The sequence below is a fragment of the Algibacter luteus genome (assembly GCF_030344935.1).
Lineage (GTDB): Bacteria > Bacteroidota > Bacteroidia > Flavobacteriales > Flavobacteriaceae > Arenitalea > Arenitalea lutea.
Genome location: NZ_CP128313.1, coordinates 3493156 through 3549707, shown reverse-complemented (window position 1 = coordinate 3549707; position 56552 = coordinate 3493156). Strand labels below are relative to the sequence as shown.

Sequence of the window (56552 nt, the reverse complement as noted above, 5' to 3'; positions counted from 1 at the left end):
CCTTTCAGTTGCTAATTCAAAATGATTAGCACCTTTGATTTCCAAATATTCTCCATTAGGTAAAGTTTGAGCAACTTTTTGCCCTTTTCCAAGTACCAAATCCATTTCACCACTAATTATCAGAGTTGGAACTTCAATTTTGGCAGCATTTTCTGCAGTTAGAGTAGAATACTTTCCAAGACTCATGGCAATCATAGATTCTCTATCTAATCCAACTTCATTTAAAAAATTCCAATAAGCAGATACATGTTTTGGTAAATGGTTTGGGAAGCTATCATATGAAAATACTTTTGCAAAGCCTGGTAAAAGATTTTCTAAAATGTATGGAGGAACTCCAATAAGTCCATCACCTGTTGCCATCAAAACCGCTTTTGAAAAATATTCAGGATGCTTACTTAATAAATCAAAAGCTATTAGTGTTCCCATTGAATATCCAATTAAACACACATTATTTAAATCTAAATGCTTAATTAAATTAATTACATCATTTGAGAAGTTCGTTGTTCCATAAAAGTTTGGATCATTACTTTTATCACTTTCTCCGTAACCACGAAAATTAATACCAATTACTTGAAATCCGTTTTCTGTTAAAGTCTCAATCCATCCAGTTTGTACATAGTTATAATTGAAATCAACTGCTCCACCGTGAAGAAGTACTATTGGTTTTCCTTTGCCGTGAACTTCATAGCTTATTGTAACTTTATTTGTTGTGAATTTCGGCATTTATCTTCTTGTTTAGATGTTCCCTTTAATTACTGCCAACGGTTTGTATATGGTTTGTTGCGTGTTTTAAGCACCTAATTTAGCAAATACAAACCGAATAGAAAATCCGCGAGGATTTTCGTAAGTAGGCTAGAACTAGCAATAAATTATATACGTTGTTGTAAACAGTACTTTATTCCCATTTTGCTATTAATTCCGCCACTCCTTTTTCAATTCCGCTGTAATAATCTCCATTTTTAAATTCAGGAATAATGGTTTGGTCAATTATGTTTTTACAAATTTCGTCCGTCAGAATCTTTTCAGTTCCAAGTCCTGTTGAAATCCTTATTTTTCTCAAGTTTTTGCTGAAAACAATAGAAAGTCCATTGTTCATTTCTTTTAATCCAATTCCGTTATAATTCGATAAGTCAACCGCAAACTTGTCAAAATCCGTATAACTTCCGATTGATTTTATGGAAACGATAGCTATTTGATTAGATGTGTTTTTCTTAAATTCCCTAATCATTAAAGTCAATTTTTCCAGTTGCTCAACAGTAAAAATTAGTTCAAAGTCATTTACTTCTCTTTTTAATTTCGGCAAATCACTTTCTCCTAAATCAAATTCCGAAAATTCAACTTTTGGTGGATTAGTATTCGGTTCTGTTTTTTCGATTTGCTTTGTTTTACAACTATAAATTGTCAAAAAAGCAAAGAATATTATTTTGAATATCAGTTTCATTCGTATTGTTTACAACGTTTATGTATATGGAAAGTTGCGTGTTTGTGTGCGAGGATTTTCCGAAGGAAAATCAGAAGCTAGCAAACAAAGCAACTAACATTGGTTAAGCACAAAATAGCAATTTTTTATATACTGTGTTGTAAAACGTATTTATCTTAATTTCAGTTCAATTTTGGAAATCTTTTCATTTTTATAATATAGTACGTAATCAGCATCTTTATTTTCTACTAAAATTCCAAAAAACAATTCAGCTGTAAAATTTTTATACGTAGTTGTACCAAAATAAACTATACTTAAGTTGGGATATTGTTCATTTCCAAAATTTACAGGTACTTCAAAATTTTGATAATCTTCTACATTAAAATCATTGAAAAGATCTTTTTGTTCTGGATCAAATTCTGGAACATTTCTAAGCTCTTTTCCCTTTTTATCAAAAAGCTTAGTTTTTAAATATGGAACATATTCTGGAAATCCAACAACACCTGCATAACCTTTATAATCAGCTAACCTATAACGAATCTTATTGTTTATATCCCTTAATGAAAAGGCACTTAAATTAAGTCTGTCTTTTTCTTTAGATTTTATTTTAATTTTTACCATTGTTTTAATCAAATCGCTGGATTTAATCTTAAGCTGGCTACTTTGCATAATGCTAGAATTATCTACCTGTCTAGCTTTTTGAAACTTTATCTGAAAGTTGTCATTAGTAGTAACCTGACTAAAAAGTATAGAAGAAAATAATAAAGTAATTAAGTTAAAAATAGTTTGTCTCATTATATATGTTTTACAACGGTCTCGGCTATGAGTAGTTGCGTGGGTTAGCACTTAACTTCGCAAGTACGCACCGAACAGAAAATCCGCGAGGATTTTCAGAATTAGGCGAGAACCAGCAATTACTTATAGCCATTGTTGGCAACTGCTATTTTTTAATATATGTTAACGCTTCTATAACTATAAAATCCGCTAATGTTATTTAAGATAGATTCATTTTTGTTATCAACATTGATTTTATATAAAGTTCCTATATCTACAAGTACTTCATTGGTTTCACTAAGAAAAATAATTTCTGAGTCAGAAAAATAATTTAGATTATCAAACTCTTTTAATATGTCAATTTCTTCTCCATGACTTATGTTTACTTCAACAATCCCATAGAAAGTAACTTCTCCAATATTAGGGTCATAAGTTCTCTTAACTGCAAACATTCGACCATTTCTCCCAATTGTAGCTGATTCATAAGGATTGATGCTTACAGTTTCTTTTGTCCCAGAAGTAACATTAATTTTTATTAATTGGTCAATTGCATTGGATACAAAAGAAGTCCTTCTAGGAATCAATAACTCATCTGTATCATTTGAATACAATATTCCATATACACCTGTCCTATCATTACTTGGTGCATCTTCTAATGCATCAAATATTTCTAGAGTTGAAACTTTTGAGCCGTTTTCAGCATTAATTTCCACTAGATTTATTGATTGGAGTTGAGTATTAACAACAATACGTTCTAGACCAAATAACTTTCCGTTTCCGGCAATTATTGTGCTGTAATTTTCTGAACTAATGGTGTTTTCTTCTTTGGTATCAATATTGACTTTTATTATTTGCGGACCAATTCCGTTTTCATAAACATTTCTTCTAACAAATAATTCATTGGTAGTATCAAAATATGTAAAATCAAAGTCTACACTAGCTTGCATTGGTTCAAAATCTAAAAATATTGAAGTTGACTGACCATTATTAGGATTTACTTCAACGATTTTTAAATCACTACCAATTCCATCAATAGCAAATAGTTTACTTACTGATTGACTTGGGGTATTTTCATTTCCGTCGTCCGTAGTACAATTAAATTGTAATAGCGTTAATATGATTAATGATGCAATTTTAAAATGAGTTGTTAGTCTTTTTAATTCTTTTTGTTTCATGATTTATTTAGGTTTCTATGGGTCATAGTTGTTGCCAACGTGTTCGTGTATGGAAAGTTGCGTGTTTGTGGGCGAGGATTTTCCGAAGGAAAATCGGAAGCCAGCAAACAGGCAACAGACTTTGTGTTAGCTAAAACTAGCAATTTTTTATACACGGTGTTAGCAAACGTTTTTTAATTCAGAAAAGCGTTAGATTGAATATTATATCCAACTACTTTAATTTTTCCATTTTCGTTTTTGGTCAGCGTGAGTTTGAGTTTTGCACTGTCGTTTTCAAATTCTCCGATGTAACTCAAATTATAAATTCCTTGTTCAATTGCTCCTTCCGAAACCATTGTGTTCCAATCAGCCAATTCCGTACTTTTTAGTCCGCCAAGTTTATTTTGAGTTGACTCAAAAATTTTTATTAAATCCTCTTTTGTTGTTACCTTAAAAAATTCGTCGCCAAAAAGTTTTGTTGCTTGTTCAAAATCAGAGGTTTTCATATAAGCAAAAAGTTCAGTCGTAATTTTTTCGGCATCTTGTTTGTCAGATTCTCGGTTTTGATATTTGTTGCTAAAGTGACAACTTGTTGATAAAATTGGAATAATTAAAATCAGTAATAATTTTTTCATTGAAGTTGGTTTTTAATGTTTGCTAACGTGTTTGTGTATGATTTCGTTGCGTGTTTCAGCAACTAAATTAGCAAACTAAAACGAGCCAGAGGAAATTCCGCAGGAATTTCCAAGTAGGCGAGTACCAGCAATGAATTATACACGGTGTTGTGTGGCGTTATTTTTTTAATTCAGTTATAAATATTGTATACATCAAAGAAATAGCCTCTTTTGCGTCATCGGTCATTATTTCAAAAGGCTGTCTATATCTTTTGTCCGATTTTAAATCAGTCATCATTCTTTGCGTTAAATTGAATTCATGGTCAGTTGGTTTGACATGTGAAAATGGATTTCTTCTTTTCCTTAAAACATCGATTCGCTCAATAAGATATTCATGTAAAATGTTATTCTTTTTAGCATGAGTTACAATAGCTTTTAGACCTCTTTTTGCAATAATATCTAATCCTAATGATTGGTAATGAAGTTGTAATTTTCTTTCAATAAACGCTTGAGAAAGTAAAATAGTCGAAATAAATTCTCCGTTGACAAATGCCATTTTCGCTTCCCCAAATACATACACAGTTTCTGGGTCTGCTAAAATTCCGAATTCTTTTGGGAATATTTTATTTAAAAATTTAAGTCGTTCAAGCCTTTCCTCAAATGTATCTTTATCATATTTTTCAAGTGAGCTTTCTAAACGAGATTTTCTTTTTTTCTTTTTGACGGATTCCCCAAATAAATTTTTTTCTGATTTTCCAGTCATACTTTTTAAATACTAAACATTATTTAAGTAATGAAACATTAGCAAAATATTTTTTACAACTCCTTTTGCTCTCTGTATTTATTAGTGATTTTTTTACTGCAAAATAACCTCCAAGACCAATACCGAGTGCAGTTAATATATTCTTTGCATATTCTTCGGTTAATGCATTTGGGTCGTTAATGAGCATGTAAGATGCTAAAGGGATTACTGTTGCTCTTGCTCCTAAAAGCAATATTTGTTCCGTTAACTCTTTATACGAATTCTTAAAACTTTCGATAAAGGCTTGTTCAGTTAATCCATTCCCAATTGAATCTTCTACATTTTCTATTTGTCTATTAAATTCTGATATTCTATTTCTGTTTTGATTTCGAAATTCAATTAGCTGATTAAAACTAACATTGGAAATATCGGTTGGAATGATTAGTTGCAATATTCCTTTCATAAATTCATTTCTATGTCTAACAGCTGGCTTAAATACTCTTGAGTAATTAGTGTAATGGTCAAATTCTGAATTGTCTGTAATAATGGAACCATTTCTGTCAAAAGAAATTTCTTTAGCAAGATGTGTCATAAAAAGGTAGGCTAATTCTTTTGGTAATAGTAAACCATCAGCATTTTGAACTCCAATCTTATTTTCAACACAAAATTGACCAAACTGATAAGAGAATTTTTCAGAGTAAATTTGAAAATTCCAGTTGAGTTTATTGTTCCAATCTCTTTTTAAATTAATTCGGTTAAATCTACCGCTTGTTCTGTAAGGATGATTTAATATTCTTTCAGCTTGCCAAATTGCCTTTTCGGATGCTCTTTCTCCTTGTTGGAAACTTGGTGAATATAAATCAACCAAATCTGTTTCATTAGAAATCTGTCTATAGTCGTCAGAAATTAAATATTGTCTTTCATAAGGAACAATACTTTCAAATTTTTCTAAATATAAAAGCGAAAATTTTAACCATTCAGTATTTGGCGGTTCGAAACTTGGATAGTATAAATATTTTTTCATTTGTTATTTCATTTTATTATAAAATTCGATGGTATTTTCGATTTTCAATTTTACACTATCATTATGTATACTTTTATTGTGCATTTGAAATGAATCGACTATATCTTTTTCAGAGAGTTCTTTTGTTAATGAGTTTGTCCAGTTAATTACGGTAAAATTTTTTGTAGAACCATTTCTTAAAGGAACATCATATTCAGTTAACGAAATACCATCTTTCATCATATTTATTATATCAAGTGCTTTTGGGTGAGAATCTTTAACATGTGAAATACATGTCTCATGGATTATACAACCAGACCAGTTTTGGATATTTTCCAGTTTATATGCGTTAACAATTCCCTTTCCAATTAAAATTGAAGAATTAATGTTTATTCCGTCTTGAAAGTAGTCTAAACCAGGTATGATTTCATCCAAAGTCATTTCTGTTATTGAGCCATGAACTATTCCACCGCGAAGAGGAATTCCAGCAGTAAATGCATTCCTTATCATGAGACCTGTGAATTGAGAAATCATTACGAAATCGAACAGGGTATTAGATTTTGTCCATAAAACAATACTGTCAGATACTATTGCTAATCTGGGCTTTTCAAGTTTGTATTGAGATATTTCCTCCTGATACATTTGAAAGAAAGAAGCTCCAATTGAATCCCTGAAAACTTGTTTGAAAAGTTTACTTGCAGATTCATTATCAGTGTTGTCAATAAACTCACTGAACCCTAAAATATCTAAAAATGCTATATATGATTTATGACTCAAGTTCTTTTTTCATAATGACACACAACGGTTTTGTGTATGATTAGTTGCGGGAAATCAGAAATGATTTTCCGCCGTGGCACTAAAGTAATTAATTCGAGTGAATTTCCGCCAAGGAAATTCCGTAGCAATTAATTATACACGTTGTTGTACAACGTACTTACTTTTCCGTATCAATTAACCAAGGATAAGTATATTCCGTTGCTTTTTTTAATTCTTTTTTTAATTTCTCTCGGTCTAATTCCAATTCGGAATATTCTGCTCTTTCATAGAGTAGGTTATATGCCGATTGATTAAGTCCGTATCTTTTTAACGTATAAAAGTTCGATTCCGCTTTTTTAGAATTTAGATTGTCATTGTCAAACTCAATTTGTAAAAGGTCAACCAATGTGTCATTTACAAACCGATTTTCATAATTCCTTTGTTTTTTGTCCGATTTCATTGTATTGAATTCTCGGATAATTTCATAAACGACTGAGTCATTTTTCTCCGCTTTTCTGCGATTCCAAAATTCAGCGTAATATTTTGTTTGTAATTCAGGTTTGTTAAAGGTCAATTCTAAACTGTCCGTTAAATTTTTGAAATTCCGTTTTATATAAATTCCTTGAATTAAAAATTCTTTGTCGCTTTTAAAAATCAGATTTTCTAGTTTGTCGTAACCGAATTTTTTAAATGATTCGTGAACCATTATTAGATTTTCAGGTTTTCTAATCCACGAGTTTTTTGTCCAGTCTCCATTTCTCAAATCGAAAAACGAAGGTTTATTTTCTGCGTAAAAATCCAATTCAGATTTCTTATCGGTTTTGCAAGAAAGGAATAAGAAAACTATAAGTGAAAATGTTAGCAGTTTGTTCATTTCGGGTATGTTGTACAACGGCGATGTGTATGGTTAGTTGCGTGTTTCAGCAACTAAGTTAGCAAACTAATCACAGATAGAAAATTCCAGCGGAATTTTCGTAAGTCGGCAGTGACCGAGCAATTAATTATACACGGTGTTGTAAGTAGTTTTAATTGAAACTTAAATCAGATATAAAATTATTAAAGTCACAATTATAAAAAAGATTGCAATAGTTATTAGTTCCTTTTTCCTATGCGATTTTGCCTTTTTACGAATATCACTTTTTAGTATCTCTAATTCAGATTCTGATAGTTTTGGGAAATTATATTCAGGTTTTGAACCAGAACTTTTATAGCTCGACGAATTTCTATCAGACCTTGCTTGTCTTTTTTGGTTTCTTTCTATTTTTCTTGCTAAAGTCGCTTTAAACTGCGACAAACTTCCATCAGCCATTTTTTCTTTCTGTTATTAATTTCGTTAATTTATTCAGTTTTATTTGATCAATTTCTTCCCAATCAGTTTTGTCAAATTCTAATGTACTGAACTTTTTCAAACTCCGATAAATTGGTAAAATCACAGACTCAAAATTCCCATTCAGTTCATAAATCAGATTGCGATTTTCTATTATTCCGCCACTTTTTGAGATAATAAAGTCAATTCCTTTTCTGCTTGATTTTAATTTAAAGAAATAACATTCAGGTTCCAAATTCCAGCAAATTTCCTTTTCCATTCCGTTCATAACTAAAATCAGAGATTCGCAAAGTTTGTCAACCGGATTTTCGGGAATATTTGAGGCATTAAATTCCAATTCAAAATCCTGCGATTTTAATCCAATCGGAAGCCATCCATTTTTAGGATTGCCAAATTTTAGTTCTATTTTCGTTGGTTTGGTCAAATTACTTACAACGTTGTTGTGTATGGTTAGTTGCGTGGTTAAGCAACTAATTTAGTAAACAAACACGAACCCGAGAAAATTCCGAAGGAATTTTCCAAGTAAGCACTTGCCAAAGCAATTAATTATACACGTTGTTAGGCACTGTTTTTTTATAAACTTTGAACCACTTTTAGACAAAAGGTAATATCTAAAGAATTTTCCCTAAAAAGCATAACTTCCTTTCCATCGGAATCTGTTATAAAAAACCTGTCAGGTAGATTTTTAGGCAGTTCTCTCGAAAAAGTGTTTACAAAGGCACAAGCCGTTAAAAATGCTCCTAAATCCGTTGGATGACTACCATCTGGTAAAAACAATTGTATATCTGGTCTCAATGTTTTAGCTAATTTCCAAGCTTCTCCAACCATAACAAGTCCACAATCATTTTCTTTTGATGCTTGTTGATACGATTCTGTTATTGTTTCTTGAAATTGTGGCATTTTTTCTGGTGGCCAAGGCACATATAAGTAAGGTTTTGCACCAGAAATTTTAACTAGGTCAGATAATTTTTTTGAGTATTTGAGAAATTCTTTCCTTTTCTTAACAGCTTCACTACTTGACCCTTGTAAAACAACAATATCATATTTCCCACTACTTATTGCTTCTTTTGTTTTAAGTCCTTTATTACCATACCAGTGGTCGCTTAATTTAGCTCCACCAGCAGTACTTTTAGAGGTTATTAATTTAATTTTAGTACTGTCTGAAATCAAAGATACAATATGAGGCATATTAGAATAGTATGTGTAGCTGTTACCTATAAATAATACATTCAATGTATCTTTTTTAACTTGGGCAAAACATTCATCAGCTATTCCAAAAAAGAAAACTGTAATAAATATGTACCTAATAAATTTCATATCTTTTTTTAAATTGTGCCTAACGTGTTTGTATAAGATTAGTTGCGTGGTTTAAGCACTAAAGTTAGCAAATAAAACACAGATAGAAAGTCCGCGAGGACTTTCGTAAGTAGGCTATAACCAGCAATTAATTTTATACGGTGTTGTGCAAAGTAATTTTCTTTTCAGTTGTTATTCCTTTCGTTAGATTTTCTACTTTAATTTTTTCCAAAAGTCCAGATTCGTTGAAATTCAGTTTGCTTTTACTTTCTAACTTTCCGTTTATAAATTCCTCTACAATTTTTGTTTTCAATTCTCCGTTTGGATGATATTCCATTCGAATTATGTGTTTCCTTTTGTCTTTTGACCATTCGAACGTTTTAAACTCTTTTATTATTTCTTTAAACTTTCCTTTTTGGTTGGTTTTAAAAGTCTGCGTTTCTTGTAATTCGTTTGCCAAATTAAATTTCAAAATTTTGGCTAAATGATTTTTTTGGTTGTATAAATAAGAAATTGAATCTTGTCTTTCCAATGTGTCATCGTAGGAAAGAACTGTTGTAATTCGGTCATTTTTGTATATCAGAGTATCCCAGGATTTTTCAACTCCGAAATAAACTTCTTGCTTTAGAAGTCTATTGTTTTTGTCATAGAAGAATTCATATGTGTCAGTTTCATTATTATCTCCCCATTTCCAAATTTCCTTTTTCTCAAAGTTGTTTTTGTTATAGTAATAATATGCTGTGTCGCTTTTTGCATTAGAATAACTATGTATTTGTAATTCAGAATATTTATTAGGAAAAGAAGTAGTTATTTTTTCTAAAGTATCTCCTTTTCTATTCAAATCAAATTCCAATATTGAAATTCCATTTTTGTCATAAACCTGAATATTTGAAATGTAGTTTGTAATTCCCGTTGAATCCCTTAAAGTCCTTGTTTTTAAAACAACATTTTTAAAATTAGGTTTTTCTCTGGATAAGTCGACTTCATAATAATCTTGTCCAAACAAGGTTGAACTAAGTATCAGAATTATTATTTGAAGCAGGTTTTTCATTATTTTGCACAACGGTTTCGTGTATGGCTAGTTGCGTTGGCGAGAACTAAGTTAATAAAAGAAACCGAACCAGTAGGAAAATCCGCTAGGATTTTCCGAGTACACACAAACCAAGCAATTGGTTATACACGTTGTTGTGCGCAGTATTTTTATTCTTTTCTTACAGGAATATTAAATTCCACTTCATTCTTCTTTCCATCCAATTCAAAATGTAATTTTATATTCAGAGTATCAGATTCCAAATAATTACTAGGGACATTTATTTCCGTTTTAGTAATTCCATTTTCACTACCAAGTATTTTTATTCCAGCACCATAAATTGAACTCGTTTTAAGATCGATATTTGTCCATTCAAAGTCTGTTCTAGTTGGTTTGTCATATATCAAGTAATTATTTCCATTTAATATTTTCATATTTATACTACTTTCTCTATTCTCATATTTATATTCCCACTGGAGTTTTTCATTTTTTTTACATGAAATCAAAGTAATAATTAGAAATACCGATACTAGTATATTTTTATTCATTTATTTACTTTTTAGGATATTGCGCACAACGTGATTGTGTATGATTTCGTTGCGTGTTTAAGCACTAAATTTAGCAAATAAAAACCGAATAGAAAGTCCGCGAGGACTTTCGTAAGTATGCTATAACTAGCAATGAATTATACACGGTGTTAGGCTTAGTTTTTTTTTAGTTTTATTTCCTTTTCGCAATCCATACATATTAAAGTGTCATTTAATATTTGATATTTTGTTCCGATATTTTCATATAAAGTTTGATATCTATTTTTGGTATGTTCAGATATTCCATTTTTCAAATGTAATTCAAGAACGTTATTTTTTAACTTGTATTCTCCTAATGTTTCTTCTGTCATTTCTCCTCCGTGAGAAGTTGAACATAAAAAGTCATTATTTTTGTATAGTTCAAGTTTTACCCAAATAAAATCAGGATTTTTTATGCTAGTGAATTCCATTTTCTTTCCACCAAAGAAAGTCCATTTGATTACATCTCTAGGTATAAAAACTAATAACCCAAATCCAATTACAAAAATCAAAACTCCGATTCGATATTTTTTCCAATGGTTTTTTTTAAAAAAAATCAAAGAATTTAATAATAGTCCAATTCCAACAATTATGAATATTATATAAACCAGACCGAAAAGTCCAGAATCATTGTCTGTAAAGGTTTGATGCCCTGGAATTCTAAATTCAAATAATAAACCTCCAACTAATCCGAAAATTGAAATAGAAATCAATTGTCCTATAATCCGAATTATACTTATCAATTTATTATTCATACGGGATTTTTGTCAAATTAAGCCTAACGGTTTTGTGTATGGTTAGTTGCGTGTTTCAGCAACTAAGTTAGCAAACTAATCACAGATAGAATATTCTGAAGGAATGTTCGTAAGTCGGCAGTGAACCAAGCAATTAATTATACACAGTGTTGGCATTAGTTTTTTTACCAGTCATGTTTTGCGATTATCAAGCTTACATAGGTCTTATATTTACTTCCTGTTTTACGTCTTGCAAAACCAATTCCAATATCCTTTAATGATGCGTTCCATTCATCAAGTCCTAATAAGTGTATTCTATGTCCTTTAGAAGGAACTCCTTTATCAATTATAAATGTCGATATAGCAGAAACACCATCAGGTACCTCTGCTGCGATTGATTCAAAATTGTTAGCTTTTTTATCTTCAATCCAATTAGGATTTAACTTATATCCACTTTTGTTAATGTAATAGTTAATACCATATCCAGAAGGGTCGATATGAGAGTAATAGTTTTTGTCAGCCATATCAAAGGCTTTTGCTTCAGCTACTTTAGCTAAGGTGTCATTCCATATTAACTTCTTGTTTTCAACTTTTGAATGTTTTAAAAATGGAAAAATATCTTCAAATTCTTTTGGGTTACTTCTAATCTTATTAAGTAATTCAAATGCTGTAAGAGCTTCGTCTTTATCAACTACAACATTAGTGTCACTGTTGAATAATGTCAACAATATTGTTAAAAATAGGATTATGAGATTCTTCATTTTTAGATTCTGCTGAAATTACTGCCAACGGCTTCGGCTATGATTAGTACGGGAATAAATAAGCGATTAATTTCCGATTAAGCACTTAGCCAAAACTTTTTATTTTGTTTTATTTTTTTCATTTTTAAAGCCAAATCAAAAGATTTGGCGGACTTTATAAAAATACACTAAACTTTGGATTAAGAACCAAAACCCGTATTAATTATAGCCATTGTTGGCAGTAGTTTATTTTCTCTGTAATTCGGCATTATATTTTTCGGTAAAGTATGTTTCCCACTCTTTCTTATCTCCATTACTAATTTGGTCAAAGTGCCCTGTAAAAGTGTGACTAAATAACCTTAAAGGAATTTCACTTATTAGTCCTTCATAAATAACTTTTTCTCTACTTATAGAAAATATTTTTAAAAAGTCAGTCTCTTTTAATTGGTGAAGTCCCTTAAAATCCCAGATTTCAATTAATAATTCTTTTGTCAACTTTTTATTTTCCTTTGTTCCATCATCCCATTCAACTGACACTCTTGTTTCTGCATCTTTCGGTATTCCATATGGTCTTTTAGGAAATGTGCTTGGGCTGTCTCCAAAATGAACTTTTGTACCATCTTTTAGAATAACATTTGGTAATTTTCCATCTATTTTCCAATTACCTAGTCCATAAGATTCATTTAGTCTTTCAATTGAGTATTTTATTGTAAAATTATATTTCTCTGCAAGTCGTTTGTCAGCATTAAGGTCGCCTTTTAATTCCCCACAATACAAAGACGAAATTTTATAATCTTCATCTTTAGTGATAGGGTCTATATAACTTTTCCATTCACCTTCAATTAATAATTCAATATTTGTAATTATTCCAATTTTCTTAGTGTCCTCTTTATCCCAAACTTTACGGTTTTCGTATAATCCAAATGGAGAATTTATATCAGTCAATTTTATATGACTTACATCTTGAAAGCATAAAACACCGCCTTCCATTCCTTGTTCAGAATAAGTAGTGAGTTTTCCTTTGAGTAATTTTTGTGTCATTTTTAACGGTATTCTCAAATTACTGCCAACGGTTTTGTGTATGGTTAGTTGCGTGTTTCAGCAACTAATTTAGTAAACAAAAACGAACGCGAGAAAATTCCGAAGGAATTTTCCAAATAAGCAACGACCAAAGCAATTAATTATACACGGTGTTGCCCAACGTTTTTTTATTCATTCGAGAGTATTCTTTGGAACTGGAATCATTATATGTGCGTAAGGTGTATTTTTCCACATAACCCAAGGGCCACCATTGTCCATTTTTGTCGGTAATGAGTCAAGGATTGACTTGTCAGGTGATACAACTACAATATGAGGCACTTGGTGCTCCATCCATTCATTGTCAGGCGTTGGAACCGTATCCCAAGGATTTGCATTGCTTCGTGGTGCTCCGCCCTGTAAAAAATAACCAAATCCTGTTCGGGTAATAACAGGTTCTCTATTTTCAGCAATAGCAGTGAAAAGTTCCTTTATCTGTTCATCAATGCACATAGGATTGTTCCCAGGCATATGTGGATTGTCTGGAAGGCAAATCCAACCATTAGTACCTTTGCGTAGTACAATTTTTTTGCCTTTTGGGTCTTTTGGATAATCAAGAATAGTAGCATTGGCGGAAATAGAGGATGGCGCAGAACTCATTGCTTCCCTTATCTTTTTTTGTATTTCATCGGTTTCACTTTCGGTTGCTTCTTGAGTTACTTTTGATTCAACTTGGTCGTTTTGATTATTTTCTTTACAAGAGATAGAAAGAATAAGCAGAACTGCAAATAGTGGTGTTAAAAATTTATGTTTCATAATTTCTGTATTCTATTAGATTTAATGGTAAAATCAAATGTACAATAGGCTGTTCAAATGTTGGGCAACGGTCTTGTGTATGGTTAGTTGCGTGTTTCAGCAACTAAGTTAGCAAACAAATCACAGATAGAAAATTCCAGCGGAATTTTCGTAAGTCGGCAGTGAACTAGCAATTAATTATACACGTTGTTGTGGGTAGTTTTTTAATTCGTAAAGACTGTTCCAAATATTATAATCATAAATCCGCTTACAGAGAAAATATAGTCAGCTGGTCTCAACTTTCTTCTGTCTTTTTGGTCAATCCGATTCGGGTCAAGTCGAAATGCAGTTACTATAAAATTATCTCCATAAATTTTTTTGTTAATCAGGTTTAAAATGAAAGATGTAAAGATTGTCAAAGGAAGTGCTTTTAGCCAAATCAAATCATTTCCATTTACAGCTTGGATTTCAGGTAAATCACGATAATTATAATAAACGGCTAATTGAACTATTCCAATAATTCCCCAAATCAGCAGTATTCTATTATTCCAAAATCGCTTGTGATAAATGTCAAATATCAGAAAAACATAAATGAAAGGTATTACAAAATAGAAATCCTGAATCCATTCTCGGTCATACAAATCAAATACATAAATCAATCCTATAATAATATGGATTCCGATATATGCTAATAATAATGTCCAATCTATTTTTTTCAATTCAATTTCGGTTTTCGGATATTACCCACAACGGTTCGTGTATGGTTTAGTTGCGAGTCTCGCGCAACTAATTTAGCAAAAGGAAAACGAACCTTAGGAAAATCCGGAGGATTTTCCGAGTGGCACTTACCCAAGCAATTAATTATACACGTTGTTGTGTGTAGTTTTATCTTATTGCTTAAAGCCTAATATAAAAATGAATTTCATTAATATTTAATTTAACTACTCAATTCTCCAAACTTGAATAATATATCCACTAGAGGCTTAAAATCTTTGACCTTATTTAGCGCTTTAGTTAAAAAACTCTTTTTGACAATTTCTTCTCTTTCTTCTGGTTTAGATTCTTTAAGAGTTTCAATTAATTCAGATATTTGTTTTTTATATCCTTTTTTAGCTAATTCTTCAATTATTACAATTGATTCATCCATAGTAAAATCAATTCCACTTTCTTTAAATTCCATAGAAGAATTTGTTATTTCAACATCGTTGTAATTCTTTATTGAACCTCCGTTTGTAGCAATGATTTTAACATTATCTAGTTTTATTTTCGCCATTGTTTTTATTTTTTAAGTTTAAACTGATCCATTCCTATTTCAAATACCAACTCATTATTCCATTCAATTTGCTTTCCATTTCCATCATAAAATTCCGCAAATACTTTGTCCATATTAATTATTTCCAAAACCGCTCCCATTCGTCCAGGTTTCAATACTTCATTCAGATTTTTAGTCAGTTCAATTTTTTTATAGAGATATTTTTTCTCTAAAACTTTAATTGGGTCATTTGGTTTTTCTATTCCAGTAAATAATTCGCCTAATTTGTTAAATCCTTTTCCGATTAATCTAAAAAAGCCAAGTATAATTCCCTCGAATAGAATTTGAACAAATATTTTCCCTAGGATTTCGAATATTATCATTCTTCGGTTTTGGTTTTCTCAAATTACACACAACGTTTATGTATAAGAATAGTTGCGGGTTTGTATGCGAGGATTTTCCGAAGGAAAATCAGACGTTACAAACACGCAACAAACTTTGATTAAGCACTAAACCGCAATTATTTTTATACTGTGTTGGCAACTGTATTTCTATTTCTTTATATTACAGAATTCCTAGTTTAACTAATTATTATTCATAAAAATCACCAAAATTACCAAAAGGGTCAGACTTGACGATAAACATATTTTTTTCACCATATAATGATCCCATATAAAAAGGCATAATAAATTGCCCATTATTATCCTCTATAATCCATTTTCCATTAGTAGCATAAGAATCATTATATGTTCTTTTCCATTCTAGATATCCATTATTATCATATTTAAGAATAGCTAAATAATCATTGACAGAACCTAAATTGAAAGTTCCTGTAGTTAAGTATCCTCCATCATTAGTTTCTGTGACAAAAAAACTAGAATCAGTCTCTCCTAATCTAAGAATGTCACTCCAAATCTTTTCCCCACTTTTTGAAATTTTAAAAATATGCCTATGTCCTCTAGTGCTAAAAGTGCTATATCCTGCAACTACAAAATCATCATTGGAAGTTTTTATTAAAAATTGTGGATTATCATCCTCTATTCCTCCAAAATCCTTTTCCCACACAATATTACCGTATTCATCTATAGTTACTAGCCAAATATTAATATCATCAGGTACATTATCAAGAAAAGATTGATATGTCCTTCCGCTAACTTCTATAGAAGCTAAAAAAGTATAGGTATTATCCTTATTTCCTATAATAGATTTAGGAAATTGTTGAAATGTATTACCATATTTTTTCTCCCATACAAACTCTCCATTTTGATTAAGTTTCATCAATGAAACTCTTACCTCTACATTTGTATCAAGCATAAGGTCTCTACTATTATCTTTGCGTCCCAAAATAATATATCCTCCATCATTTGTGCTACATGCGTCCACTACCTCGCAATCTAAAGGGTCACAATCTAAAGTTTTAAACCATTCAATATCACCATCTTTATTTAATTTTATTATATGGAGATAAGTAATAACAATAAATCCATTATCGCTTGTTTCTCTAACTTTAACTAAACCAGGTGTTGTAAACTCTGGATAATGTTTAACCCAAATTACATTCCCATCAAAATTCATTTTATAAATTAAAACTTCTTGCTGCGAAGAGTCATAATTAGGTGTAAATGTAGCGGCAAACACCATTTGATTATCATCATTAGATATGACGGTATATGATGGATTAATAATTTTGTCGTTATATTTAATTATATTTTGGAATGTATGATAATATTTAGGTGTCTCTAGTTCAAATTTGGCTTCTGAATAGTTACCGCTTTCATCGGTTGCAACTACCTTTCCTACATAAGAGGTTAATTCAACTAAATTTTCAAAGCTATAAAAAGTTGATTCTATTTTCTCTTCTATTAAAATACCATTTAGGTATATGGAATATAAAACTTTATCGTTTTCAGGATCTCTCACTATAGGCCAATAGATATTGGCTTTATTAAATCTAATCTCAGATATAGTTACCTGAAAATTTTCAGGAGGCTCATTATTTAATTCTACTTGAGGTTCGTCAGAAACTACTTCAGGTTCAAGATTATTTTCTTTAGAACAGGACGCTATTATAAAACAAGCTATTACGATATAGGAGAGTTTGTTTTGCATTATTTAGAATTTTAAACTTATTAGTAATATGTTGATATTGTTGCCAACGGCTTCGGCTAAGGTTAGTACGGGATTAAATATGCATTTAATTTCGGATTAAGCGTTTAGCCAAAACTTTTTATTTTGTTTTATTTTTTTCTGTTCTAAAGCCAAATCAAAAGATTTGGCGGACTTTATAAAAACACACTAAACTTTGGGTCAAACATTAAAACCCGTATTAATTTTAGCCATTGTTGTAGCACGTTTTTATTTTTTCCTGTAAGCAACCATTTCCATAGGTCCTCCAGAAGGTATTGCATAGAGTTTTAGTAATTCCTTAGAAACTTCTTTGATAGGAATTGATACATTTCTTATTCCATTATAATACATAGAAAGGAAAAAAGTAGAGTCAATGTTTTCAATTATTTTCTTTTCTCCCTCTTTTCTTTTAAAGAGTTCTAAAGTTTCTTTGTCCCAAAGTTCTTTGTTAAATTCAAATTCCGTTTTTCGTTCGTTTTCTGTATGTACGTATCTCAGTTTTTCAATTTCTTCTTTTTTTAGCGTTGTAATTGTCGGTTCAAGTTTATAAAAATCACACTCAAAAATTACGTCTTTATCATTTGATTTTCCATCTATAAACCATTTTATATGACTCTTATTAATAATTTCATATTTAGAAACTTTTTCATTATTGCTGTTCAAGAAATCTCCATTATCCATTTTCAGGTGAGAAGCTTTTTCTTTAAGCATAAAATCGGTATAAACAGTAACCTTATTGTCTCTAATTTCCAGAAGTTGAAAACCAGGATATCCTTTTTTTCCATTTCCAGAATCAATATCCTTCAAAATATATTTTCCATTCAAATCTTGTCCAATAACTGAGTTAGAAATAATTGTTAATATTAATATGATTATTGCTTTTTTCATATGTGCTACAACGGTTTTGTATAAGATTAGTTGCGTGTTTTAAGCAACTAATTTAGCAAACATTCACGAGCCAGAGGAATTTCCGAAGGAAATTCCGAGTAGACCTGAACCGAGCAATTAATTATACACGGTGTTGTAAAACGTTTTTTTAAATACTACAATTAGTTCCATTTATTATATCATTTTCAGATGGATTATACTGGTTAAAAACAATACTAACAATATTGGTATTTCCATTGGTTAATATATTTTGTAGAGCACATAAATCAGTTAAACTGTCATTATCTGTTATACCAACATTTCCTTGAAAATTTGTAACACTTTCCAATCCATTTAATGAAGTTAGAGAGTCATTCATTAAAATCGAAATTCCACTATCTGAATTTGTCCCAATAGAGATGTTGTTAAAAGAAGTCAATGAAGTTAGAGAGTTATTTCGACTTATGCTTAACTTATTTATGTTTGAAATATTTTGTATTCCAGAAATTGAAATTAAATTATCGTTTTCGAAAATCTCTAAATTATTTAAGGTGTTTAGAGCTTCTAATCCTGATAGATTTTCTAAAGTATTATTATTTCCAATTGCTAAATCTCCTCCCATTGTTTCCAGACTCCCTAAACTTTGAATAGAAGATAAAGAATTATTTTCTGTTATTACAACGTATCGTTGTGCTGAAGAAAGGTTATCTAGTCCAACTAATGATGTTAGCGAATTGTTTTCGAGGATTTCAATACTATTAATTGATGACAAATTATCTAAACCTTCTAAATTTATTAAAGAAGCATTGCCTATTACTTGAATATTCTCTAGTATGTTAATATTTTCCAAACCTTTGATATCAATTAATGATTCGTTGTAAAGAATATATAGTCCATAATCTATAGTTGTAATATTTGATAATTCATTTATTCTTTCAAGATTATTATTAAACCTCACAATTAAAGACTTTCCAATATCATTAATGTTTTGTAAACCAATTAGACTGAAAAGATTTGGATTATTTATAATAACTAAATCTCCTGTAATAGAATTTAATGTTTCAAGTCCTGCTAAACTATTAATATTGGTCTGATTTACAGCTGAAGTACTTCCAATTATTAAATCTCCATTTATTTTGCAATAATTATAACTCACGAAATCGTTAATTTCTTCTTGCGTGTTTAAAGTTAAATTACCTTCATAAACACAAGAATCATCTGTAGAATCACTTTCATTACTACATGAAATTTGTGTCAAAATAAAAATCAGTATAAATATTTTTTTCATAATTTGGGTCAAATGTTTTACAACGTGTTCGTGTAATGATTAGTTACGGAAAAGGACATGAGTCATTTTCCGATTAGTGACTAAAGTTAATTAATTTCAAGGATTTTCCGTTAGGTAAATCAGTAGTAATTAATTATACACGTTGTTGGCTAATGTTTATTTTCTTTTTGCATTTTTTCCTTGAATAAAAGGAGTTTATCAAAATCTGTTGTTTCATATAAAATGATGTTGTTTAAATCTTTAATAATCCATTTAATATGTTCATTATCCTTATATTCTGTATGATAATAATGATTTTCTCTTTTCTGTATAATTGTTCCTTGTAATTTACCATACTTGTCTCTGTGACCAGTTGTATCTCCATTATGAATAAAATATGTAATCGGATAGGTATGATATTTTTCGTTAGAATACTTAATAGGTTTTGAATTGAAAAGGATGTTATAGTTACGTTTTTCAAGTCCATTAATTTTGTAGATAAATTGAAAACAACAATCACATTCGCAATTTTCTCCTTGTTCGTTTAGTTGGAGGTTTAAAGTATCGTTTAGCAGTATAATTTCTGGTTTAAAATCTGAACAACAATTTGCAGTAGAAGCTATTTCAATTTCAAATATGTTATCTTTAAATTGTTGAGAAATAATTCTAATTCTAAGTTGTTCTGGATCTGATTCTTTATCACATTCAGATGCAATAAAATCAATCAATTTTGCATTTTGAGAAAAACTAAAACTGGTAATTCCAATTAAAAGAAATATTATGATTAATGTGTTTTTCATTAAATGTTTGCCAACGGTTTTGTGTATGATTTCGTTGCGTGCTTAAGCAACTAATTTAGCAAATACAAACCGAATAGAAAATCCGCGAGGATTTTCGTAAGTAGGCTAGAACTAGCAATGAATTATACACATTGTTGTACAACGTTTTTTATTTTATTTCCATTTTTCCCCAACCACAGTATGACCTAATCCAATCTATTTCAGAATCCAATTTTTCTAATTCAGAAGTGAATTTTTTGTCAATTTTATAATCTTTGGGATACATATTGCAACGAAGAAGATGTGCTATAATCCACTTGTCAGCTTTATTAAAACTAATTCCGCCTTTACTAAAAACTCCATAGTAATCAAATAATTCTTTTTTGTCTTTCAGCGATTTTTCTGCAATTGTTTTTATTTTTTTGAATTCAACGTCAGAGTTAGTTTGGTTTTCAAATTCAATAATTAGAAATTCAGAATATCTTTTAAAACTTATTACTTTACTTGAATCTATAATTGTATAATATTCCATTTCTAATGGTTTATATACTTCTTTAAATTCAGGATTTTTAGTTCCGAAATTCGTTTTTATTATTTCCGAAATTTTTTGAAATTCCAATTCAGGCTTAATTTTCTTGATTTGTTTTTCGGTAGCATTAATTTTCAATTTAGTCGAGTCAACAGCGATTTGGATTTGTTCAGTTTCCTTTTCAGTCGCATTCTTGCAACTTAAAAAGGCTAAAAATAATATCGTTAAAACTCGAATTTTCATTATTTGGGTAAATGTTGTACAACGTGTTTGTATAAGAATAGTTGCGGGTTTGCGTGCGAGGAATTTCCGAAGGAAATTCAGATGTAGCAAATACGCAACTACCTTTGTTTAAGCACAAAACCGCAATTATTTTTATACGGTGTTGTGCATAGTACTTTTTATTTTTTCAATTTCAGATTCAATTTCCGTATAGTTTATAAATCCGTTTTGCGTGGTTGTTTTTTTAACTGTTTTTTTCCAAAATGGGAAAGCCCAAGTTAGAGCAGTTCCATAATTTTCCCAAGTTCCGTTTTTATTTTCAAATTCATACTCGTTCTTGAAACGAAATTTTCCTTTGTAATAATCGATTCTCCTTTTTTTGCAGGTCAAAAAGAGTAAAAACTCATTAAACCCTTTATTCAAGTCGTCATATTTCGGGTGATAATGTAAGTGACTAATTCCGAAACCAACAGTCAGCTGTCCACCTTCGTCAAGTTCAATCCAAATAGACGATTCTTCATCGTTTTCCGAATCCAAAGTCAGATGAGTTCCGTTTTCATATTCCGAAATTCTTTCAGGAAAATGAGATTCTAAAAGCTCTTTTATTTTGCTAAATGTCAATTCGTGGTTCGTCATTCGGGTATTATGCACAACGGTCTCGTATAACCGTCAGTTACGGGATTAAAGTACGCAAATTTTTCGGTTTAGCACTGACGTTAGCAATTCCGAGTGGATTCGGACGCAGTCGAATCCGCCGTAATTGCGGTTATACATTGTTGTAAGCAGTTTTTATTCCGTTTTTTATATAAATCATAATTCCATTTATAATTAATGGAAGCGAAATAATCGCAATAAAATATTTTAAATTTTCCGCATTTCCATATTCAATTCCGATAATCAAGTTTCCAATTATCCACAATACAGAACTTACAGAAAAAATAGTCAACATTTTTTTCAAATTCCGTTGTAATCTTTCCACATCTTCAGGTTCATATTCTCTAAATTCAAGTTCCGAGTTGTGTTCAAGTCCGCTCACATAAATTGCATAAAAAACAAATGAAAGTCCGAAAGTCAAAATTAAAATTATTTGTCCAATTTTAAATATCGGATTCAGTTCCGCTATTGATTTTATGTATTCAAATGATTTTCCAAAAGCGAGTAAAATCAAAAAAAGAAAGATTGCAATTAACCAACCTTTATATTCTTTTTTTATGTACTTTTTGATGTTCATTCGATTGTTCGGTCAAATTGCTTACAACGTTGTTGTGTATGGTTAGTTGCGTGTTTAAGCAACTAATTTAGTAAACAAAAACGAACGCGAGAAAATTCCGAAGGAATTTTCCAAATAAGCAACGACCAAAGCAATTAATTATACACGTTGTTGCCACCAGTTATTTTATTCCGATAATTTTTTCAATCGGTTCGTTAATATAGTCAAATTCAAGTTTTTTCATTCGATGTATTGGACTGTCAAATCCAACAATATTGTTTCCACTAAATGACCTTAAATCTAAAACTCGAAATTTTTTTTTGTATTTAGTCAGCGTTAGTTTTTCCAAATCCACAATTCCGATTCTTTGGAAAGTTCCATTAAAAAATGACCTGTCCCAAAACGGTATTGCAACTTTTTGTCCGTTTCGAGTCCAAATTGCTGGTCCGCCACAATTTTCGGGAATCAGAACTTCTTTATTGTTATTGAGTTTTACTTTGCATTTTCCACTCAATGGTGCACCCATTCCAACTTCGTTAAGATTGGAATATTCCAATGTTGCTTTATTTTCGTTTTCTTGTCCGTTTGAGTTTTCATTCGGAAAATCCCAAGCATTTGGATATTTCAGAGAATCCATTGAGAATCCAACTATTCTGCCAATTGAAAGTTCGTCAAATTTCAATGCTTGAAGTATTGTTCGAGCTTTGTATTTGTCGGATTTTTTGGCTTTGTCAAATTCGTCCATTAATCCACTTACATAAAGGCGTTCGTTTCCTGTCATTCCTTCAATTCCGACAACGCTATTTGCTTTTTCGTAGATTTCTTCTTTGGTCATTTCTCTAATTGGTGGCAACGGTTTTGTGTATGATTAGTGGCGTGTTTAAGCACCTAATTTAGCAAATAAAAACCGAATAGAAAATCCGCGAGGATTTTCGTAAGTAGGCGAAAAATAGCCATTAATTATACACGGTGTTGTAATGCGTTTTTTATTTAATTATTATTTTTTTATTTCCACAGGATGCACAAAGTTTAGCCTTTGGCGTTCTATATGGTTTTCCACAATTTTCACAATCTGGTCCAATCTGTTCAAGTGAGTGATGCATAATTGCATTCGGTTCAGTTTCTCCAAAACCAGTCAAATTATTATAATACTCCAACAATTCTTTAAACCTCTCTTGTCTATCCGATTTAGCTTTTTTAAATCCTTTTGAGTACAATTCGGAAGCAATTGTGAATTCTTCTTTGTCCAACATTGGAACCTCCATTTTACATCTCCAGCAATATTTACTTTCCATTTCAATCAGATTTTAGTTCACTCTTTTTAATTTCTAATCGTTCAGGATAATCTCCATTAAAATATGAGACAAATCTTTTAGTTAATAATGCTTTGTTTCCTGCTTTTGGAATTGAATCTGAATAATGAAAGTATAGCGTGTCATTTTTTAATTCCACTATTCCAGAATAAATATCTCCTCTTCGTTCCAATCCACGAGATTCAAATTCAAAGGTTTTGTCTTTATAAACTCTTAAATAAACCCAACCCAATGGTGCTTCTCTATCAGCCAAAAGTATTGTTTCTTTCTGCTCTTTTTGATTGCAGGAAGTAAGGGTTAAAATCAAAATTAATATGATGGTTAGGTTCTTCATTCAAAATGCATTACAACTTTATGTATAAGAATAGTTGCGGGTTTGCGTGCGAGGATTTTCCGAAGGAAAATCAGATGTAACAAACCCGCAACTACCATTGTTTTAGCTCTAAACCGCAATTATTTTTATACGGTGTTAGGTGGCGTTTTTTCTTTTAAATATTTGTTTTCTAATTCAGTCATTAATTCTTTATCTCGAATCGATTCCGTTCTCTTTTTTAGTTCAGTCCAAGTTTTTAATCCGATATTCGTAATATTAATCCATTCCATATCTTTAAGAATATTTTTGTCCGATAAATTCCGCTTTTCAGTCCGCTCTGTATATTTTCTAAATTCAGAGTGTAATTCCGTTACAATTTTATATTCCGATTCCGATATTATTCCGTTTGCAATAAAGTCAGAATATCCATTTTCCAAATCCAAATCGTCAAAATATCCGCAAACACATTCGTTATAATCTCCAACTGAATTTTTATAGTCAGCATCAATCCAAAGTCGGTTTTGAAATTCCGAGTGAGCAATTTCAAAAAGCGATTCTATCCATCTATCTCTTATGTTTCTTTTTATTTCTGCGTTCATTTCAAATGACACCTAACGGTTTTGTGTATGGTTAGTTGCGTGTTTAAGCAACTAATTTAGCAAACAAATCACAGATAGAAAATTCCAGCGGAATTTTCGTAAGTCGGCAGTGACCTAGCAATTAATTATACACGGTGTTGTGTACAGTTACGTATCTTGTATAATTAATCCAACAACTTTGCTCTCTGGCTCCATAAAAACATATAAAGTCCCACTGCCCCAAAACCTTAGGTCTTTAGTGTATTGAGCAAAATAATATTCCTTTGATATTAGATTTGACTGATTAACTTTGACTGAGTCTAAAGTGTTAATTTGACAAACAAAGCGCATCAAATTACCAGTCTTTGGACATTTAGGTATATCCGGATGTTGTATCCAAAAGGGAATTCCTGATATTCCAGCATACCAATAATCAAAATCTAACTCTTCATCTTCATTTAGTTTTTTTATTGATTTAATAGACAAATTTGTCCTATTAAATTTATGTATTCCTGCAGAGTCCATTTTACCAAATGGATATTCAATGTTTTTGTAATTACCAATTAATTTAGGTGATAAAGGTTCTTTATAATCAAAAAACATGAATCCGTCTAACCCTGTAAATAGTGGATATGTAATATAAAAATTCTCAAAAGGAAGCCAATCAAATGGTTCATCTTTACTAGATATTTTCGCAATAGTTTGAAAAGGCACTTCTATTAAGTTCGATTTTGGGGGTGTAAAAGTTGATGAATCATCTTCTCCAATGAAACTATTAGTTTTTTTATCAGTAGGTATTAAAAAATTAATCCGATTCTTTTTATTTTCAAAATAACGAAATCGTTTAGCTGAATTACTCAGTTCAATTTCGCTATCATTTAGTTCGTCAATGTATCTTATTTGAGTGAGATAATCGTTGTCATATCTTAGTTGTAAGCTGGTGCTTGGGGTTTTTCTTTTGACTAAGAATTCATCTTCGAATAATCCCTGCGTATTTATTAAATCGCGCAATTCATCTTCCGAGTCGAAATTAATAGACCATTCTGAAATATATTGATACTTAGTTTTCATTTTTGTTAATTGTACACAACGGTTACGTATAAGAATAGTTGCGGTTTTGTGTGCGAGGATTTTCCGAAGGAAAATCAGACGTAACAAAATTGCAACTCCCTTTGGTTAAGCACTAATGTAGCAATTATTTTTATACAATGTTGGCAATAGTTTTTTATCCGATTGATTTTTTTTGTTCATCAAATCTTCTCTCGATTCGGTCTACAGGATTTTTTTTCGAATTAGGTTTTTTATAATTAGATAAATACACATTGTATTCCTTATCCACTTCATCTAACATTATATTCCTAAACCAAGAGTTTATTTTTTCAAACAAGTTTTTCTTTTTATCCCTTTTCATTATTCAGTTCTTATAAGTCCGAATTTGTGTTTTCCATAACTATTCGTTAATGTTCCAGATAACGTATCTTCATTTTTGGATAGTTTGTATTCAATTAGAATTTTATCTTCCGTGTGAACCTTTTTTCCTAAAGAATCCCAAATATAAGTCCGATAAATAAATTCAATTTTTGATTCCGTGGCGTTCCATTCAACTTTCGCGTTATCCTCGTCAATGAATTCAAGTTTATCCTTACTAAAAACCCAGAATATTTTCGGATTTTCAGTTTCGTACCATTTTCCGTTCAGTTTTTTTTCAGCTGAGTTTTGTCCACAGGAAAAAATTAGAATAAAAGTCAATAAAATTGGTATGTAAAGTAGCTTTCTCAAATTATTGCCAACGGTCTTGTGTATGGTTAGTTGCGTGTTTAAGCAACTAATTTAGTAAACAAAAACGAACGCGAGAAAATTCCGAAGGAATTTTCCAAGTAAGCAACGACCAAAGCAATTAATTATACACGTTGTTGCCACCAGTTATTTTTTCCATTTGTTTCTTTTTTCATTCCATTCTTTCCAGAACTGCAAATAACCTTTTCGGTCAAATTCGTCTTTTGGGATTTCCTTTTCAGGACTATTCTTATAAAACTCCTCAACTTGGTCGACAAAATTTAAAACTTCACTTTTATAATTTTCAAAGTCAACTTTTGTTTTAGTTCCGCTTTCTGTTTTCAGCGTTACAATTCCGTTTTCGTGAGTCACTTCCCAATCAATTCCAGTCGGACAACTTCCAATATAAACTTCTTCCATATCATTGTCAAAAACTAAAAAGTGTCCACAGCAAGGAATTAATTGGTCTCCAACAGGATTTTCTTTCGTGTGATTCCGTTCCAAAGTCCGAAGTAAGAGTTGAGCAGTTGCGCTAATCGTCCAACCATCATTTTCGGTTTGGTCAACAACAATTTCGTTTCCAATTTTCACTCGCATTTGTCCGTGAGCACATAAATCCGTTTGAGTATCTTCTTCAGATATCCAATTTGTCTTTAAAAGTTCAATTTTGAATTTATTCGAGGTCATTTTTTAATTGGTGGCAACGGTTTTGTGTAAGCGTCAGTAACGGGAAAGTGCGCGAGTACTTTCCGCTGACGCACCTAATTTAGCAAAACGAGTTGAATTTCCGATTAGGAAATTCAGCCGTTATTGCGCTTACACGTTGTTGTGTGTATGTGCTTTAATTCAGTCGTTTTTCTTTATTACGTTGTATGGTAAAAGTTCGACAATAACTTTTCCATTCTTATCTTTTTTAATAATCTTTTCGGGTTTATTTTTTCCGTTTGTCTGAATTCGTGCCTCATAAAATAATTCCAAATCTCCATTTAAAAAACCATTCCCAAATTCAATCAACTCATTTTTTGCTTTTTCCAAAACTGCTCGAAATTCACGCTTTTTTGGGAAGTCATAACCTTTGTATTTTCTATTCGGTTCGGTTAATCTTTGAATATCGGAAATTGAAATAGAATCCCATTCCGATTCAAAGAAGTCGTCACAGTCTCCTTCTCCGAGAATTATATCAAAAGTGAATGGATAATCAGTTGGAAAGTCAGATGCGGATAATTTCACATACTGTTTTTCCTTTGTCCAGATTATTGTTGTAAAGTAAGTTTCTACTTTTTTCCGATAAAATTCAAATCCGTTTTGTTCTAATGGATTTCCAATTATTTCCAATGCTAAATTTGAAAACGAAATATGCTTTCTTGAAGGCTTGGAATTATCTCCAGGTTTTAAAAAGTCAAATATTCCCATAATCTTGGTCAGCATTACACACAACGTTGATGTATAAGATTAGTTGCGTGTTTTAAGCACCTAATTTAGCAAATACAAACCGAATAGAAAATCCGCGAGGATTTTCGTAAGCAAGCTCGAACTAGCAATTAATTTTATACGGTGTTACCAGCTGGTTTTTATTCAAATTTTCTATAATATGTTTTTTTCTGTCCTAAAAATCCAACTTCTGGCTCAAATGTCAGAGGATATAATTTTCTCCCTTTAAGAACAAAAGTCTTTGTCATCCAGTCCAATATTGCAATGTCTCCAGTCTCTTCACTTTCTGATGCAAAAATCTCAATATAATTTTTATCCGTTTCTGGTCTGAAAATAGAGTCGGTCAGTTTTAAAAAATCATCTCCTATTTCCATTTTTAAAATATCCTTAATTTCAATTTTTTCAACTTTAGCTCTTGGAATAGTTAGAACTCCGTTTTCGTTAGTTTTAATGAATTCTGCATTATTAATAGACACATACCAATCCCAATTTTCTATGTCAGTTTTTCCTTTTTCAGCCAATCGTTGAAATTTTATCTCAATTTTTGTCGAATCAGAATTTTTGTATTCTTTCTCGATGATTTTAGACTTTGCAGCATACAATACTTTGTTGGGATTCAGTTTTAATGTATCTCCAATTTTCTTATATGTTCCTGTTAGTGTTCCACTACCTAAAATGTCTTGGTGATATTGATATTCAAAAGTTCCATTTTCATTGAATTTATAAACAAAACAATTAGGTCCAAATTCACAAATATTGTGCTTGAACTTTCCATCAATTTGAGCTATTGAACTCAATGATAGTAATAATATCAATATTTGTAGTACTGTTTTTTTCAACTTGCTGGTAACGGTTTCGGCTATGAGTAGTTGCGTGGGTTAGCACTAAACTTTGCAAGTACACACCAAACTGAAAATCCGCGAGGATTTTCAGAAGTAGGCAAGAACAAGCAATTACTTATAGCCATTGTTGGGCAACGTATTTATTACTCAATTAATTTTTGTGGATAAACTTTTTTGATTTCCGATTGTTGCTCTTCTGTCAGTTTGTCCAATTCCGTTTTGTATTTTTCTCTTGCTAATTTATTTCTCAAATGTTGTATCTCTCCGACAATTGCATTCTGTACATCAATGTAAGTCCGATACATTGTTCCTCGGTCTGCTTTCAAGGAAATTATTGATTCCGATTTAAATTCAGATTCGTAATCTCGGACGAGCGTTTTTAAGTCATCCAAACTTACTTTTTTACCGTTTACGAAGATTTGATTTTTATCGTCAAGAGTTATTTTTAAAGCATTTGTCAAATCAATTTCTGATTCGTCGTTTTCAAAATCTGGTAATTTTCTGCTAATTCCAGCATTAGTGTCAATTATGCTGAATAAAAGGAAAGTCCTTAATTTATAAAACTCAAGTTCAAAGTCCTTTTCTGTGAGTACTTTTAATATGTCTTCCGCAATCAAAGCAGGTTGTAAATCGCCAGAATATTGAGCGTTGTCAATTGCTTGTTCTAAACCTTTAAGTTTAGTCATATCATACTTTGCAGAATCCTTAACTATTATTTCTTGGCATTTTTGTGCCTTTTCTAAATTAGGTTTTTCTATTTTTTGTAATTCTTCTGCAAAGAACTTGGATGGAACTTTGTCAAATTCCTTTTCGCTGGCTATGTCCTTTAAAACTTGTCGATAGCTTTTTCCACTATTGTCCGCCAATATATTTTCGTTTATCAGTAGGTTTTCGTAATCGGAAATAAGCTTTCTAAAAGCGATTCCATTATCATCAAAAGATTGATAAGAACAATCCATTATTATATTCTCAATCCGTTCATTTTGTGCAACACAAGATGTGAGTAGAAATCCAATTATGATATTTAGCAAAAAGTTTGTTTTCATATGTTGCCCAACGTTTCTGTATAAGAATAGTGCGGTTTTGCGTGCGAGGAATTTCCGCAGGAAATTCAGAAGTAGCAAAAGTGGACTATTCGTTGATTTAGCACTAAACTAAGCATTATTTTTATACGTTGTTGTAGTGCGTTTTTATTTTATTATTATTGGAATTACAACATCGTCTTTGTCAAAAGTTTTAATTTGAATTGCTCCATTTTCTCCTTCTCGTTTTCCCCAAATTGCAATAGCTTGATTAATTCCGATGTTATTTATTTCTTTTATTTTTCTAGAAATTAAATAATTTCCAACAAAATTAAAATTGTGAGATGGTATTCCGTCTACCATATAAAAAATCTTTTTCTTTGGATCAATACTTTTTACAAACGCATAGTCAATGCCTAATTCAGGATTAAATTCCGCAACATTATTCAGTCCGATTATCTTTTCGAAATTCGATTCGTAATTAATTTCGGATAATGGTTTTTCAATCACTTTTATTGACTTATTATTTTTCTGTCCAGCAATAAATTCAGTCGGATTAATCAAGACCCATTCGTTATTGACAACAACAATAGTTTTGTCATTAATTTTAATTCTTTCCAATTCCGATTTACAGTTAAAAAATAGAACTGAAATCAATAGTAAAATTATGGTTGATTTTCTCATTTCTCAAATGCACTACAACGTTGTTGTATATGGTTTGTTGCGTGTTTTAGCACCTAATTTAGCAAATACAAACCGAATAGAAAATCTGCGAGGATTTTCGTAAGTAGGCGAGAACTAGCAATAAATTATATACGGTGTTATGCTACGTTATTAATTCCGTTTCTTTTTATCTTTTCTGTCGCAATAAACATAAATTAAATCATCGACTGCATTATCTCCCAATTCTTTCGCTTTCTTTAAATCTTTACAAGCACTTTTCGTTTCTTTTTTACTCGGTTGTAAATTTCCGTTTCCAGTCAGAAGATTGATTTTGGCAGTTCCACGATTTGCAATAGATTCCACATAATTTGGTTTTAATTCAATTGCTTTTGAATAGTCAATTATTGATTGCTCAAAATTCCGCAACATATCGTTCGCAGTTCCACGAATGAAATATAATTCAGGGTCTTTTGCGTTTATGATAAAATATCTGTCACAATTTTTAATTACTTCCTCAAACTTACCTTCAGAATAATTAATTCGAGCGAGCCAATAAAGTGATGCTTCCATCATTCCATTGTTATTGTTTTTTACAACGACATAATTAAAATCCTCTTTTGCTTTTTCTAAATCTCCAGCGTGCATTTGAGAAAGTCCTCTGTCTATAAATGAAGCCATATCAGTACTGTCCAACTTAATTGCTTCTGTAAAGTCAGATATTGCTAAATCATATTTTTTAATTCGGTCATATGATAGTCCACGATTTATGAAACAAGTTTTTCGAACAGTTTTTTCGTCCACGATTTCCATCAATTCCGTATAATTTCTAATTGCCTCTTGAAATTTTCCTGATTTAAAATTAGAGTTTCCGGAAGTATATAATTCCGTCGCTTTGTTCTGCGAAAAAGTTGTTGTGGAAACTAAAATTCCAATTAAAAGTATTAATGTTTGTTTCATTGGTCTAATGTAGCATAACGGCGATGTGTATGGTTAGTTGCGTGGTTAAGCCTTAAAGTTAGCAAACTAATCACAAGTAGAAAATTCCAGCGGAATTTTCGTAAGTCGGCAGTGACCCAAGCAATTAATTATACACGGTGTTAGCTACAGTTTTTTATTCAGTTTGCTTTTCAATTTCAGAGATTTCTTATTCAATCATTTTCTTTTCGGCTGGACGTTCTGTTTTCCAAAAAATCCGTTTTCCGATTTTCCGTAAATGTTTATCCCAAGATTTAGTTTGAGTCAATTGTCCATTCTTTTTATTAGCCATACTATTTAATTTTAGTAACTGCTTCTTTCAGCTTCTCTGAATTAAAGCCTTTAGTTAATTCCGTCAAAATTAGTTTTTCTTTTATTCCACTTTCCAATCCATTTAGAGATTTGTCATCATCGATAATCAGAAAATCAGACTCTTTAAATTCCTCTATAAATTTCAGAACCTCTTCTTTTCGGTTATTACAATCCGCATATTCAGGTAAAAACCCGACGATTTCTTTTTTTATTCCACGATTTTTAAAAATCAGATTAAATTCAGTAAGAGTTTTTACAGTTCGCCGAGTTGAACTTAACCAAATGTCAAATTCCGCAAGAGTGAGAAGTTGGTTTAAGTTTTCAACACAAGATTTATTAAATTCAGAATATCCATCCGAGTCAATTCGGTCGGCTTTCCACGATGGATTTGTTATTAAAACTCCATCCAAATCTAATATCAAAAGTTTGTCGTTTCTCAAATTGTAGCTAACGGTTGGGCTATGGTTTGTTGCGTGAAAATCCGCTAGGATTTTCCGCCGTAAAACAAACTTAGCAAAACGGAAGGAATTTTCGGCAGAAAATTCCGAAGCAATGAATTATAGCCGTTGTTGTGCGTTGGTTTTATTTTATCCGATTAAACTTAGAAATCAATTCTTCGTATACCTTGTCATTTGGTGTATAGAAAAACTTAATCCGTTTTATTTTATGTCCCTCTTGGTATTTTATTGTGCCCTCTGTTATTTTAATAATTTTATCAATAGGAACAGTTCGGCTACTGTTGATTATAACATTTTGCCCGTCGTATTCTACTCTGCTATATCTAAAGTTTTTTCTAAAGAGGAAGAAAAAAAACACAACAAACAATGAAAGCCAGAATATAGCGTATCCGAAAGATTTTACAATCAAATTATAAATTCCGAATATTCCAATGACACTTAGAAAAAAGTACGAGCCAAAAGAGGAGAAGTAGTTTAAAGTCCCTCCTAATTCTTTTTTATTTTGTTCCATATTCGGTCAACTTACGCACAACGGTTTTGTGTATGGTTAGTTGCGTGTTTCAGCAACTAATTTAGTAAACAAAAACGAACGCGAGAAAATTCCGAAGGAATTTTCCAAATAAGCAACGACCAAAGCAATTAATTATACACGTTGTTGTAAGCTGGCTTTTACTTTTTATATGTCAAAACTGTTATTCCACATTCGTAGGCTTTTGCACTTTCCAATTTTAATTCAGTTTTATAATCAACTTTCTCAAATATTGGCATTCCTTTCCCCAAAATCGAAGGATTTATGAAAAAATAATATTCGTCAATTAAATTTTCTCTAATTAGTGAAGAAACAAATTCGCCACCTCCATAGGCAATTATGTCATTTCCAGTTGAGGACTTTAATTTTTCTATTTTTTCGACTAAATCTCCTTTTTCCAAAAGGGTATTTTCCCATTCAGTATTTTCGAGCGTTTTTGTAAAAACTATTTTATTTGAGTTATTAATTTTTTCAGCACCTTCCAATTCTTTGTTGGATTTCCAATGTGGAATAAATCCTTCAGCAAGTTTTCGTCCTAATACAATGGTGTCAGTCGATTCTGTTATTTCTTTGACGAAGTTCTTTAGTTTTTCATCCCAATTCCAAATCATCCAGTCCATTTCTCCGTTTGGACCAGAAATGAATCCATCAATTGAGAGTTGAATTTGAAGTTTTAATTTTCTCACTTTTTACTGTTTTTCGTTAAAGTTACAATCTTGTTTTCAGCTTGCTTACAACGGTTTTGTGTATGGTTAGTTGCGTGTTTCAGCAACTAATTTAGTAAACAAAAACGAACGCGAGAAAATTCCGAAGGAATTTTCCAAATAGGCAACGACCAAAGCAATTAATTATACACGTTGTTGTAGCACGTTATTTATTTTAGTTACTACCATATGAAATTAGTATTACAATTAGGACTACATAAAATACAGTTCCTAAAGCCATAAGAACTAATTTTCGTCCAAAATTCTTATCGTTTTCATTATTGTGGGATGATGTTCGATAATTGTAATTGTATTTACCAGATAACTTAATCAGTACTAAAAAAAGTGGTCCCATAAAAAAAAGGACTAGCTCATTATCTGGAAAACCATCTTTACTATTCATATTTGTATTTCTTCCGCCAAACATTTTCTCCTTTCAAAAAGTCAAGAAGTATTTCAGTCATTTGTTCAACCGTTTCTAATGATTTTACCAATAAAATATGGTCATCGTCTGTTACAAATCCAGAAGCTAAACCATCATCGCCTAAACTTCCGCTTACATGCAAAGCTTTATATCCATTTCCATTTTCATCTTCCAGTTGCACAATGTGAAATTTATTCCAATTCGTTGATTCCATTGTGCTTTTTATAATTTCCGCTGTTGCTTTTTCAGATATAGTTTTTGTGATTTCTCCGTAATTGTAAGAGACAGTAAGCTTTAAATCTCGCTTTTTTTGATGAGTTTCGAAATTCCGTAGTTCAGTCTTGTTTTCCGCAATTCCGAGTGTGTTTGTATTCCGTTTTGAATTCCAACTAACAAAGGCAATTATTCCAATTAATGCTAAAACTCCAAAGATTATGTAGGTATTCATTCTTTTCACGCGATTTTGGTTTAATGTGCTACAACGGTTACGTATAAGAATAGTGCGGTTTTGTGTGCGAGGATTTTCCGAAGGAAAATCAGAAGTAACAAAAATACACTAGCCTTTGATTAAGCACTAAACTACGCATTATTTTTATACAATGTTGTAGGTAGTTTTTTATTCAGATTTTGTTTATCAACCATATAATTCCGCCTCCAGAAAATAAAAATCCACCTATTATAAAAATTAGTGGGAAATATGTTTTCCAGAATTCAGAGTTTATCATTATTTCGTATTCATTCTCTTTTTTCAAATAGATAATATCAATCCGTTCATTAATTCGTTTTGGGTTTGCGCTCGTATCTAATTTTTGAGTAGTTTCAATTCCGTTTTTGTCTTTAAAACGTACAATTGGAAAGTGATGAACTTGTGAATATCCATCGGTGTCTTTTGAGCGTTCTTCGGCAAAGTCAATAATTTTGGCTTTCGTTTTAATTCCGCTAGCTTGAATTCGGCGATTTGAATTTCGCATATAGAATCCTGCAAATAAAAATCCGCCACCAACAATTAAAAAGACAAATACTCCAATAAATTCATTATAAGTCTTGCTTAACCAAAAAAGTAAGACCATAAATCCGAATGGTAAAAGATGTTTTTTTAAATCAATGTTCATTTTCTCAAATTACCTACAACGGTTTTGTGTATGGTTAGTTGCGTGTTTCAGCAACTAATTTAGTAAACAAAAACGAACGCGAGAAAATTCCGAAGGAATTTTCCAAATAGGCAACGACCAAAGCAATTAATTATACACGTTGTTGTAGCACGTTATTTATTTTAGTTACTACCATATGAAATTAGTATTACAATTAGGACTACATAAAATACAGTTCCTAAAGCCATAAGAACTAATTTTCGTCCAAAATTCTTATCGTTTTCATTATTGTGGGATGATGTTCGATAATTGTAATTGTATTTACCAGATAACTTAATCAGTACTAAAAAAAGTGGTCCCATAAAAAAAAGGACTAGCTCATTATCTGGAAAACCATCTTTACTATTCATATTTGTATTTCTTCCGCCAAACATTTTCTCCTTTCAAAAAGTCAAGAAGTATTTCAGTCATTTGTTCAACCGTTTCTAATGATTTTACCAATAAAATATGGTCATCGTCTGTTACAAATCCAGAAGCTAAACCATCATCGCCTAAACTTCCGCTTACATGCAAAGCTTTATATCCATTTCCATTTTCATCTTCCAGTTGCACAATGTGAAATTTATTCCAATTCGTTGATTCCATTGTGCTTTTTATAATTTCCGCTGTTGCTTTTTCAGATATAGTTTTTGTGATTTCTCCGTAATTGTAAGAGACAGTAAGCTTTAAATCTCGCTTTTTTTGATGAGTTTCGAAATTCCGTAGTTCAGTCTTGTTTTCCGCAATTCCGAGTGTGTTTGTATTCCGTTTTGAATTCCAACTAACAAAGGCAATTATTCCAATTAATGCTAAAACTCCAAAGATTATGTAGGTATTCATTCTTTTCACGCGATTTTGGTTTAATGTGCTACAACGTGTTTGTGTATGGTTAGTTGCGTGTTTAAGCAACTAATTTAGTAAACAAAAACGAACGCGAGAAAATTCCGAAGGAATTTTCCAAGTAAGCAACGACCAAAGCAATTAATTATACACGTTGTTGCCACCAGTTATTTTTTCCATTTGTTTCTTTTTTCATTCCATTCTTTCCAGAACTGCAAATAACCTTTTCGGTCAAATTCGTCTTTTGGGATTTCCTTTTCAGGACTATTCTTATAAAACTCCTCAACTTGGTCGACAAAATTTAAAACTTCACTTTTATAATTTTCAAAGTCAACTTTTGTTTTAGTTCCGCTTTCTGTTTTCAGCGTTACAATTCCGTTTTCGTGAGTCACTTCCCAATCAATTCCAGTCGGACAACTTCCAATATAAACTTCTTCCATATCATTGTCAAAAACTAAAAAGTGTCCACAGCAAGGAATTAATTGGTCTCCAACAGGATTTTCTTTCGTGTGATTCCGTTCCAAAGTCCGAAGTAAGAGTTGAGCAGTTGCGCTAATCGTCCAACCATCATTTTCGGTTTGGTCAACAACAATTTCGTTTCCAATTTTCACTCGCATTTGTCCGTGAGCACATAAATCCGTTTGAGTATCTTCTTCAGATATCCAATTTGTCTTTAAAAGTTCAATTTTGAATTTATTCGAGGTCATTTTTTAATTGGTGGCAACGGCTCCGTATATGAAAAGTAGCGCTGAAAATAAGCGATTATTTTTCGAATAACCACAAGCCGAATTTTTAAATTTTACTATTTATCTTTTTACTTGGAAATCGTCAAATTTAAAAATTTGGTAACTTTTCAAGTACACCCAAGTCTTAGTGTTAGCAATGACTTGCGCTATTTTTTATATACATTGTTGTGCACCGTTATTTTCGGTTTTCAAATCTTTCTTTCACTATCGAAAGTAATTTGTTTTCTGTTTCCAACATTGTCTTTTTTATAAATTCAAATATTTGCTTATTCTCTTTAATTAAAAAATCAGACGAACTCCATTTGAAATTTTTAATAATTTCTTTGCGAGTCCAATCTGTTTCATTGTATTCTGTGAAAGCATAAAAGAATTTAATGTCTTTCTTTGAAATTATAAAGGTTAATAATAATGCGTGTTGTTTTAGGTTTGGAAACAATGGCACAAAATCAATTGTAGCATATTTAAAAGGAATATCTAATTGTTGCTCAAATCCTTTTAAATCGCTTCTGTATTTAGTTACAATCTTGTTACCTCTCATCATACTAGCTAAACTTTGTCCAAAAGGGTTACCTCTTGTTTCTTCTTCTTGATAAGGTATCTTGTCATAATCAGCCTTGGCAAAATATTCGTTTGGATTGTCCTCTAACCATCTAGCAATTAAAGTTCCTTTTGGTAAATACCGTAAATTATGTTCAAACGCATTTTTATAGCAGTAGAGCTCTTTCAGTTCTGTTTGTAAATCCGTTGTCTCTATTACATCCTTTACTTCATTAAGAAGCGTTTCGACTTCGTCTTTATTTGAGTAGATTTCAGCATCTTTTTTAATCTTTTCTATATAAGAGTTATATACAACTACTTCTTCATCTTTTGAATTGTCAGTTTCTTTATTGGACTCTTTTACATACTTTGATATTACTTTTTGTAATTCTGGTGACGTGGCTAAAAATCTTTCGGTGTGGTCAGCTTGAGTTATAAAAAAGGGTGTTTGTTCTGTACTTTTTTCAAACTCGTCTGAAATGTAATCGATAATATCTTTATATCTAATCGATGGCTTGTCGCTTTTATCTATAGCTTTTAAGAAACTCTTTGTGAAATCGCTTAATTCATTATTTTGATAAGAATATTGAGATGTCATACTTGAATGTAAAAAATAACACTTGTCAAAACTGTCAGCTGTTTTGTGATAGTATTTTTCTACAATATTAGTATTTCCTTTGATGTATGAAACTCCTGATTGACAAGCATCAATAACTTTTGTTACCATTTTAGGTTTGATGCTTTTTATCATACTATCTATTTCCGAATTTTGAAGTGAAGTTTGTCTTTTTTGATTTTCATCAAAATCGGAAAGTATATAATAAAATTCATTACTTATAAAACTTCCGTGACCTGAAAAGTAAAAAAATAACTCCTCTACATCTTGACTTTTCCAATCTTCAAATAATTTTGATAGCTCGGATTTGATTTTACTACTTTCAACATTTTTCTCAAAAATTTTAATCTCGTCAAATTCTTTAGAGGTATTTAATACTTCTGAAATTGCTTTGATGTCATTATCACAACCTGGTAGATTGTTGTAATGTTCGTATTCACTAATTCCGATTAATATTCCTATTCTCATTTATTCGATGAAGTTTGTTTTAATGGTGCACAACGGTTTTGTGTAAGCGTCAGTAACGGGAAAGTGCGCGAGTACTTTCCGCTGACGCACCTAATTTAGCAAAACGAGTTGAATTTCCGATTAGGAAATTCAGCCGTTATTGCGCTTACACGTTGTTGTGTGTATGTGCTTTAATTCAGTCGTTTTTCTTTATTACGTTGTATGGTAAAAGTTCGACAATAACTTTTCCATTCTTATCTTTTTTAATAATCTTTTCGGGTTTATTTTTTCCGTTTGTCTGAATTCGTGCCTCATAAAATAATTCCAAATCTCCATTTAAAAAACCATTCCCAAATTCAATCAACTCATTTTTTGCTTTTTCCAAAACTGCTCGAAATTCACGCTTTTTTGGGAAGTCATAACCTTTGTATTTTCTATTCGGTTCGGTTAATCTTTGAATATCGGAAATTGAAATAGAATCCCATTCCGATTCAAAGAAGTCGTCACAGTCTCCTTCTCCGAGAATTATATCAAAAGTGAATGGATAATCAGTTGGAAAGTCAGATGCGGATAATTTCACATACTGTTTTTCCTTTGTCCAGATTATTGTTGTAAAGTAAGTTTCTACTTTTTTCCGATAAAATTCAAATCCGTTTTGTTCTAATGGATTTCCAATTATTTCCAATGCTAAATTTGAAAACGAAATATGCTTTCTTGAAGGCTTGGAATTATCTCCAGGTTTTAAAAAGTCAAATATTCCCATAATCTTGGTCAGCATTACACACAACGTGTTCGTGTATGGTTAGTTGCGTGTTTCAGCAACTAATTTAGTAAACAAAAACGAACGCGAGAAAATTCCGAAGGAATTTTCCAAATAAGCACTTGCCATAGCAATTAATTATACACGTTGTTGTAAGTAGTGCTTTTTCGCTTACTTGCTTAATTTCAGTATTCGGAATGCACCTTGAATTACCAACGCAAAAACGATTGTTCCAATAATCAAATCAGGTTTACTCGAACTTAACCAATTTACCAAAATTCCAGCAATTATTACTCCCAAATTGATAATCACGTCATTCGAAGTGAAAATCATACTTGCTTTCAAATGTGCCTCTTCTTTACTCTTTGACTTTTGAAAAATGTAAAGACAAATTCCGTTTGCGATAAGTGCGAAAATCGAAACGATAATCATTGTCGAAAAATCAGGAAGTTTCTCGTCTCCGAAAAATCTTCTTAAAACTTCTACAAATCCAATAATCGCAAGTGTTATTTGAAAATATCCAGCAAGTTTAGCAATCCGTTTTTTCTTTATTACTGTTCCGCCAACCGCAAACAAGCTAATTCCGTAAACAAAACTGTCCGCAAGCATATCTAAACTGTCGGCAACAAGTCCCATTGATTTTGAGATAATTCCTGTTGTCATTTCTATTATGAAAAACGCGAAATTTATGGCGAGTACAGACCAAAGTAGTTTTTTCTGATTTGCGTTTTCTTTAAATTCCGTATGGTCTGTTTGTTCCGTTGAGATTTTCTTTCCGCCTAAATTCAGTTCGATAACTGACTTTTCGATTTGGTCAATTTCTCCGCTGTGAAAAACGGTCAATTTTCGATTCGGAATGTCAAAGTCCAAATTGGCAATACTTGAAATTCCGTCCAATTTCATTCGGATTAAATTTTCCTCCGATGGACAGTCCATTTTGGTAATTTCAAATATTGTTTTGTTCATTCAAATTCGTGGGTTTTCGGCATTACTTACAACGGTCTTGTGTATGGTTAGTTGCGTGGTTAAGCAACTAATTTAGCAAATAAATCACAGATAGAATATTCCGCAGGAATGTTCGTAAGTCGGCAGTGAACCAAGCAATTAATTATACACGGTGTTGTGTGTTCGTACTTTTTTATCTAATCGTTTCCCTAATTCCAGGATACATCTTTCCATTGAATCTAGTGCTTTCTTCTTCAGGGTGAAAATAATAAATCTGCTTTTTCTCTAAATCCTTGTAAGCATAGCAATTATCGAACAGTATTATTCCACTATTTTTAATTTTCCAATAGTCAACTTTCGGAAACCATTCAGGTATAATATTTTCCACTAATTCAATTTGCGATTGGAAAATTCCAATGTAAGTTTTGTCAATATGATTTTCCTTAATAAAGATTGAGTCATAAAGTTCCTCATTTTCGTAGTCAAAAACTCCAAATACACATTTTGTACTTAAATAGGATATGTTTTTTATATTATGTGCGTCAGATTTTATTAATTCGACAGGAAACCAACCTGTCAATCTCGGATTTTCAATTTTACTGAATTCATCGTAATTCTCAAATTCTTGCAAATAATCTCCATTATTACAAGACACCAAAAACAATAGAACTAATATTCCGAAAAAGGATAAATTCAAATTTAGATTCTTTAATTTCATTCAGTTTTCACGGTTTTTTGGGTATGACACACAACGTGTTTGTGTATGGTTAGTTGCGTGGTTAAGCAACTAATTTAGCAAAAATGGAACGAACCAGAGGAAATTCCGCAGGAATTTCCACGTAGGATTGAAACAAGCAATTAATTATACACGGTGTTGGCATTAGTAATTTTAATTCGATTTTCAGTTTTTCCATTATCCGAAATCAAAGTCAGTTCGTTGTTCTCGTCCTTTTCCATTGTCCAATGAAACGACTTTATTCCAGTTTCCAAAACTTCGGTTTTATTTTTTAATCGGTCGTAATAAATCAAGTCATTATTCGCTTTGGTATGAACTCCGCTTTTAATCGGATTAGAATTCCACTTTTGCAGATAAACACCATCTTCTGTTCTAAAAAACCAGTCTCCAAAGAATTCCTTTCCAAAAGCATTTTTTGGTTCAGTTTTTAGATGAATAAAGGCAGGTCCAAATCTTAATTCTCCAGCATATTTACTCAATAATTTTAATTCCGAAAATGAAGTCAGAATTGCCCATTCATTTTTTTCGTCAGCATAAGAGTCGTATTCAGAATTTTTGTCAATTCGTTTGCGTTGTAGCAGAAGAACAACGACCAAAATTCCAATCACTATGTATCCTATTGTTACTGTCTCCATTATTAATGCCAACGGTCTAGTATAACCGTCAGTTACGGGTTAAATTTACACTAACTTTTCGGTTTGACACTGTCGTTAGCAATTCCGCGTGGATTCGGACGTAGTCGAATCCGCCGTAATTGCGGTTATACATTGTTGTATGCAGTTTTTTCATTCTCCTAAAATTTCTTGGTCATAGTCATATTCCGATTCGTTTGGGAAAAAACCATTTAAGTCAGGAAATATTAGCTGTAAATATTTGAATTCCGAATTCTCATAAAATTTAAACGAACTCAATGTGTGTTCAGTCAATTTATTATTTTCCACTTCAATGAAGTAAACAGGAAAACGGTCAATTAAATTATCTATTTTTTGATTCAGCGGTACTTTTTTGAATTTATATCTCTCTGCATAATTCGTAATCAATTCAGTTGTGAGTCCATTTGGAAGTCCAGAAATGAAAAGTTCAGGAATCTCAAAATTCTTATAGATTCCAGTTGAGTACCCAAAAGGTGTAAATCCAGTTTCTTCCAACACATAAGTCATATGAAATCCGAATTTTTCAATATTTTCATTAACTTTTTTAAAATATTTTTCTTTTTTCTCGTCGGTCATTCTGTCGCTTTTCAAATTGCATACAACGTGTTTGTATATGGTTTGTTGCGTGGTTTAGCACGTAATTTTGCAAATAAAAACCGAATAGAAAATCCGCGAGGATTTTCGTAAGTAGGCTAGAACTAGCAATAAATTATATACGGTGTTGCCCACAGTTATTTATTTTCAATTTGTTTAATTAGTTCTCTAAATTTTGGCCAACCAAAAGAGGGCCAATCCTCTATTATCAAAGTCGAATCACGAGAAATTACATAATTTCCGATTCCACTGTGTGAAATCCGTTGTTCAGTCGTCAGTTTGTATTTTATTAATTCAGATATACTTTCCTGTGCTAAATTCAATTCCGATTCATTTAATATAATCTCTTTTTTCTCAATAGTTTTTGGCTCATTTTTTTCAGAATATGGGTCTTTGCAGTCAATAATTATGTTTTTGTAGTCGGCAAATATTTTTCCTTTATGTTCCGTTTTGTAAATTCGAATTTCTTTTGTGTCGCCTCCCCATTCTCCGCACTTATTGCCGTTTTGTTTTAGAATAAGTTCTTGATAACTATCTATAATTTTTAGAGTTTCACTTTCTGTAGTTCCAAGATTTTTGATTACACTTTCAACCGTTTCTATAACTTCATCAGTTTCGGCTTTTGATTCAGTTTTACTGTCAGCACAATTGGCTAATAAAATTCCGATTATTAATGTTAGCAGGATTTTTTTCATAATTGTGGGCAACGTGTTTGTGTATGGTTAGTTGCGTGTTTAAGCAACTAATTTAGTAAACAAAAACGAACGCGAGAAAATTCCGAAGGAATTTTCCAAATAAGCACTTGCCAAAGCAATTAATTATACACGTTGTTGTGGGTAGTTATTCTATTTCTCCGATTTCTTTAAGCTTTTCAATATACTTTTCGGCAGACAATGGACAGTTAACTAAATCAGCAAAATCTTGTTTCGATAACTTACATTGTGTAGACATTTGCTTGATAAGATAATTATTCAAATCTTTTTTACTTCCGTGACTCAATTTTGTATATAATATCATTTTGCCATTATAATGGAATTCCAGATACTTATGGTCATTACTATGGTCTTTAGAGTCCTCAAATCCTTTTTTCTTAAGGTTCTTATATGCTTTTTTACTGTTTAAAACCATCTAAAAAACCTCTTTTACAAAACTATTCAAAACACTTTTTATTCTTAACAGTCTTTTATTAAGTTGACTGTCCTTTAGTGAATTTAGTCTGTTATACAAATAATCAAATTCTTCGTTAAAATTCTGTTCTGCTTCGGCTTGTGTTTCTCCTGTTCCAATTATGTCTAATTGTTCGTTATTTATTATATAATAATCGTCTTCTTTTGCGAAAAGACAACGTAATGGGAAGTTTAATATGTATTGTTTTCTATTAACGTTTATTACTTCTGGTGAATATGATAATGAATGTTGAGCAGTTGAAATAACCTCTTCTATACTATTTCTAGTTTTACTTCCTTTTCTTGTAACCTTAATTCTTGCGAACGCTTTTTCCTCTAGTACGTCCTCTTTTATTTCTTTGACATCAACTATTAGACTTTTCTTTGTCGAAGCCTTAAACCTCTTTGGTCTATATTTTTCGCTTTTCTCATTAATGTTTCCCTTTTCGTAAATGGCAACAGGTGAGTTTTTAAAACTCGATGTAAAATCATAAAGTTTCTCGACAATTTCATTTCTTTTAAAATGTTCAGGATATAAGTCTCTTAAATCAGTATAATCCCCTTTGTCAGATATTTCGAAAATAGTATTTAATTTTTTCGTCACCTCTTTTCGTTGATTTTCGTAATCAGCAATTACTGGCTGGACTCTTTGAGTTAGAGCAAAGGAAGGAATTGCACTTCCTTTTTGGAAGTCAGTTAATTCAAGCTTGAAATTATTTAAATCAATAGATTCGTTAGCAGGTAAATCATATTTTGCAATTGACATAACTAGTTCCTGCAAAGATTCTGCAATCTTAATCAAAGACTCAATTGGCAGAGTTTGGAATTTTCCAAGCTCTCCCTCAATCTTTAAACTAATACCTTTTTGTAAGTCAATTGCCATTTCTCAAATGTAAGGATGTTTTTTTATTCCTTATAAATCGATTGTAAGTATTTTTTCAATTGTATAAATATGTACTAACACATAAAATAAAACAACGCCTACCATTGTTAACGCAAGCGGAATTGAAGCTATTCCATTTAAACCAAAAAGTAAGATTGTACCACTTACAAGCATTACCAAATTCATAAATGAGCAAAGTAGGATAGTAATATAATCTGCTGAATGTTTATGGTTTTCAGGTACTTCTTTCATTTGTGGAAATTCATTTGCTAACTTGAATTCTGCAATCAGTTTATTCCTTAAATAAATAATCGCATTGTTAAAAAAAACCGCTTGTCTTCGAATGGAAACTAAATTTCGAATTAAAATATAACCTAATATTGTCGAGAAGACCAAAAGTAAGCCGATAAGACTTTCTATTGTCAAAGAGCTTTCTTCTTTCAAAAATTCAGATTTTAAAAAAGCAACTGAAATTGTACCAATTGCTGTAACAAGCGAAATGAAATATCGTTGATATGTTAATTTTGTTTGTTCAAGTTTTAATGCGGTTTCAATTCCTTTTTCATAATCCATTTTATAAAATTCAATCGCATTCTTAAGTATTTTCTTTTCCATCTAAATGTTTGTTTTATAATTACCCACAACGGTTACGTATATGAAATGTTGCGTGTTTGTGTGCAAGGATTTTCCGAAGGAAAATCAGAAGCTAGCAAACAAAGCAACTTCCATTGGTTAAGCACAAAATAGCAATTTTTTATATACAATGTTGGCATTAGTTTTTTCCTGTTTTATTCCACCAATATAATATGTAAAGGAAAGGCGAATGTAAAACAATGTTTAATATATAATTCAAATATGGTTTATTCCACAACAAAGGAATCTTATATGCAATCCAAGTGATTAAGTATATAATTCCAACGATTATAATTATTGCAGCGATTGAGCCTAAAATGTTCTTTAGTTCCCTGTGAACAGAGCCAGTAAAAGGCATTATTACCAAACCAATAATTAAAAGAATAAAGAAATAATTCGATGTCAAAACCATCCAAAATAATGAACGAATGGGTTTATTTGTAATAGTATTATCATTTTTAATAACTGGTCTTTTGATTTCAGTTGTGTCCGATTTTTTAAAAATATTGATTTGGTTTAAATCCAAATTCCGCAATCGGTCAGAGTAGTGAGTTCTCTTGTAAATCCGATTTTCTAATTCGGTCAATTCAGTCAGTTTTAGAGAATCAGTTTGATATATTTCTTTTAAGTTATTAATTGATTCTAATTTTTCAATTTTGTTATTTAGATGAATATCATAAGTGAAATTAAAATAGTAGTCGCAAGTAGTTAAAACAAAAAGAGTAATGATAAATAGAGAAGTCCTTAAACCAAAATGAATAGATTTATTTTCAAAAAATTTAAGTAATCTCTCTATTAGTTTATCCATTTCTCAAATTAATGCCAACGGTTACGTATATGGAAAGTTGCGTGTTTGTGTGCGAGGATTTTCCGAAGGAAAATCAGAAGCAAGCAAACAAAGCAACTCACATTGATTAAGCACAAAATAGCAATTTTTTATATACATTGTTACCACACGTTTTTATTTATTCCGATTAATTTTTTCATCACTTGATTGTATCGGTACATTATTCTAATCTTTTCACGGGTCGGTTCAATGTAGTTGTATTTTATCGCATATTCAACTTCTATTTGTCTATGTATTTCCATAGATTTTTCTGTTGGCCAGCAAACAGCTAATCCAAGAAGTTCGCGTTTTCCATTCTTAAAATCCAATTCTGCTTGTTGTTCGCTATACTTATTGTGAAATTCAGGGTTTCCAATTGAATCTCGGTAGACAGATAATTTTTTGTCAGATATACGAAGTTTTAGAGTGTCTCTAATTTCATTGAAGTCAAATTCAAAGTTTTCATTTAAAACTGGTGAATGGTCATTTACCCTTATGAAAATAGAGTCATTAAATACAGTACTAATTTTAAAAAATCCATTTAAGTCAGTTTTGAGTTCTATTATGCTGTCCTTTTGTAGAATCTTAATTTTATGGTTCCGATTTGTTAGATTTTCTATTGTTTCATCAGGGAATGATTCCAAAACATTCCATTCATTTTCGATTGATTTATAAAATTCCACCTTTCCAACAATTTCTTTTTGCGAGTAAAGACTTTGTTGGAAAATCAAAATGGTCAATATGAAAACGATTTTTCTCAAATGTGTGGTAACGGTTTTGTGTATGGTTAGTTGCGTGGTTAGGCAACTAAGTTAACAAACATTTACGAACCCGAGAAAATTCCGCAGGAATTTTCGCAAGTAGGGAAGAACCTAGCAATTAATTATACACGGTGTTGTAAACAGTTTTTATTCCGATTTAAATTTATAATTAAGCCAATAATTCGAGGATATTCGTATATGATTTTCTTTATCAAGTATATTTTCTAAAGTCAATTTGTCCCAATAAACACACCCCGAACAGACGGAAACAACTTCATCAGATTTATATAATTCCGTTATTTTTTCGTTCAGTTCTTTAGTCAGAATTAGTTTGTCCAATTCAGCCAATTTCTCGCAAACTATTACTGCTAAATATTTTTCTGCATTATTATCCGAATCGAGTAATTTAATAATGGAATTAAATTTTTCCTTGTCAATCAGTCGTGATATTTTTTTGACAGATTTTGATTGACTTCCGTCTTCGTAGCAACCAAATCCGACCATTTCATTAACATCAACATTTGATTGAGCATTTCCGCTAATGGAAATTGCAATTAATAAAGTCAATGTAATTATAATCTGTTTCATTGATTAACTATGTCTAACTTTATATTCTTTTACTTTCCCGTATTTATTAAATTTAATAGTTAAATGTCCTGTATCAATTCCGTGTTTAGCCATTCCCAAATAATAACCAAATTCGGATTCCGACTTAGTCTCTGGAATTCCCAATAATTCAATTATTTCCGTTTTGGATTTTCCTTTTAGTTCGTGATTATTCCGCAAACTGTTCATCATATCCCAACGCATAGACCATTCAGACTCTGATTCCGTCCAGTTTTTCCATTTTTCAGAGTCAAATTGTTCGTGAGTGATATTTCCTTTTAGAGCAAATCCGATTAGAATTATTATTCCGAAAATTAGTAAACCATATTTTAATGCTTTTCTCAATGTTTGTCTCAAATTGTTTACAACGTGTTTGTATAAGATTAGTTGCGTGTTTTAAGCAACTAATTTAGCAAATACAAACCGAATAGAAAATCCGAGAGGATTTTCGTAAGTAGGCTTGCACTAGCAATTAATTTTATACGGTGTTACCTGCTGGCTTTATTATAATTTTCTTAATATTCCAAGTTCCATACCTTTGCTTTTAAAAGTAACACATTGTTCTTTTGTAATTGTATTATCTCTTAAATCATAGTAATTTGTAAGAATATTGGATTTCTTAATTTTATTATGTTCACTACAGCCACAAAGGATGTGAGCTAATTCATGTGCGGTAGGGCTGTAGCCTTCAGGTCTTTCTAGCTTATATTCATTTTTGTTGACCTCGAATGTAATAAAAGCAATATTGCTTATCGGTGGTGTTTCTTTGTCACTAGGAAATGTAGTTGCTGTTTTTCCTTCCACGTTTGACCTTATAAAAAATAAAACTGGACGATTTGCGACAGGAAGCTTGTATCCGAATTTATAATGGTCATAGTCATTATAGCTTATGTCCAATTTTTCAATAGGTGAATATGCCTCAATATATTTAACGTTTTTAATCTTAATACCACATTGTTCATAGACTTCTGCTGTTTTTTGAATTGTTTTTATTATCAATTCTTTATCCCATCCTGAACCTCTTAAATTCACTAAAATTAAATCCATATCATGGGTGAAATTATCGGAATCAGTATCAGTATAAAATTTATTAAAGTTTAGGTTACTAATTTGGGCATTTTTATAACCAGCATCAATCCATTTTTTTTCCTCATTTGATGTATTTTTTTCTTGGGCATTAATTGTAAAGAAGCAACTAAATAAATATGTTGTAATAAAAAATATTTTAGATAATCGTTTCATATGGTTATTTTCAGCTTGCAGGTAACGTTTATGTATAAGGAAAGTTGCGTGTTTGTGTGCGAGGATTTTCCGAAGGAAAATCAGAAGCTAGCAAACGAGCAACTAACTTTGGTTTAGCTAAAACTAGCAATTTTTTTTATACGGTGTTATGTGTAGACTTTTATTTAATCCGAAAATAAAATTCATTAATCCAACCCTTTTCTTCGTCAATCATTCTTGTTACTAATTCCGTTTCCGTTAATTTTAATAAAGGGGATTCCATTTCGCCCAAATCGGTTTGGTTTAGCTCTTTTTCCCAATACTTACTTTCTCTTTGTTCAAAAACAATTCTACTACGTTCTTTTGATATTTTCCATTTTCCAGATTCATTAATTCCGCACATATTCCAAACATATCGACCGTCATTAAAATATTCTATTGTGTCCAAGCATTTAAGTCCGTCATATTTTTTTCCGTCTTCCGTTTTATTAATTTTTTTAACCCACTTTCCAACAATTAATTTGTCCCAATTCGTTTTTAATGAGTCAGATTGTCCGTATGCTTGATTAAAACATAGACTTAATAAAATAGTTCCGATTGTTAATTTATAGTACTTCATTTCAGTTTACACATAACGTGTTCGTGTATGGCTCGTTGCGGAAAATCAGCTATGATTTTCCGCCATAACTGAAAGATAGCAAATTGCAATGAATTCCGATTAGGAATTCAGCCGCAATGAGCTATACACGTTGTTGTGCTTTCGTTATTTTTTAATTTCGTCGTCTATTAATTTGATCAAATCTTGAATGTATTCTGCTAAATTTTTGTGCATTCCAGCTAAAAAACTGTTGTTCATATAAGCAAGTCTCAATCCGTTTTTAAACAAATCATTATTGTGTTGCCACTTTGCATTTTCTATAAGTTGTTGGTGTTGTTCTGTTGGAATGTCCTCAATTCTTAACCTATTTGGAAACCCATAATTTGGTTTGCTTAAATCAAAAAATGGAATAGCTCTTATGTTTTTAACGTGTGGGTCGTATAAGTAAGTTTCATATTCTCTTCTCATATGGTGCTCACCTCCAGAAATGTCAGCGTAGTGTTTTTCCAATTCCAATAGCTTGTTTTTTATTGAATCATTTTTAATTCTGCTTAAATTACCAGAACTCAAAAGTTCTTTGAAAGTATTGTTGTTCGGTACATATGTATTCCAGATAAATACTTTTTCATAAGTATCTGTATATTCTTGAACATCATTTATTGAATTGGGCTCGTCAAAATTCAGTAGAGTAGAACATGCAATGGCTTTTTCAAAACGATAAGTTGCAAATCGTTCAGTATTTCCAATTTCACTAACTAAATCAGCTTTTAAATTTAAAAGAGAGTTAATCTCTTTATCTCTCTCTTTTCTTATTTCATTTGCATTATTAATCTGTAATGCAATTAAAATTCCAATAACCACAAGAATAATTTCTCCAATTGCGTAAATCAGATACTTGCTGAATTTGTTTTCAGAGAGTAAGTTTAGTCTAATTTTTCGAAAGAATTTTATCATTGGTTAGCGGTTTCTGATAATGAAGCACAACGTTTATGTGTAAGGAACGTTGCGTGTTTGTGTGCGAGGATTTTCCGAAGGAAAATCAGATGCTAGCAAACAAAGCAACGACCAAACGGTTAAACTAAAATAAGCAATGTTTTTTACACGGTGTTGTGGTTAGTTTTTATTTTCAATTCCGTTTAGTTTTTTAATAAATAAAATTGACAGAGCAATTAAAATGAACCATCTTGAAAAGTATATTCCCGAAGTCATCCAACCGTAAACTTGAAGAAAATCAGAAGTGTCAATATTTTCCATTCTAGTTGAATGTTCTGCGTAAAGTCCAGATAATTTATGCGTTATTGGATTTAAAGTCAACGCAATTAGCGCAAGTATTATAAATATTCTTTTTGGGAATTTAGTCAGATAAATACCTGATGAATTTGAGTTTAGTTTTAGTTTTTTTAAAATCAAAAATGTAGACAGAACATATAAAATCAGAGTAATAATCGGCATTGAGTATTTCATAATTCCATAAGAAAGTCCCAATTCCGATTTCGCAAAATATATTAGGTAGGTTATGAAAAATAGGATTGAGTCAATTCCGCTAATGAATATAAATCCGAAGATTATCCACAATATTAATAAGACATTTTCTTTATTCATTCGGTTTACTCAAATTAACCACAACGTGTTTGTGTATGATTTCGTTGCGTGTTTAAGCAATAAAGTTAGCAAATAAAACACAGATAGAAAGTCCGCAAGGACTTTCGTAAGTAGGCTCTAACTAGCAATGAATTATACACATTGTTAGGCACTGGCTTTTATTCCACAATGTCATATCCAGCTTCCTTAATTCCAAGAAAATCTTGTTTAGACTTTCTCTCATTCAACAATCCATTTTCTTTTAGCTCAATCAATAACTTTTTTAGCTTTTTTATTCTCGGTTTTTGATTCAGCAACCAAGTTTGGTCAGAAACTGGTGCTCCGTTTAATTTCATTAAGTTTATTGGCGTTACGACTATCTTTTTGTTGGAATTTTTAAGTTCAATTATCAGTTTCTCTAATAATTCGATTGTTAATTCTTTTGGGTCTAATCTGCTTATATTCGAAAACTTTTTCCAATCAGGAACAGTTATCGGTTCTTCATTGTCTAATTTGGCTCTTTTATCAAACTTTAAAAGTCCGTTTAATAAATCCTCATCTTCGATATTGAAGACATCAGAGTTTGGTTTATCAGCACTTGCTCCAACAACAATTAATTGTCCCAATCTATAGTCAGGATTAGTTTTCCATATCCGTTCAAGTTCATTTAGTATTTTGGGAATTCTATTTTTATCTCTCACTTTCTTTATGGTACTTTTTTATTTTTAATTGATAAATTATTCCGTAAATCAGTCCGATTATTCCACCAATATAGCTGAAATTATGCATCGTTCCAGCAGTCAAAAAACTTTTTCGGTCATTCAATTCAGCTGGTAGATTCCAATTCGCATCCAAGTTTGAGATTAGAAATTTACCAATTAAAATCCCAACAATTCCAATTCCGATTGCTATTGCTAAAGTCCGAAATATTGCTCCGATTGCACTTTTCCACATAATTTTGGAATTCCGCTGAAACATTCCTACAATTCCAATAATCAGTCCGAGTAAAAGTCCGAACCACCAAGTTGATAAAACTCCGACTAAAGAAGCAGTTTGTCTTGGTTGGTTTTCTCCCATAAAATAAAAGTCAAATTGTCGAAACTTAAACTTCGTAAAATATTCAAACGAGATTGAGTAAGAAATTTGGTTATGCAAAATTCCGTAAATCGAAGCGAGAATTATTGAAATGATTACGATTAATATTAAAATTCCAATTTTTTTCGCCATTCGTTTTTTCAGCTTGTGCCTAACGTTTATGTGTAAGGAACGTTGCGTGTTTGAGTGCGAGGATTTTCCGAAGGAAAATCAGAAGCTAGCAAACAAAGCAACGACCAAACGGCTTAACTAAAATAAGCAATGTTTTTTACACGGTGTTGTAATGCGTTTTTATTTTTTAATACCAAAACTCAAATCCAATTCCTAAACTCAATTCATTAAAGGTATTTACTTTATAATATTTTAGAAATCCGTATAATCCTTTGTATTCTTTTTTTACTTCAGCTTGATATTCGCTCAAGTTTTTATAAATCGTTGTTTTGGCAGATACTGACATTAAAAATGGTTGTCCTATCCATGTTCCAAGTCCAAATGTTGGTCCAACAGAGTTAACTTTTTTGTTTTCTGATGATTTAGTAAAGTCAATTGTACTTAAGCCAATTATTGCACTTATTTTGTTAAAATTTAGACTTGTTTCCACTGAATATGCTGACAACTCTATGTTGCTGTCATAGTCCAAATTTTTATAAGATGAATTAATATCAGCGTTAAAATCACAGCTCACAAAAATGTGATGGAAATTCAGGTAAGTATTAAGAAACCTATTTTCCTTAAGATTCGTTTGGTAACTAATTCCAGTTTTAATTGTAGGCCAATTATAATTTGGTGTAAAAGAAATTTGAAATTGCCCTCCAACAGGATTATTAATAAGTCCGCTATTTAAATTAAAACCAATAAGTTTTTCGTCAAACCAATCAATATTACAGTCTTCTTTTAAAAATATTTCCAAATTCACTTTATCCTTTAGCTTGTATTCTAAAGTTTGTATGCCAACAAATGAAAAAGTCAAAATGTTAAGTGAGTCAGGAACAGTAATTTTAAAATTTCCATCAAAGTCAGTTTGTGTGCCAATCTTTGTCCCTTTAACAATTACGCTTACGCCAGGAATTGGCGTTTTGTCGCTTTTGAATTTTACAACGCCACTATAAACGGTTGATTGACTGAATAAAAATCCATTTGTGAATAAGAATAGTAGAAGTAATGCTTTTTTCAAAATCGGTCGGTTTAATTTGAGTACAATTTATTTCAGATTTTTATTTTGAAAAAGGCATATTTAGTGAAACTGTATTTTGAATGAGTAAACGTGCCCTCAAATGCATTACAACGGTCTTGTGTATGGTTAGTTGCGTGGTTAAGCAACTAATTTAGCAAACAAAAACGTGCCAGAGAAAATTCCGAAGGAATTTTCCAAGTAGGCAATTGCCAAAGCAATTAATTATAAACGTTGTTGTGCAACGTTAATTATTCTTTTCAAGCGCTTTCTTTATCGATTCAGACACTAATTCTTTTGTTTTAGCATCTTCCGTTTCCGTTTTGTCTAATAGTTTGTAAATCGCATTTAAATCAATTCCGTCGTGAATTGGATTCCGCAGTTGAGTAAGCACAAATTCCAATATTTCCTTTTTCTTCGAAACTCTACTTAAAATAGCGACAAATTTTTTCGGATTAGATTCCAGCGTTCTAAAAATCAGGTCATTATTAAATTCGGAATATTCGGCATTATTCGAACAGTCAGGATTCATATTCGCAAAGAAAACAGCAAAGTTTTGGTCATTCAATTCAGTTCCTTTTTCAAGAAGAGAATTAATCTCAACAAGAGTTCTTAAATCGCAAATTGGGATTTTTTCAGCACTAACATTTTCTACTTTTTCCTCTGTTACTTTATCAGTTTCCGATTTTACATTTTCAATAATTTCCGATTTATTTTCGGTGTTTACATATTCAGTTTGTTTCTGCTTACAAGACAGAAAAAATAGTAGAGTAAATATCAATGTAATTCCGTTTTTCATAATGTTGCACAACGTTTCTGTATAAGAATAGTGCGGTTTTGCGTGCGAGGAATTTCCGCAGGAAATTCAGAAGTAGCAAAAGTGGACTATTCGTTGATTTAGCACTAAACTAAGCATTATTTTTATACGTTGTTGCCTACTGTAGTTTTTTCGTTTTTACTTTCTTAAAATTCTAAAAAAAAATCGCGAAAAACAAACTAGCCAAAAATTCTGCTCTATTTATTCCGTTCGATTCCGCAAACTGGCTCAATTCCGCAAGAGTGAATTTCAGCGTTCAGATCTGATTTCCGCAACGTTTATAAATTCCGTATGAGTGGTAAGTCCGCAACAGGCTAAATTCAGATTTCGAGTAAAAAATTCAGCATAGAGATTGGCAAAAGTCAGATGATTTTCAATTCCATATTGCTTGCGCTTGAGTGGATTCCGCTATTGTAGGCAACGTTTCTGTATAAGAATAGTGCGGTTTTGCGTGCGAGGAATTTCCGCAGGAAATTCAGAAGTAGCAAAAGTGGACTATTCGTTGATTTAGCACTAAACTAAGCATTATTTTTATACGTTGTTGCCTACTGTAGTTTTTTCGTTTTTACTTTCTTAAAATTCTAAAAAAAAATCGCGAAAAACAAACTAGCCAAAAATTCTGCTCTATTTATTCCGTTCGATTCCGCAAACTGGCTCAATTCCGCAAGAGTGAATTTCAGCGTTCAGATCTGATTTCCGCAACGTTTATAAATTCCGTATGAGTGGTAAGTCCGCAACAGGCTAAATTCAGATTTCGAGTAAAAAATTCAGCATAGAGATTGGCAAAAGTCAGATGATTTTCAATTCCATATTGCTTGCGCTTGAGTGGATTCCGCTATTGTAGGCAACGGTCTCGGCTATGAGTAGTTGCGTGGGTTAGCACTTAACTTTGCAAGTACGCACCAAACTGAAAATCCGCGAGGATTTTCAGAAGTATACCTGAACAAGCAATTACTTATAGCCATTGTTAGCCACTGACTTTTTTATAGTTTAAATTCCGTTATTTTTTCATTCGTGTCAAAAATATTTGGATAATGTTCTTTTATATTTTTAATCATAAATTCTAGAGGCACATCGTCAAAATATCCATAATCATCTACATATTCCATAAATCGACTTCCCTCACTATTATATTGTTGTAAAAATGAATTGTTTTCTCCGTCAAAATCCAATGGTTCAACATTCAATTTCTCACATAAAGATTTGTTAAATGCAGGTAACATTTTCAACCATTTTTTATCGAGATAGACGTTAACCATTCCGTGTGGTGTCAATTCATTTGAACCAAATTTTTCAGTTAATCTTTCGACAGCTATATGATTCTTTACTTTTCCCAAGTGTAGTCTTGCAGGAATTCCTAAAGCACGAAGGCAGGCAATTAATATTATAGATTTTTCCACACAATTACCCGACTGTTTTTCAGCAATGTGGCTCGACTTGTACTTTTCCTTTGAAAGGCTTATGCTGTAAGGGTCATATTTCCAATTGTCTCTTACTTTGGTATAAATTCCAATTGTCTTTTCTTTATCAGATAGTCTATCAGTTTTAAATTCAGATATCAGATTCTGAACTAATTCATTTTCAAAGTCAAAATAATATGTTGATTGTAAATACTTCATTTGTAATTAAGGCGAATTTCTAGTTTGTGGCTAACGTTTCTGTATAAGAATAGTGCGGTTTTGCGTGCGAGGAATTTCCGCAGGAAATTCAGAAGTAGCAAAAGTGGACTATTCGTTGATTTAGCACTAAACTAAGCATTATTTTTATACGTTGTTGTAGTGCGTTTTTATTTTATTATTATTGGAATTACAACATCGTCTTTGTCAAAAGTTTTAATTTGAATTGCTCCATTTTCTCCTTCTCGTTTTCCCCAAATTGCAATAGCTTGATTAATTCCGATGTTATTTATTTCTTTTATTTTTCTAGAAATTAAATAATTTCCAACAAAATTAAAATTGTGAGATGGTATTCCGTCTACCATATAAAAAATCTTTTTCTTTGGGTCAATACTTTTTACAAACGCATAGTCAATGCCTAATTCAGGATTAAATTCCGCAACATTATTCAGTCCGATTATCTTTTCGTAATTCGATTCGTAATTAATTTCGGATAATGGTTTTTCAATCACTTTTATTGACTTATTATTTTTCTGTCCAGCAATAAATTCAGTCGGATTAATCAAGACCCATTCGTTATTGACAACAACAATAGTTTTGTCATTAATTTTAATTCTTTCCAATTCCGATTTACAGTTAAAAAATAGAACTGAAATCAATAGTAAAATTATGGTTGATTTTCTCATTTCTCAAATGCACTACAACGGTTTTGTATAAGATTAGTTGCGTGGTTTAGTACCTAATTTAGCAAATACAAACCGAATAGAAAATCCGCTAGGATTTTCGTAAGCAGGCTCGTACCAAGCAATTAATTTTATACGTTGTTGGCAAATCGTTTTTTATCTTTTATTCCTTGTTTTTTTATCTGGAAATCCATCTGCTGGTTCTATGTTGGTAACAAGATTGACTTCTGGAAAATATTTTTTCATTAAATGTCTCAATGGAACTTTTGTCTCTTTATTTTCTTTGAACATTGCCTGTAATTTTTCTCCGTCCATTGTCATTCCTTCAGGCATTGATGCCATAGTTTGAGTATTAAAGGTTGCTGTCTCCATATTTTCGGAAGCAATCATTAATTCGTCCATTTCTTTAAGTAATTCCTCATCCTCTAAAACTGACATTCCTGGTGCTTGACTGTGTCCGAATTGTATCATATCACTAGCTTCGTCCATTAACTTAATGTCAAGTAGGTCATATTTTGAAAAAGGAATATGAAAATCATTAAATCTTATAAATGGTTGTTCATCTATTAGTATTTGAATGTGAAAATGAGGAAAGTCCGCATTTTTTGAATTAGTATGACCTTCTAAATCCGTCTTTCCGTAATGTAATGACCACTCAATGTTCTTATATTTTATAGTTACTTCTCTTAATTTGCTTTTGGAAGTTTCACTTTCCAAATCATTTATGTTCTTAATAAAGTTTTCAGTTGTCGCAACCCAACGCAAATAACTTTCTAGTTTGAAAAAACCAATTGGTTCGGACAGATAGTTTTTAAAATCTTTTTTTCTAATTCCGTTTGGTCTTAAAAACCAATGAAAACAAGGTTCGTCAGGGTAGAAAGTCTCTAATTTATTACCGCATAAAAAACAACAAGATTTTGAAAAGGCATCTTTAAATTCCGCGAACATTTTTTTGTTTTCCTCAATTTGTTCTTGGTTTTTCTTTTCCACATATTCTGGTGAAAGACTTGCTAGATAATCTTTTAATTCTTTTGTGTTATGTGGATTTATTTCTTTCAAATGAGTTTTGTCAAAATGTTTGCCAACGTTTTTGTGTATGGTTAGTTGCGTGTTTCAGCAACTAATTTAGTAAACAAAAACGAACGCGAGAAAATTCCGAAGGAATTTTCCAGATAAGCACTTGCCAAAGCAATTAATTATACACGTTGTTGCCAATAGTTTTTATTTCAGATTTACTTCAATCGTAACAATAGTATTCCCTTCCACAACTATGTCAAATTCTTTTATGTTTTCAGAAGTCAGTTGAGCTTCTATAATTATTCTATTGTCG

The 56552-nt window shown here is 31.3% G+C and carries 74 protein-coding genes (2 of these 74 only partly in view); all 74 read right to left on the bottom strand.

All coding sequences use genetic code 11. From position 1 onward, the window contains the following. Window positions 1-723 carry the 5' portion of an alpha/beta fold hydrolase gene (locus O5O44_RS15340; RefSeq protein WP_289195016.1) on the bottom strand. Its footprint begins 42 nt before the window's first position, so the window shows 723 of its 765 coding nt (coding positions 1-723); its start codon is at window positions 721-723; its stop codon lies off the left edge, out of view. 172 nt (window positions 724-895) lie between these two features. After that, window positions 896-1441, bottom strand: a complete 546-nt coding sequence (locus tag O5O44_RS15335) for a TPM domain-containing protein (protein WP_289195017.1) — start codon at window positions 1439-1441, stop codon at window positions 896-898. Between the two features lie 150 nt (window positions 1442-1591). Next, window positions 1592-2215, bottom strand: a complete 624-nt coding sequence (locus tag O5O44_RS15330; RefSeq protein ID WP_289195090.1) for a hypothetical protein — start codon at window positions 2213-2215, stop codon at window positions 1592-1594. A 152-nt stretch (window positions 2216-2367) separates the two neighbouring features. Beyond that, window positions 2368-3369 (bottom strand): hypothetical protein, encoded by a 1002-nt coding sequence (locus tag O5O44_RS15325; RefSeq protein ID WP_289195089.1) that lies wholly within the window; start codon window positions 3367-3369, stop codon window positions 2368-2370. Window positions 3370-3542: 173 nt separating this feature from the next. Continuing rightward, the gene (locus tag O5O44_RS15320) at window positions 3543-3983 is read right to left on the bottom strand and encodes a hypothetical protein (RefSeq protein ID WP_289195088.1); all 441 of its coding nucleotides are present in this window, start codon (window positions 3981-3983) and stop codon (window positions 3543-3545) included. Window positions 3984-4140: 157 nt separating this feature from the next. Beyond that, window positions 4141-4725, bottom strand: coding sequence for a hypothetical protein (locus O5O44_RS15315; RefSeq protein WP_289195087.1), 585 nt, complete (start codon window positions 4723-4725; stop codon window positions 4141-4143). Between the two features lie 19 nt (window positions 4726-4744). Further along, window positions 4745-5728 (bottom strand): hypothetical protein, encoded by a 984-nt coding sequence (locus O5O44_RS15310; protein ID WP_289195086.1) that lies wholly within the window; start codon window positions 5726-5728, stop codon window positions 4745-4747. Between the two features lie 3 nt (window positions 5729-5731). Then, on the bottom strand, window positions 5732-6484 hold the full coding sequence (locus O5O44_RS15305) for a hypothetical protein (RefSeq protein WP_289195085.1): 753 nt from the start codon (window positions 6482-6484) through the stop codon (window positions 5732-5734). A 157-nt stretch (window positions 6485-6641) separates the two neighbouring features. Beyond that, window positions 6642-7337: a hypothetical protein gene (locus O5O44_RS15300; protein WP_289195084.1), complete on the bottom strand. Its 696-nt coding sequence runs from the start codon at window positions 7335-7337 to the stop codon at window positions 6642-6644. A 162-nt stretch (window positions 7338-7499) separates the two neighbouring features. Next, window positions 7500-7772: a hypothetical protein gene (locus O5O44_RS15295; protein ID WP_289195083.1), complete on the bottom strand. Its 273-nt coding sequence runs from the start codon at window positions 7770-7772 to the stop codon at window positions 7500-7502. Next, window positions 7765-8214: a hypothetical protein gene (locus O5O44_RS15290; protein ID WP_289195082.1), complete on the bottom strand. Its 450-nt coding sequence runs from the start codon at window positions 8212-8214 to the stop codon at window positions 7765-7767. Before O5O44_RS15290 ends, O5O44_RS15295 begins: the two co-directional genes overlap by 8 nt. 149 nt (window positions 8215-8363) lie before the next feature. Further along, entirely contained in the window at window positions 8364-9107 is a 744-nt protein-coding gene (locus tag O5O44_RS15285) for an SGNH/GDSL hydrolase family protein (protein ID WP_289195081.1), read from the bottom strand. Window positions 9108-9240: 133 nt separating this feature from the next. Then, a complete protein-coding gene (locus O5O44_RS15280) occupies window positions 9241-10137 on the bottom strand; it encodes a hypothetical protein (RefSeq protein WP_289195080.1) in 897 nt (298 codons plus the stop codon). 149 nt (window positions 10138-10286) lie between these two features. Continuing rightward, entirely contained in the window at window positions 10287-10664 is a 378-nt protein-coding gene (locus tag O5O44_RS15275; RefSeq protein ID WP_289195079.1) for a hypothetical protein, read from the bottom strand. 155 nt (window positions 10665-10819) lie between these two features. Continuing rightward, window positions 10820-11437, bottom strand: coding sequence for a hypothetical protein (locus tag O5O44_RS15270; RefSeq protein WP_289195078.1), 618 nt, complete (start codon window positions 11435-11437; stop codon window positions 10820-10822). A 164-nt stretch (window positions 11438-11601) separates the two neighbouring features. Beyond that, the gene (locus O5O44_RS15265) at window positions 11602-12177 is read right to left on the bottom strand and encodes a CAP domain-containing protein (protein WP_289195077.1); all 576 of its coding nucleotides are present in this window, start codon (window positions 12175-12177) and stop codon (window positions 11602-11604) included. Between the two features lie 225 nt (window positions 12178-12402). Then, window positions 12403-13197: a hypothetical protein gene (locus tag O5O44_RS15260; RefSeq protein WP_289195076.1), complete on the bottom strand. Its 795-nt coding sequence runs from the start codon at window positions 13195-13197 to the stop codon at window positions 12403-12405. Window positions 13198-13368: 171 nt separating this feature from the next. Further along, on the bottom strand, window positions 13369-13989 hold the full coding sequence (locus O5O44_RS15255; RefSeq protein WP_289195075.1) for a hypothetical protein: 621 nt from the start codon (window positions 13987-13989) through the stop codon (window positions 13369-13371). A gap of 203 nt (window positions 13990-14192) precedes the next feature. Beyond that, window positions 14193-14687, bottom strand: a complete 495-nt coding sequence (locus tag O5O44_RS15250) for a hypothetical protein (protein WP_289195074.1) — start codon at window positions 14685-14687, stop codon at window positions 14193-14195. Window positions 14688-14905: 218 nt separating this feature from the next. Next, window positions 14906-15241, bottom strand: a complete 336-nt coding sequence (locus tag O5O44_RS15245; protein WP_289195073.1) for a hypothetical protein — start codon at window positions 15239-15241, stop codon at window positions 14906-14908. Window positions 15242-15246: 5 nt separating this feature from the next. Continuing rightward, window positions 15247-15603: a hypothetical protein gene (locus tag O5O44_RS15240; protein ID WP_289195072.1), complete on the bottom strand. Its 357-nt coding sequence runs from the start codon at window positions 15601-15603 to the stop codon at window positions 15247-15249. Between the two features lie 208 nt (window positions 15604-15811). Then, window positions 15812-17329 (bottom strand): hypothetical protein, encoded by a 1518-nt coding sequence (locus O5O44_RS15235; RefSeq protein ID WP_289195071.1) that lies wholly within the window; start codon window positions 17327-17329, stop codon window positions 15812-15814. Between the two features lie 246 nt (window positions 17330-17575). Beyond that, entirely contained in the window at window positions 17576-18235 is a 660-nt protein-coding gene (locus O5O44_RS15230; RefSeq protein WP_289195070.1) for a hypothetical protein, read from the bottom strand. 148 nt (window positions 18236-18383) lie between these two features. Further along, a complete protein-coding gene (locus O5O44_RS15225; protein WP_289195069.1) occupies window positions 18384-19502 on the bottom strand; it encodes a hypothetical protein in 1119 nt (372 codons plus the stop codon). A gap of 149 nt (window positions 19503-19651) precedes the next feature. Beyond that, complete coding sequence (locus O5O44_RS15220) at window positions 19652-20281, bottom strand: hypothetical protein (protein WP_289195068.1); 630 nt, start codon at window positions 20279-20281, stop codon at window positions 19652-19654. A 148-nt stretch (window positions 20282-20429) separates the two neighbouring features. Further along, window positions 20430-21032 (bottom strand): hypothetical protein, encoded by a 603-nt coding sequence (locus tag O5O44_RS15215; protein WP_289195067.1) that lies wholly within the window; start codon window positions 21030-21032, stop codon window positions 20430-20432. A 132-nt stretch (window positions 21033-21164) separates the two neighbouring features. Next, window positions 21165-21647, bottom strand: coding sequence for a hypothetical protein (locus O5O44_RS15210; protein ID WP_289195066.1), 483 nt, complete (start codon window positions 21645-21647; stop codon window positions 21165-21167). 130 nt (window positions 21648-21777) lie between these two features. After that, on the bottom strand, window positions 21778-22242 hold the full coding sequence (locus O5O44_RS15205; RefSeq protein WP_289195065.1) for a hypothetical protein: 465 nt from the start codon (window positions 22240-22242) through the stop codon (window positions 21778-21780). A gap of 160 nt (window positions 22243-22402) precedes the next feature. Beyond that, the gene (locus O5O44_RS15200; protein WP_289195064.1) at window positions 22403-23056 is read right to left on the bottom strand and encodes a hypothetical protein; all 654 of its coding nucleotides are present in this window, start codon (window positions 23054-23056) and stop codon (window positions 22403-22405) included. A gap of 151 nt (window positions 23057-23207) precedes the next feature. Next, window positions 23208-23516 (bottom strand): hypothetical protein, encoded by a 309-nt coding sequence (locus O5O44_RS15195; RefSeq protein WP_289195063.1) that lies wholly within the window; start codon window positions 23514-23516, stop codon window positions 23208-23210. Window position 23517: 1 nt separating this feature from the next. Beyond that, window positions 23518-23868: a hypothetical protein gene (locus O5O44_RS15190; protein ID WP_289195062.1), complete on the bottom strand. Its 351-nt coding sequence runs from the start codon at window positions 23866-23868 to the stop codon at window positions 23518-23520. Window positions 23869-23993: 125 nt separating this feature from the next. Then, window positions 23994-24446, bottom strand: coding sequence for a hypothetical protein (locus tag O5O44_RS15185; protein ID WP_289195061.1), 453 nt, complete (start codon window positions 24444-24446; stop codon window positions 23994-23996). A 147-nt stretch (window positions 24447-24593) separates the two neighbouring features. Further along, on the bottom strand, window positions 24594-25496 hold the full coding sequence (locus tag O5O44_RS15180; protein ID WP_289195060.1) for a hypothetical protein: 903 nt from the start codon (window positions 25494-25496) through the stop codon (window positions 24594-24596). Window positions 25497-25835: 339 nt separating this feature from the next. Next, on the bottom strand, window positions 25836-26174 hold the full coding sequence (locus O5O44_RS15175) for a hypothetical protein (protein ID WP_289195059.1): 339 nt from the start codon (window positions 26172-26174) through the stop codon (window positions 25836-25838). A gap of 174 nt (window positions 26175-26348) precedes the next feature. Then, the gene (locus O5O44_RS15170; RefSeq protein ID WP_289195049.1) at window positions 26349-26888 is read right to left on the bottom strand and encodes a hypothetical protein; all 540 of its coding nucleotides are present in this window, start codon (window positions 26886-26888) and stop codon (window positions 26349-26351) included. Window positions 26889-27047: 159 nt separating this feature from the next. Beyond that, window positions 27048-27614: a hypothetical protein gene (locus tag O5O44_RS15165; RefSeq protein WP_289195047.1), complete on the bottom strand. Its 567-nt coding sequence runs from the start codon at window positions 27612-27614 to the stop codon at window positions 27048-27050. A 158-nt stretch (window positions 27615-27772) separates the two neighbouring features. Next, window positions 27773-28447, bottom strand: coding sequence for a hypothetical protein (locus O5O44_RS15160; RefSeq protein ID WP_289195058.1), 675 nt, complete (start codon window positions 28445-28447; stop codon window positions 27773-27775). Window positions 28448-28617: 170 nt separating this feature from the next. Next, window positions 28618-29520, bottom strand: a complete 903-nt coding sequence (locus tag O5O44_RS15155; protein ID WP_289195057.1) for an ExbD/TolR family protein — start codon at window positions 29518-29520, stop codon at window positions 28618-28620. Window positions 29521-29664: 144 nt separating this feature from the next. After that, complete coding sequence (locus O5O44_RS15150; RefSeq protein WP_289195056.1) at window positions 29665-30117, bottom strand: hypothetical protein; 453 nt, start codon at window positions 30115-30117, stop codon at window positions 29665-29667. A gap of 213 nt (window positions 30118-30330) precedes the next feature. Then, complete coding sequence (locus tag O5O44_RS15145) at window positions 30331-31116, bottom strand: tetratricopeptide repeat protein (RefSeq protein WP_289195055.1); 786 nt, start codon at window positions 31114-31116, stop codon at window positions 30331-30333. Between the two features lie 187 nt (window positions 31117-31303). Continuing rightward, a complete protein-coding gene (locus O5O44_RS15140; RefSeq protein ID WP_289195054.1) occupies window positions 31304-31426 on the bottom strand; it encodes a hypothetical protein in 123 nt (40 codons plus the stop codon). Between the two features lies 1 nt (window position 31427). Next, entirely contained in the window at window positions 31428-31886 is a 459-nt protein-coding gene (locus tag O5O44_RS15135; protein WP_289195053.1) for an HAD domain-containing protein, read from the bottom strand. Between the two features lie 142 nt (window positions 31887-32028). Then, a complete protein-coding gene (locus O5O44_RS15130; RefSeq protein ID WP_289195052.1) occupies window positions 32029-32415 on the bottom strand; it encodes a hypothetical protein in 387 nt (128 codons plus the stop codon). Window positions 32416-32573: 158 nt separating this feature from the next. Next, entirely contained in the window at window positions 32574-33119 is a 546-nt protein-coding gene (locus O5O44_RS15125; protein ID WP_215442133.1) for a dihydrofolate reductase family protein, read from the bottom strand. A gap of 413 nt (window positions 33120-33532) precedes the next feature. Next, window positions 33533-34009: a hypothetical protein gene (locus O5O44_RS15120; RefSeq protein WP_289195050.1), complete on the bottom strand. Its 477-nt coding sequence runs from the start codon at window positions 34007-34009 to the stop codon at window positions 33533-33535. A 172-nt stretch (window positions 34010-34181) separates the two neighbouring features. Continuing rightward, complete coding sequence (locus O5O44_RS15115; RefSeq protein WP_289195051.1) at window positions 34182-34673, bottom strand: DUF3592 domain-containing protein; 492 nt, start codon at window positions 34671-34673, stop codon at window positions 34182-34184. 381 nt (window positions 34674-35054) lie between these two features. After that, window positions 35055-35531 carry a hypothetical protein gene (locus O5O44_RS15110; RefSeq protein WP_289195050.1) on the bottom strand — a complete coding sequence of 159 codons (477 nt, stop codon included), beginning with the start codon at window positions 35529-35531 and terminating at the stop codon, window positions 35055-35057. Window positions 35532-35698: 167 nt separating this feature from the next. Further along, window positions 35699-36238 carry a hypothetical protein gene (locus O5O44_RS15105; protein WP_289195049.1) on the bottom strand — a complete coding sequence of 180 codons (540 nt, stop codon included), beginning with the start codon at window positions 36236-36238 and terminating at the stop codon, window positions 35699-35701. Window positions 36239-36452: 214 nt separating this feature from the next. Then, complete coding sequence (locus O5O44_RS15100) at window positions 36453-37898, bottom strand: caspase family protein (protein WP_289195048.1); 1446 nt, start codon at window positions 37896-37898, stop codon at window positions 36453-36455. Window positions 37899-38073: 175 nt separating this feature from the next. Continuing rightward, window positions 38074-38640 (bottom strand): hypothetical protein, encoded by a 567-nt coding sequence (locus tag O5O44_RS15095; protein WP_289195047.1) that lies wholly within the window; start codon window positions 38638-38640, stop codon window positions 38074-38076. A 168-nt stretch (window positions 38641-38808) separates the two neighbouring features. Continuing rightward, on the bottom strand, window positions 38809-39603 hold the full coding sequence (locus O5O44_RS15090; RefSeq protein WP_289195046.1) for a cation efflux transmembrane domain-containing protein: 795 nt from the start codon (window positions 39601-39603) through the stop codon (window positions 38809-38811). 172 nt (window positions 39604-39775) lie between these two features. Then, on the bottom strand, window positions 39776-40279 hold the full coding sequence (locus tag O5O44_RS15085; protein WP_289195045.1) for a hypothetical protein: 504 nt from the start codon (window positions 40277-40279) through the stop codon (window positions 39776-39778). A gap of 161 nt (window positions 40280-40440) precedes the next feature. Beyond that, window positions 40441-40953, bottom strand: a complete 513-nt coding sequence (locus O5O44_RS15080; protein WP_289195044.1) for a hypothetical protein — start codon at window positions 40951-40953, stop codon at window positions 40441-40443. 150 nt (window positions 40954-41103) lie between these two features. Continuing rightward, window positions 41104-41547, bottom strand: a complete 444-nt coding sequence (locus tag O5O44_RS15075) for a DUF4262 domain-containing protein (RefSeq protein WP_289195043.1) — start codon at window positions 41545-41547, stop codon at window positions 41104-41106. Window positions 41548-41702: 155 nt separating this feature from the next. Next, entirely contained in the window at window positions 41703-42260 is a 558-nt protein-coding gene (locus O5O44_RS15070; protein ID WP_289195042.1) for a hypothetical protein, read from the bottom strand. A gap of 145 nt (window positions 42261-42405) precedes the next feature. Next, window positions 42406-42693 (bottom strand): hypothetical protein, encoded by a 288-nt coding sequence (locus O5O44_RS15065; RefSeq protein ID WP_289195041.1) that lies wholly within the window; start codon window positions 42691-42693, stop codon window positions 42406-42408. Further along, the gene (locus O5O44_RS15060) at window positions 42694-43614 is read right to left on the bottom strand and encodes a hypothetical protein (protein ID WP_289195040.1); all 921 of its coding nucleotides are present in this window, start codon (window positions 43612-43614) and stop codon (window positions 42694-42696) included. A gap of 30 nt (window positions 43615-43644) precedes the next feature. Beyond that, window positions 43645-44229: a hypothetical protein gene (locus tag O5O44_RS15055; protein WP_289195039.1), complete on the bottom strand. Its 585-nt coding sequence runs from the start codon at window positions 44227-44229 to the stop codon at window positions 43645-43647. A gap of 157 nt (window positions 44230-44386) precedes the next feature. Continuing rightward, window positions 44387-45055, bottom strand: a complete 669-nt coding sequence (locus tag O5O44_RS15050; protein WP_289195038.1) for a hypothetical protein — start codon at window positions 45053-45055, stop codon at window positions 44387-44389. A gap of 140 nt (window positions 45056-45195) precedes the next feature. After that, window positions 45196-45834, bottom strand: a complete 639-nt coding sequence (locus tag O5O44_RS15045) for a hypothetical protein (RefSeq protein WP_289195037.1) — start codon at window positions 45832-45834, stop codon at window positions 45196-45198. Window positions 45835-45981: 147 nt separating this feature from the next. Beyond that, the gene (locus tag O5O44_RS15040) at window positions 45982-46422 is read right to left on the bottom strand and encodes a hypothetical protein (RefSeq protein ID WP_289195036.1); all 441 of its coding nucleotides are present in this window, start codon (window positions 46420-46422) and stop codon (window positions 45982-45984) included. Between the two features lie 3 nt (window positions 46423-46425). Continuing rightward, entirely contained in the window at window positions 46426-46785 is a 360-nt protein-coding gene (locus O5O44_RS15035; protein ID WP_289195035.1) for a hypothetical protein, read from the bottom strand. A gap of 159 nt (window positions 46786-46944) precedes the next feature. Next, entirely contained in the window at window positions 46945-47682 is a 738-nt protein-coding gene (locus O5O44_RS15030; protein ID WP_289195034.1) for a hypothetical protein, read from the bottom strand. 160 nt (window positions 47683-47842) lie between these two features. Continuing rightward, entirely contained in the window at window positions 47843-48280 is a 438-nt protein-coding gene (locus O5O44_RS15025) for a hypothetical protein (protein WP_289195033.1), read from the bottom strand. A 144-nt stretch (window positions 48281-48424) separates the two neighbouring features. Further along, entirely contained in the window at window positions 48425-49213 is a 789-nt protein-coding gene (locus O5O44_RS15020) for a DUF6090 family protein (RefSeq protein WP_289195032.1), read from the bottom strand. Window positions 49214-49372: 159 nt separating this feature from the next. Next, window positions 49373-49861: a hypothetical protein gene (locus O5O44_RS15015; protein WP_289195031.1), complete on the bottom strand. Its 489-nt coding sequence runs from the start codon at window positions 49859-49861 to the stop codon at window positions 49373-49375. 158 nt (window positions 49862-50019) lie between these two features. Next, window positions 50020-50466, bottom strand: a complete 447-nt coding sequence (locus tag O5O44_RS15010) for a hypothetical protein (protein WP_289195030.1) — start codon at window positions 50464-50466, stop codon at window positions 50020-50022. Between the two features lie 64 nt (window positions 50467-50530). After that, window positions 50531-51067: a hypothetical protein gene (locus tag O5O44_RS15005; RefSeq protein WP_289195029.1), complete on the bottom strand. Its 537-nt coding sequence runs from the start codon at window positions 51065-51067 to the stop codon at window positions 50531-50533. 166 nt (window positions 51068-51233) lie between these two features. After that, window positions 51234-52109 (bottom strand): carboxypeptidase-like regulatory domain-containing protein, encoded by an 876-nt coding sequence (locus tag O5O44_RS15000; protein ID WP_289195028.1) that lies wholly within the window; start codon window positions 52107-52109, stop codon window positions 51234-51236. 244 nt (window positions 52110-52353) lie between these two features. Continuing rightward, complete coding sequence (locus O5O44_RS14995) at window positions 52354-52905, bottom strand: hypothetical protein (RefSeq protein WP_289195027.1); 552 nt, start codon at window positions 52903-52905, stop codon at window positions 52354-52356. Window positions 52906-53906: 1001 nt separating this feature from the next. Then, on the bottom strand, window positions 53907-54542 hold the full coding sequence (locus tag O5O44_RS14990) for a transglutaminase-like domain-containing protein (protein ID WP_289195026.1): 636 nt from the start codon (window positions 54540-54542) through the stop codon (window positions 53907-53909). 167 nt (window positions 54543-54709) lie between these two features. After that, complete coding sequence (locus O5O44_RS14985; RefSeq protein ID WP_289195025.1) at window positions 54710-55162, bottom strand: hypothetical protein; 453 nt, start codon at window positions 55160-55162, stop codon at window positions 54710-54712. A 216-nt stretch (window positions 55163-55378) separates the two neighbouring features. Next, window positions 55379-56281 carry a hypothetical protein gene (locus tag O5O44_RS14980; protein WP_289195024.1) on the bottom strand — a complete coding sequence of 301 codons (903 nt, stop codon included), beginning with the start codon at window positions 56279-56281 and terminating at the stop codon, window positions 55379-55381. 162 nt (window positions 56282-56443) lie between these two features. Continuing rightward, window positions 56444-56552, bottom strand: the 3' end of a protein-coding gene (locus O5O44_RS14975) for a transglutaminase domain-containing protein (protein WP_289195023.1). The gene runs 911 nt beyond the window's last position; 109 of the gene's 1020 nt are visible here — the last part of the coding sequence; its start codon lies beyond the right edge, outside the window; its stop codon occupies window positions 56444-56446.

Excerpts from the sequence above, each read along its gene's own strand:
- O5O44_RS15195 (WP_289195063.1), bottom strand. The coding sequence starts at position 23,516 with ATGGAAAGTAAATATTGCTGGAGATGTAAAATGGAGGTTCCAATGTTG.
- O5O44_RS15060 (WP_289195040.1), bottom strand. The coding sequence starts at position 43,614 with ATGGCAATTGACTTACAAAAAGGTATTAGTTTAAAGATTGAGGGAGAG.
- O5O44_RS15325 (WP_289195089.1), bottom strand. The coding sequence starts at position 3,369 with ATGAAACAAAAAGAATTAAAAAGACTAACAACTCATTTTAAAATTGCA.
- O5O44_RS15145 (WP_289195055.1), bottom strand. The coding sequence starts at position 31,116 with ATGAAACAAACATTAATACTTTTAATTGGAATTTTAGTTTCCACAACA.
- O5O44_RS15165 (WP_289195047.1), bottom strand. The coding sequence starts at position 27,614 with ATGGGAATATTTGACTTTTTAAAACCTGGAGATAATTCCAAGCCTTCA.
- O5O44_RS15075 (WP_289195043.1), bottom strand. The coding sequence starts at position 41,547 with ATGACCGACGAGAAAAAAGAAAAATATTTTAAAAAAGTTAATGAAAAT.
- O5O44_RS14990 (WP_289195026.1), bottom strand. The coding sequence starts at position 54,542 with ATGAAGTATTTACAATCAACATATTATTTTGACTTTGAAAATGAATTA.
- O5O44_RS14995 (WP_289195027.1), bottom strand. The coding sequence starts at position 52,905 with ATGAAAAACGGAATTACATTGATATTTACTCTACTATTTTTTCTGTCT.
- O5O44_RS15310 (WP_289195086.1), bottom strand. The coding sequence starts at position 5,728 with ATGAAAAAATATTTATACTATCCAAGTTTCGAACCGCCAAATACTGAA.
- O5O44_RS15210 (WP_289195066.1), bottom strand. The coding sequence starts at position 21,647 with ATGACGAACCACGAATTGACATTTAGCAAAATAAAAGAGCTTTTAGAA.
- O5O44_RS15315 (WP_289195087.1), bottom strand. The coding sequence starts at position 4,725 with ATGACTGGAAAATCAGAAAAAAATTTATTTGGGGAATCCGTCAAAAAG.
- O5O44_RS15200 (WP_289195064.1), bottom strand. The coding sequence starts at position 23,056 with ATGACCAAAGAAGAAATCTACGAAAAAGCAAATAGCGTTGTCGGAATT.
- O5O44_RS15190 (WP_289195062.1), bottom strand. The coding sequence starts at position 23,868 with ATGAAGAACCTAACCATCATATTAATTTTGATTTTAACCCTTACTTCC.
- O5O44_RS15055 (WP_289195039.1), bottom strand. The coding sequence starts at position 44,229 with ATGGAAAAGAAAATACTTAAGAATGCGATTGAATTTTATAAAATGGAT.
- O5O44_RS15005 (WP_289195029.1), bottom strand. The coding sequence starts at position 51,067 with ATGGCGAAAAAAATTGGAATTTTAATATTAATCGTAATCATTTCAATA.
- O5O44_RS15245 (WP_289195073.1), bottom strand. The coding sequence starts at position 15,241 with ATGGCGAAAATAAAACTAGATAATGTTAAAATCATTGCTACAAACGGA.
- O5O44_RS15260 (WP_289195076.1), bottom strand. The coding sequence starts at position 13,197 with ATGACACAAAAATTACTCAAAGGAAAACTCACTACTTATTCTGAACAA.
- O5O44_RS15235 (WP_289195071.1), bottom strand. The coding sequence starts at position 17,329 with ATGCAAAACAAACTCTCCTATATCGTAATAGCTTGTTTTATAATAGCG.
- O5O44_RS15275 (WP_289195079.1), bottom strand. The coding sequence starts at position 10,664 with ATGAATAAAAATATACTAGTATCGGTATTTCTAATTATTACTTTGATT.
- O5O44_RS15095 (WP_289195047.1), bottom strand. The coding sequence starts at position 38,640 with ATGGGAATATTTGACTTTTTAAAACCTGGAGATAATTCCAAGCCTTCA.
- O5O44_RS15105 (WP_289195049.1), bottom strand. The coding sequence starts at position 36,238 with ATGACCTCGAATAAATTCAAAATTGAACTTTTAAAGACAAATTGGATA.
- O5O44_RS15230 (WP_289195070.1), bottom strand. The coding sequence starts at position 18,235 with ATGAAAAAAGCAATAATCATATTAATATTAACAATTATTTCTAACTCA.
- O5O44_RS15205 (WP_289195065.1), bottom strand. The coding sequence starts at position 22,242 with ATGAACATCAAAAAGTACATAAAAAAAGAATATAAAGGTTGGTTAATT.
- O5O44_RS15255 (WP_289195075.1), bottom strand. The coding sequence starts at position 13,989 with ATGAAACATAAATTTTTAACACCACTATTTGCAGTTCTGCTTATTCTT.
- O5O44_RS15155 (WP_289195057.1), bottom strand. The coding sequence starts at position 29,520 with ATGAAAACAAACTTTTTGCTAAATATCATAATTGGATTTCTACTCACA.
- O5O44_RS15225 (WP_289195069.1), bottom strand. The coding sequence starts at position 19,502 with ATGAAAAAAATATTTATACTGATTTTTATTTTGACACAAATTTCATGT.
- O5O44_RS15295 (WP_289195083.1), bottom strand. The coding sequence starts at position 7,772 with ATGGCTGATGGAAGTTTGTCGCAGTTTAAAGCGACTTTAGCAAGAAAA.
- O5O44_RS15110 (WP_289195050.1), bottom strand. The coding sequence starts at position 35,531 with ATGAATACCTACATAATCTTTGGAGTTTTAGCATTAATTGGAATAATT.
- O5O44_RS15130 (WP_289195052.1), bottom strand. The coding sequence starts at position 32,415 with ATGGAACAAAATAAAAAAGAATTAGGAGGGACTTTAAACTACTTCTCC.
- O5O44_RS15265 (WP_289195077.1), bottom strand. The coding sequence starts at position 12,177 with ATGAAGAATCTCATAATCCTATTTTTAACAATATTGTTGACATTATTC.
- O5O44_RS15280 (WP_289195080.1), bottom strand. The coding sequence starts at position 10,137 with ATGAAAAACCTGCTTCAAATAATAATTCTGATACTTAGTTCAACCTTG.
- O5O44_RS15120 (WP_289195050.1), bottom strand. The coding sequence starts at position 34,009 with ATGAATACCTACATAATCTTTGGAGTTTTAGCATTAATTGGAATAATT.
- O5O44_RS15270 (WP_289195078.1), bottom strand. The coding sequence starts at position 11,437 with ATGAATAATAAATTGATAAGTATAATTCGGATTATAGGACAATTGATT.
- O5O44_RS15050 (WP_289195038.1), bottom strand. The coding sequence starts at position 45,055 with ATGGATAAACTAATAGAGAGATTACTTAAATTTTTTGAAAATAAATCT.
- O5O44_RS15335 (WP_289195017.1), bottom strand. The coding sequence starts at position 1,441 with ATGAAACTGATATTCAAAATAATATTCTTTGCTTTTTTGACAATTTAT.
- O5O44_RS15215 (WP_289195067.1), bottom strand. The coding sequence starts at position 21,032 with ATGAAAATTCGAGTTTTAACGATATTATTTTTAGCCTTTTTAAGTTGC.
- O5O44_RS15300 (WP_289195084.1), bottom strand. The coding sequence starts at position 7,337 with ATGAACAAACTGCTAACATTTTCACTTATAGTTTTCTTATTCCTTTCT.
- O5O44_RS15170 (WP_289195049.1), bottom strand. The coding sequence starts at position 26,888 with ATGACCTCGAATAAATTCAAAATTGAACTTTTAAAGACAAATTGGATA.
- O5O44_RS15320 (WP_289195088.1), bottom strand. The coding sequence starts at position 3,983 with ATGAAAAAATTATTACTGATTTTAATTATTCCAATTTTATCAACAAGT.
- O5O44_RS15040 (WP_289195036.1), bottom strand. The coding sequence starts at position 46,422 with ATGAAACAGATTATAATTACATTGACTTTATTAATTGCAATTTCCATT.
- O5O44_RS15080 (WP_289195044.1), bottom strand. The coding sequence starts at position 40,953 with ATGGAGACAGTAACAATAGGATACATAGTGATTGGAATTTTGGTCGTT.
- O5O44_RS15115 (WP_289195051.1), bottom strand. The coding sequence starts at position 34,673 with ATGAACATTGATTTAAAAAAACATCTTTTACCATTCGGATTTATGGTC.
- O5O44_RS15020 (WP_289195032.1), bottom strand. The coding sequence starts at position 49,213 with ATGATAAAATTCTTTCGAAAAATTAGACTAAACTTACTCTCTGAAAAC.
- O5O44_RS15015 (WP_289195031.1), bottom strand. The coding sequence starts at position 49,861 with ATGAATAAAGAAAATGTCTTATTAATATTGTGGATAATCTTCGGATTT.
- O5O44_RS15030 (WP_289195034.1), bottom strand. The coding sequence starts at position 47,682 with ATGAAACGATTATCTAAAATATTTTTTATTACAACATATTTATTTAGT.
- O5O44_RS15185 (WP_289195061.1), bottom strand. The coding sequence starts at position 24,446 with ATGAACGCAGAAATAAAAAGAAACATAAGAGATAGATGGATAGAATCG.
- O5O44_RS15330 (WP_289195090.1), bottom strand. The coding sequence starts at position 2,215 with ATGAGACAAACTATTTTTAACTTAATTACTTTATTATTTTCTTCTATA.
- O5O44_RS15025 (WP_289195033.1), bottom strand. The coding sequence starts at position 48,280 with ATGAAGTACTATAAATTAACAATCGGAACTATTTTATTAAGTCTATGT.
- O5O44_RS15285 (WP_289195081.1), bottom strand. The coding sequence starts at position 9,107 with ATGAAATTTATTAGGTACATATTTATTACAGTTTTCTTTTTTGGAATA.
- O5O44_RS15090 (WP_289195046.1), bottom strand. The coding sequence starts at position 39,603 with ATGAACAAAACAATATTTGAAATTACCAAAATGGACTGTCCATCGGAG.
- O5O44_RS15180 (WP_289195060.1), bottom strand. The coding sequence starts at position 25,496 with ATGAAAACTAAGTATCAATATATTTCAGAATGGTCTATTAATTTCGAC.
- O5O44_RS15070 (WP_289195042.1), bottom strand. The coding sequence starts at position 42,260 with ATGAAAAAAATCCTGCTAACATTAATAATCGGAATTTTATTAGCCAAT.
- O5O44_RS15240 (WP_289195072.1), bottom strand. The coding sequence starts at position 15,603 with ATGATAATATTCGAAATCCTAGGGAAAATATTTGTTCAAATTCTATTC.
- O5O44_RS15220 (WP_289195068.1), bottom strand. The coding sequence starts at position 20,281 with ATGAAAAACACATTAATCATAATATTTCTTTTAATTGGAATTACCAGT.
- O5O44_RS15140 (WP_289195054.1), bottom strand. The coding sequence starts at position 31,426 with ATGGCTAATAAAAAGAATGGACAATTGACTCAAACTAAATCTTGGGAT.
- O5O44_RS15065 (WP_289195041.1), bottom strand. The coding sequence starts at position 42,693 with ATGGTTTTAAACAGTAAAAAAGCATATAAGAACCTTAAGAAAAAAGGA.
- O5O44_RS15100 (WP_289195048.1), bottom strand. The coding sequence starts at position 37,898 with ATGAGAATAGGAATATTAATCGGAATTAGTGAATACGAACATTACAAC.